General features: G+C 73.9%; 49 protein-coding genes and 5 pseudogenes (1 of these 54 cut by a window edge). 25 read left to right on the top strand and 29 right to left on the bottom strand.

Going from position 1 to position 57226, the window contains the following annotated elements:
• Positions 1-110: 110 nt before the first annotated feature.
• Positions 111-1373, bottom strand: a complete 1263-nt coding sequence (locus AC07DW_RS07115) for an erythromycin esterase family protein (RefSeq protein ID WP_478856595.1) — start codon at positions 1371-1373, stop codon at positions 111-113.
• Positions 1374-1448: 75 nt separating this feature from the next.
• Between AC07DW_RS07115 and AC07DW_RS07120 the strand changes: the two genes are divergently transcribed.
• The 5 genes from AC07DW_RS07120 to AC07DW_RS07140 all read left to right on the top strand — a co-directional run bounded on the left by AC07DW_RS07120 (position 1449) and on the right by AC07DW_RS07140 (position 5437).
• The gene (locus AC07DW_RS07120) at positions 1449-2198 is read left to right on the top strand and encodes a TioE family transcriptional regulator (RefSeq protein WP_478856596.1); all 750 of its coding nucleotides are present in this window, start codon (positions 1449-1451) and stop codon (positions 2196-2198) included.
• Between the two features lie 909 nt (positions 2199-3107).
• On the top strand, positions 3108-3737 hold the full coding sequence (locus tag AC07DW_RS07125; RefSeq protein WP_478856597.1) for a hypothetical protein: 630 nt from the start codon (positions 3108-3110) through the stop codon (positions 3735-3737).
• Positions 3700-3828: a hypothetical protein gene (locus AC07DW_RS07130; RefSeq protein WP_478856598.1), complete on the top strand. Its 129-nt coding sequence runs from the start codon at positions 3700-3702 to the stop codon at positions 3826-3828. The genes AC07DW_RS07125 and AC07DW_RS07130 overlap by 38 nt, the downstream gene beginning before the upstream one ends.
• Positions 3825-4598 carry a hypothetical protein gene (locus AC07DW_RS07135; protein ID WP_478856599.1) on the top strand — a complete coding sequence of 258 codons (774 nt, stop codon included), beginning with the start codon at positions 3825-3827 and terminating at the stop codon, positions 4596-4598. Before AC07DW_RS07130 ends, AC07DW_RS07135 begins: the two co-directional genes overlap by 4 nt.
• Positions 4599-4699: 101 nt before the next feature.
• Positions 4700-5437, top strand: coding sequence for a hypothetical protein (locus AC07DW_RS07140; RefSeq protein WP_478856600.1), 738 nt, complete (start codon positions 4700-4702; stop codon positions 5435-5437).
• Positions 5438-5586: 149 nt separating this feature from the next.
• Here the strand turns inward: AC07DW_RS07140 and AC07DW_RS07145 are convergent.
• A pseudogene (locus AC07DW_RS07145) lies at positions 5587-5814 on the bottom strand (ATP-binding cassette domain-containing protein); the annotation flags it as partial.
• Positions 5815-6013: 199 nt separating this feature from the next.
• On the opposite strand from AC07DW_RS07145, the gene AC07DW_RS07150 reads away from it, so the two are divergent.
• The 4 genes from AC07DW_RS07150 to AC07DW_RS07165 all read left to right on the top strand — a co-directional run bounded on the left by AC07DW_RS07150 (position 6014) and on the right by AC07DW_RS07165 (position 9062).
• Positions 6014-6292 (top strand): NAD(P)-binding domain-containing protein, encoded by a 279-nt coding sequence (locus tag AC07DW_RS07150; protein WP_478856601.1) that lies wholly within the window; start codon positions 6014-6016, stop codon positions 6290-6292.
• A gap of 40 nt (positions 6293-6332) precedes the next feature.
• Positions 6333-6524, top strand: coding sequence for an NAD(P)-binding domain-containing protein (locus AC07DW_RS07155; protein WP_478856602.1), 192 nt, complete (start codon positions 6333-6335; stop codon positions 6522-6524).
• A 473-nt stretch (positions 6525-6997) separates the two neighbouring features.
• Positions 6998-8221 carry a serine hydrolase domain-containing protein gene (locus tag AC07DW_RS07160; protein ID WP_478856603.1) on the top strand — a complete coding sequence of 408 codons (1224 nt, stop codon included), beginning with the start codon at positions 6998-7000 and terminating at the stop codon, positions 8219-8221.
• Positions 8222-8270: 49 nt separating this feature from the next.
• On the top strand, positions 8271-9062 hold the full coding sequence (locus tag AC07DW_RS07165) for a DUF2785 domain-containing protein (RefSeq protein WP_478856604.1): 792 nt from the start codon (positions 8271-8273) through the stop codon (positions 9060-9062).
• Between the two features lie 32 nt (positions 9063-9094).
• On the opposite strand, the pseudogene AC07DW_RS07170 reads toward AC07DW_RS07165, so the two are convergent.
• A pseudogene (locus AC07DW_RS07170) lies at positions 9095-9454 on the bottom strand (IS982 family transposase); the annotation flags it as partial.
• Positions 9444-9959 carry a YunG family protein gene (locus AC07DW_RS07175; RefSeq protein ID WP_478856605.1) on the bottom strand — a complete coding sequence of 172 codons (516 nt, stop codon included), beginning with the start codon at positions 9957-9959 and terminating at the stop codon, positions 9444-9446. The gene AC07DW_RS07175 and the pseudogene AC07DW_RS07170, both read right to left, overlap by 11 nt.
• A gap of 140 nt (positions 9960-10099) precedes the next feature.
• Here AC07DW_RS07175 and AC07DW_RS07180 point away from each other — a divergent pair, with 140 nt between their 5' ends.
• Positions 10100-10687: a hypothetical protein gene (locus AC07DW_RS07180; RefSeq protein WP_478856606.1), complete on the top strand. Its 588-nt coding sequence runs from the start codon at positions 10100-10102 to the stop codon at positions 10685-10687.
• Positions 10688-10770: 83 nt separating this feature from the next.
• On the opposite strand, the gene AC07DW_RS07185 is transcribed toward AC07DW_RS07180, so the two are convergent.
• The gene (locus AC07DW_RS07185; protein ID WP_478856607.1) at positions 10771-10974 is read right to left on the bottom strand and encodes a hypothetical protein; all 204 of its coding nucleotides are present in this window, start codon (positions 10972-10974) and stop codon (positions 10771-10773) included.
• 502 nt (positions 10975-11476) lie between these two features.
• Between AC07DW_RS07185 and AC07DW_RS07190 the strand changes: the two genes are divergently transcribed.
• A complete protein-coding gene (locus tag AC07DW_RS07190) occupies positions 11477-12451 on the top strand; it encodes a DUF1259 domain-containing protein (RefSeq protein ID WP_478856608.1) in 975 nt (324 codons plus the stop codon).
• A 371-nt stretch (positions 12452-12822) separates the two neighbouring features.
• Positions 12823-13239 carry a CBS domain-containing protein gene (locus AC07DW_RS07195; protein WP_478856609.1) on the top strand — a complete coding sequence of 139 codons (417 nt, stop codon included), beginning with the start codon at positions 12823-12825 and terminating at the stop codon, positions 13237-13239.
• A 257-nt stretch (positions 13240-13496) separates the two neighbouring features.
• On the opposite strand, the gene AC07DW_RS07200 is transcribed toward AC07DW_RS07195, so the two are convergent.
• The 10 genes from AC07DW_RS07200 to AC07DW_RS07245 all read right to left on the bottom strand — a co-directional run bounded on the left by AC07DW_RS07200 (position 13497) and on the right by AC07DW_RS07245 (position 24981).
• Entirely contained in the window at positions 13497-13751 is a 255-nt protein-coding gene (locus tag AC07DW_RS07200; RefSeq protein ID WP_478856723.1) for an EF-hand domain-containing protein, read from the bottom strand.
• A 746-nt stretch (positions 13752-14497) separates the two neighbouring features.
• Complete coding sequence (locus AC07DW_RS07205) at positions 14498-16234, bottom strand: ABC transporter ATP-binding protein (RefSeq protein ID WP_478856610.1); 1737 nt, start codon at positions 16232-16234, stop codon at positions 14498-14500.
• 207 nt (positions 16235-16441) lie between these two features.
• Positions 16442-16858 (bottom strand): lasso peptide biosynthesis B2 protein, encoded by a 417-nt coding sequence (locus AC07DW_RS07210; RefSeq protein ID WP_229891363.1) that lies wholly within the window; start codon positions 16856-16858, stop codon positions 16442-16444.
• A gap of 198 nt (positions 16859-17056) precedes the next feature.
• The gene (locus tag AC07DW_RS07215) at positions 17057-17314 is read right to left on the bottom strand and encodes a lasso peptide biosynthesis PqqD family chaperone (protein WP_229891365.1); all 258 of its coding nucleotides are present in this window, start codon (positions 17312-17314) and stop codon (positions 17057-17059) included.
• Entirely contained in the window at positions 17311-19170 is a 1860-nt protein-coding gene (locus tag AC07DW_RS07220) for an asparagine synthase-related protein (RefSeq protein ID WP_478856611.1), read from the bottom strand. The genes AC07DW_RS07215 and AC07DW_RS07220 overlap by 4 nt, the downstream gene beginning before the upstream one ends.
• A gap of 160 nt (positions 19171-19330) precedes the next feature.
• Entirely contained in the window at positions 19331-19438 is a 108-nt protein-coding gene (locus AC07DW_RS07225; protein WP_165995458.1) for a keywimysin-related RiPP, read from the bottom strand.
• 520 nt (positions 19439-19958) lie between these two features.
• Positions 19959-21155: a cytochrome P450 gene (locus tag AC07DW_RS07230; protein WP_478856612.1), complete on the bottom strand. Its 1197-nt coding sequence runs from the start codon at positions 21153-21155 to the stop codon at positions 19959-19961.
• A 338-nt stretch (positions 21156-21493) separates the two neighbouring features.
• A complete protein-coding gene (locus AC07DW_RS07235; protein WP_478856613.1) occupies positions 21494-22729 on the bottom strand; it encodes an epoxide hydrolase family protein in 1236 nt (411 codons plus the stop codon).
• Positions 22730-23176: 447 nt separating this feature from the next.
• Entirely contained in the window at positions 23177-23707 is a 531-nt protein-coding gene (locus tag AC07DW_RS07240; RefSeq protein ID WP_478856614.1) for a hypothetical protein, read from the bottom strand.
• Between the two features lie 266 nt (positions 23708-23973).
• The gene (locus AC07DW_RS07245) at positions 23974-24981 is read right to left on the bottom strand and encodes a BtrH N-terminal domain-containing protein (protein ID WP_478856615.1); all 1008 of its coding nucleotides are present in this window, start codon (positions 24979-24981) and stop codon (positions 23974-23976) included.
• Positions 24982-25184: 203 nt separating this feature from the next.
• Between AC07DW_RS07245 and tpg the strand changes: the two are divergent.
• A pseudogene (tpg, locus tag AC07DW_RS07250) lies at positions 25185-25456 on the top strand (telomere-protecting terminal protein Tpg); the annotation flags it as partial.
• A gap of 454 nt (positions 25457-25910) precedes the next feature.
• On the opposite strand, the pseudogene AC07DW_RS07255 reads toward tpg, so the two are convergent.
• Positions 25911-26064, bottom strand: a pseudogene (locus tag AC07DW_RS07255) (IS701 family transposase); the annotation flags it as partial.
• A gap of 166 nt (positions 26065-26230) precedes the next feature.
• Between AC07DW_RS07255 and AC07DW_RS07260 the strand changes: the two are divergent.
• Both AC07DW_RS07260 and AC07DW_RS07265 read left to right on the top strand, forming a co-directional pair.
• Positions 26231-26635, top strand: coding sequence for a type II toxin-antitoxin system PemK/MazF family toxin (locus AC07DW_RS07260; RefSeq protein ID WP_478856616.1), 405 nt, complete (start codon positions 26231-26233; stop codon positions 26633-26635).
• Between the two features lie 20 nt (positions 26636-26655).
• On the top strand, positions 26656-26814 hold the full coding sequence (locus AC07DW_RS07265) for a hypothetical protein (RefSeq protein ID WP_478856617.1): 159 nt from the start codon (positions 26656-26658) through the stop codon (positions 26812-26814).
• Positions 26815-27007: 193 nt separating this feature from the next.
• On the opposite strand, the gene AC07DW_RS07270 is transcribed toward AC07DW_RS07265, so the two are convergent.
• Positions 27008-27652 (bottom strand): class I SAM-dependent methyltransferase, encoded by a 645-nt coding sequence (locus AC07DW_RS07270; protein ID WP_478856618.1) that lies wholly within the window; start codon positions 27650-27652, stop codon positions 27008-27010.
• A 284-nt stretch (positions 27653-27936) separates the two neighbouring features.
• On the opposite strand from AC07DW_RS07270, the gene AC07DW_RS07275 reads away from it, so the two are divergent.
• The 4 genes from AC07DW_RS07275 to AC07DW_RS07290 all read left to right on the top strand — a co-directional run bounded on the left by AC07DW_RS07275 (position 27937) and on the right by AC07DW_RS07290 (position 30449).
• Positions 27937-28947, top strand: coding sequence for a ketopantoate reductase family protein (locus AC07DW_RS07275; RefSeq protein WP_478856619.1), 1011 nt, complete (start codon positions 27937-27939; stop codon positions 28945-28947).
• A gap of 124 nt (positions 28948-29071) precedes the next feature.
• Positions 29072-29365, top strand: a complete 294-nt coding sequence (locus AC07DW_RS07280) for an ArsR/SmtB family transcription factor (protein ID WP_478856620.1) — start codon at positions 29072-29074, stop codon at positions 29363-29365.
• Complete coding sequence (locus AC07DW_RS07285; RefSeq protein ID WP_478856621.1) at positions 29362-29748, top strand: VOC family protein; 387 nt, start codon at positions 29362-29364, stop codon at positions 29746-29748. The genes AC07DW_RS07280 and AC07DW_RS07285 overlap by 4 nt, the downstream gene beginning before the upstream one ends.
• Before the next feature lie 443 nt (positions 29749-30191).
• Positions 30192-30449 carry a hypothetical protein gene (locus tag AC07DW_RS07290; protein WP_478856622.1) on the top strand — a complete coding sequence of 86 codons (258 nt, stop codon included), beginning with the start codon at positions 30192-30194 and terminating at the stop codon, positions 30447-30449.
• A 200-nt stretch (positions 30450-30649) separates the two neighbouring features.
• On the opposite strand, the gene AC07DW_RS07295 is transcribed toward AC07DW_RS07290, so the two are convergent.
• The 7 genes from AC07DW_RS07295 to AC07DW_RS07325 all read right to left on the bottom strand — a co-directional run bounded on the left by AC07DW_RS07295 (position 30650) and on the right by AC07DW_RS07325 (position 44191).
• A complete protein-coding gene (locus tag AC07DW_RS07295; RefSeq protein ID WP_478856623.1) occupies positions 30650-31126 on the bottom strand; it encodes an ATP-binding protein in 477 nt (158 codons plus the stop codon).
• Positions 31127-31315: 189 nt separating this feature from the next.
• On the bottom strand, positions 31316-34285 hold the full coding sequence (locus AC07DW_RS07300) for a condensation domain-containing protein (RefSeq protein ID WP_478856624.1): 2970 nt from the start codon (positions 34283-34285) through the stop codon (positions 31316-31318).
• On the bottom strand, positions 34275-36164 hold the full coding sequence (locus AC07DW_RS07305) for an amino acid adenylation domain-containing protein (RefSeq protein ID WP_478856625.1): 1890 nt from the start codon (positions 36162-36164) through the stop codon (positions 34275-34277). Before AC07DW_RS07305 ends, AC07DW_RS07300 begins: the two co-directional genes overlap by 11 nt.
• 1 nt (position 36165) lies before the next feature.
• Positions 36166-38109 carry a non-ribosomal peptide synthetase gene (locus tag AC07DW_RS07310; RefSeq protein WP_478856626.1) on the bottom strand — a complete coding sequence of 648 codons (1944 nt, stop codon included), beginning with the start codon at positions 38107-38109 and terminating at the stop codon, positions 36166-36168.
• A complete protein-coding gene (locus tag AC07DW_RS07315) occupies positions 38109-41360 on the bottom strand; it encodes a non-ribosomal peptide synthetase (RefSeq protein ID WP_478856627.1) in 3252 nt (1083 codons plus the stop codon). Before AC07DW_RS07315 ends, AC07DW_RS07310 begins: the two co-directional genes overlap by 1 nt.
• A gap of 160 nt (positions 41361-41520) precedes the next feature.
• A complete protein-coding gene (locus tag AC07DW_RS07320; RefSeq protein ID WP_478856628.1) occupies positions 41521-42831 on the bottom strand; it encodes a non-ribosomal peptide synthetase in 1311 nt (436 codons plus the stop codon).
• Between the two features lie 49 nt (positions 42832-42880).
• Complete coding sequence (locus tag AC07DW_RS07325; RefSeq protein WP_478856629.1) at positions 42881-44191, bottom strand: MFS transporter; 1311 nt, start codon at positions 44189-44191, stop codon at positions 42881-42883.
• Positions 44192-44602: 411 nt separating this feature from the next.
• On the opposite strand from AC07DW_RS07325, the gene AC07DW_RS07330 reads away from it, so the two are divergent.
• Positions 44603-46861: a FlgD immunoglobulin-like domain containing protein gene (locus tag AC07DW_RS07330; RefSeq protein ID WP_478856630.1), complete on the top strand. Its 2259-nt coding sequence runs from the start codon at positions 44603-44605 to the stop codon at positions 46859-46861.
• 173 nt (positions 46862-47034) lie between these two features.
• On the opposite strand, the gene AC07DW_RS07335 is transcribed toward AC07DW_RS07330, so the two are convergent.
• Positions 47035-48063 (bottom strand): alpha/beta hydrolase family protein, encoded by a 1029-nt coding sequence (locus AC07DW_RS07335; RefSeq protein WP_478856631.1) that lies wholly within the window; start codon positions 48061-48063, stop codon positions 47035-47037.
• Positions 48064-48231: 168 nt separating this feature from the next.
• On the opposite strand from AC07DW_RS07335, the gene AC07DW_RS07340 reads away from it, so the two are divergent.
• Together AC07DW_RS07340 and AC07DW_RS07345 are read left to right on the top strand one after the other, a co-directional pair.
• Complete coding sequence (locus AC07DW_RS07340; protein ID WP_478856724.1) at positions 48232-48843, top strand: N-acetyltransferase family protein; 612 nt, start codon at positions 48232-48234, stop codon at positions 48841-48843.
• The gene (locus AC07DW_RS07345) at positions 48840-49745 is read left to right on the top strand and encodes a PaaX family transcriptional regulator C-terminal domain-containing protein (protein ID WP_478856632.1); all 906 of its coding nucleotides are present in this window, start codon (positions 48840-48842) and stop codon (positions 49743-49745) included. Before AC07DW_RS07340 ends, AC07DW_RS07345 begins: the two co-directional genes overlap by 4 nt.
• Before the next feature lie 203 nt (positions 49746-49948).
• Here AC07DW_RS07345 and rox read toward each other — a convergent pair whose 3' ends face one another.
• On the bottom strand, positions 49949-51385 hold the full coding sequence (rox, locus tag AC07DW_RS07350; protein WP_478856633.1) for a rifampin monooxygenase: 1437 nt from the start codon (positions 51383-51385) through the stop codon (positions 49949-49951).
• Positions 51386-51669: 284 nt separating this feature from the next.
• Between rox and AC07DW_RS07355 the strand changes: the two genes are divergently transcribed.
• Together AC07DW_RS07355 and AC07DW_RS07360 are read left to right on the top strand one after the other, a co-directional pair.
• On the top strand, positions 51670-52614 hold the full coding sequence (locus AC07DW_RS07355) for an RNA polymerase sigma-70 factor (protein WP_478856634.1): 945 nt from the start codon (positions 51670-51672) through the stop codon (positions 52612-52614).
• 136 nt (positions 52615-52750) lie between these two features.
• Entirely contained in the window at positions 52751-54001 is a 1251-nt protein-coding gene (locus AC07DW_RS07360) for an NAD(P)/FAD-dependent oxidoreductase (RefSeq protein ID WP_478856635.1), read from the top strand.
• Positions 54002-54828: 827 nt separating this feature from the next.
• Here the strand turns inward: AC07DW_RS07360 and AC07DW_RS07365 are convergent.
• From AC07DW_RS07365 to AC07DW_RS07375, 3 genes and pseudogenes are all read right to left on the bottom strand, one after another.
• On the bottom strand, positions 54829-55491 hold the full coding sequence (locus tag AC07DW_RS07365) for a hypothetical protein (RefSeq protein ID WP_478856636.1): 663 nt from the start codon (positions 55489-55491) through the stop codon (positions 54829-54831).
• A 430-nt stretch (positions 55492-55921) separates the two neighbouring features.
• Positions 55922-56470, bottom strand: coding sequence for a hypothetical protein (locus AC07DW_RS07370; RefSeq protein ID WP_478856732.1), 549 nt, complete (start codon positions 56468-56470; stop codon positions 55922-55924).
• A 148-nt stretch (positions 56471-56618) separates the two neighbouring features.
• Positions 56619-56843 (bottom strand): annotated as a pseudogene (locus AC07DW_RS07375) (ArsR/SmtB family transcription factor); the annotation flags it as partial.
• A 122-nt stretch (positions 56844-56965) separates the two neighbouring features.
• Between AC07DW_RS07375 and AC07DW_RS07380 the strand changes: the two are divergent.
• On the top strand, positions 56966-57226 hold the 5' end (the start) of the coding sequence (locus tag AC07DW_RS07380) for an alpha/beta hydrolase (RefSeq protein ID WP_478856637.1). It continues 693 nt past the right edge of the window; 261 of the gene's 954 nt are visible here — the first part of the coding sequence; its start codon is at positions 56966-56968; the stop codon falls past the right edge of the window.

The raw sequence follows: 57226 nt of genomic DNA on the forward strand, positions 1-57226 counted from the left end.
AGCTTGCGCAGCTCATTCCTTTCTCCCCCCCCCCCCCCCCCTTCCTCCCCCCCCCCCCCCCCCCCCCCCCCCCCCCCCCCCCCCCTCCCCCCCCCCCCCCCCCCCGGCCGTCAGGGTGACGGTGCGGCGGCGACATGGAGCACGGCGTCGCAGTGTCCGATCGTCGCGGCGTCGAGCGGGAAGTACCCCTGTTCGGGACGGACGTCCGTCCGGACGGCGGGTGCCGTGTCGCCCAGGGCGGCGACGAGCCGGCGTGCGTCGAACAGGGCGCACTCCCGCGCGGCCGGCCGCAGCGCGTCCTCGTAGGTGCCCGCCGGAGGTTCCCCCAGCCCCAGCGTGGCGCTCGTACCGAGGCTGCCGGCGATGAAGGCGTAGCCGTCGCCCAGCAGGGCGGCGGCGTTGGCCCCCGCGCTGAACCAGGAGATGTCCGTGCCGGCCATGGCCATCGCGCTGGGATTCCGCTGGAGGTGGAGGTTGTGGGAGAACACCAGCGTCGGGCCGCGGCGCCGCTCGCGGGCCCGGACGTCCATCAGATTCTCGACCATCAGGGCGTCCCGGACGGCGCAGATACGGGCCAGGCGCTCAGCCGGCGCCGTCCGGTCGGCGAGCTGCGCGTGGTACCGCAGCAGGCCGAGCGCGGCCCGCCCGTGCGTCTCGGCCTGCCGCCATGCGGCGAGCGAGGTGGCCGCGACCAGCCGCGGCACCTGGGCGTGCAGGGTGGTCAGCAGGTCGTCGGTGACGACCCGCAGCGCCGAGGCCTCCGCGGAGGCACCGGGGGAGCGCTCGGCGGCCAGCACCGCCTCGGTGGAGCTCCAGCGCTCCTCGTCCCCGAGGAGCCCGTCCAGGTCCGCGCGGCCGTGCAGGAACGCGTCCGGCCCCAGGTGCTCGGCCAGGTAGCCGTGCAGGTGCCGCAGATAGCGGCCGGGGCTCGGCGCGCTCATCGTCTCCGTGGGCGCGTCGAAGCCGTGGAACGCCACCTGTTCAGCGGCGGGCCGGCCCTCGTTGTACGCGCGCAGCCAGGCCACCAGTTCGCGGTTGGCGGCCATGAGGCCGAAGTCGTGGCTGAAGCCCTCGGTCATGGCCCGGTCGAGTGTTCCGGCTCCGTCCCGGACGAACGCGTCGACCCGGAGTGCGGCGATCCGGTCGGACTCCACCGCGACGGACCGGTAGCCGTGCTCCACCAGCACCCGCAGCATGCGGTTGCGCAGGTACCCGAAGGCCGGTTCGAAGTGCGTCGGCTCGCCGAACGCCAGCAGCTCCGGCGGGGCGTCGTGGGTCTCGAAGAAGGCGGCCAGTGCCGCCGCGAGCCCTTGGCCGTCGTCGGGGCCGAACGCCCCGTGGACGGCGGAGGCCATGGAGGAGGTCGAAGTCATGACCTTCACCGTATCGTTGAACCGACGGTGTAAGGTCGAGCGGAATTTCCGCCGACTGCGACGGGAGAAAACGCCGTGAACCCTCAAACGGCCGTGCAGGTCACGGGTGAGCGGTACCGCCCCGTCCACCTCGCCCGCGAGCACGGAATCTCCACCCAGGCGGTACGCAACTACGAGCGCGACGGCCTGCTCCCGCCGGCCGCTCGCACCCCCGGCGGCTACCGCGACTACTCCGACGTGCACCGCCAGGCGCTGCGCACCTACCTCGCCCTCGTCCCCGCGCACGGCCACGCGGCCGGTGGCGAGATCATGCGGGCGGTCAACCGGGACGACCTGGACTCCGCGCTCCGGACCGTCGACCGCGGACACGCCCAGTTGCTGCGCGACCGCGAGACGCTCGACGCCGTCGAAGCGACCGCCGAAGCCCTCGTCCGGGCCCCGGCCGGAGGGCTCCCTGACCGCCCCCTGACGATCGGGCACCTCGCCCACCGGCTCGGCGTCTCTCCGGCGACCCTGCGGAAATGGGAGCGGGCCGGGATCCTCCTGCCCGCACGGGACCCCGGCACCGGACACCGCCAGTACACGCCGGGCGACGTACGCGACGCCGAACTCGCCCATCTGCTCCGGCGCGGCGGCTACCCGCTCGGCCACATCACCACCGTCATCCAGCAGGTCCGTGGCGCCGGCGGCGCGGAGCCGCTCGCCCGCTCGCTCGACGACTGGCGGCGGCGGCTCACCGACCGCGGCCGGGCCATGCTGACCGCCGCCGGAGCGCTCGCCGCGTACCTCCGCGTGCTCGACGCCGCGCGCCACGGCGACTCCTGACCCACCGGCGATGCGCCCGGCCGTCATCCTGCTCCCGGCCCGACTGCTCGACCAGGCCGGCGGCGGGTTCCTGCCGCAGAGCGCGCTCGCCGCCGCCGGGGGACGCATCACCGCTCCCGGTGACGCCAGCGGCGTCCTCCCGCTCGGCGGCGCCTCGACCACGGTGATCGGCCTCGTAGGCGCGGTCGTCACCCCCGGGCCGGTCGACGGGCACCTCCACCGCTCTCCGGGAGGCCGATCCGCCCAACAGTCCCGACCTGTCCCGCCGCACCGGCGTGGAGCAGGTCCGCTCGGCGCTCGCCCGCGCGGTGCGGGACCGAACTCCCGCGACCGCCGAACCTGCTGACCGTCCTCGACGGCACCCCCCCCGCCCACCGCGACCCCGCCTCTGACCGCCCGACGGCCCCCGGCAGGCCGGCCCCCCTCGACAGGCGCGGCGCGGGTGGTACGGAACCAGGAGCCCGGATGACCCGTGCCGCAGTGCGCGTAGGACCCGTCCGACCACGGGGGTCGTGTTCTTCGGCACACCGCGCGCGGGCTTCCGCTCACCTCGCGCTCACCGTGCGGGCGTCCGACGCCGTCGATTCCGGGACCGGGAGCAGGATCATCCGCGCATCCGCGGCATCCAGGGAGACCGCAGAGGGGTCATCCCGGTTGAGGCGGGTGGGGCGTACAACTGTTCCCGTGGCTCGTGAGTCTGGGATGCCGAAAGTCAGCCATCCGCACGGTCCTGGGGGACTCATGGAAGAGCGACACAAGGCGGCACCGGCGGTCCCATCACCGCCGGTGCCCGCGTACAGCACGGGGAAGCCGGACGGTCCGCCGGACGGGGGCGGGGACGGAGGTGGCAGTGGAGCCGGGGGAACGCGGGCGCAGGCGGCGGGCTCCGGGCGACGGGGCCGGACCGGCGTGGTGTGCGCGACGGCCGCCGTCATCGGTACCGTCGTGGGGGCGGTGGTCGGGTACGGCGTGCAGGCGCAGCGCCCGCCCGACCCCTTGCCCCCGTTGGCCCAGCCGAACCTGGCCCACCCGTCCGCACCTTCGCCCGGGGGCGCGCGACCGAGGCCGCTCACCGTCGCGGAGGACCGGAGCCTCAAGACCGCCGGCGACCTGCGGAAACTGCTGATCGGCAAGCCGAGGGGCGCGAGGCAGGCCGTGGTGCCCGTGTTCCGGGGAGGCGTTCCGCCCGCCGACGGCTGGCTGACCCCGGACGGTTACGCGCGCGAGTACCTAGACGAGGACGCGACGTTGCGGTTCTTCCTTCGGCAGGGCATCCGACGTGTGGCCGCCGCGGACTGGGTGGGCAGCGGCCCCGGCGAGCAGGTCGCGGTCCGGCTGGTGCAGTTCCGCCCGGACGTGTCGGACGGGGCTGTCCGGTACGCGGAGTCCCAAATGGAGTACGTGCCCGCGTCCCGGGGCGCCGGCAACCCGGGGCATCCGATCGACGGCAGCTCGAACGGGCGTTACTTCGTCTACTCCACCGAAAGCGTCTCCGGCCGTGGTGGCAGCTATCACGCGCGCGCTCGGGTACCGCGGTGACGTCATGTTCGATATCCACGTCTTCGACGCCGACCCGATCGACGAGACGGCCATCCGGTCGCTCGCCGAGCGCCAACTGGAGCGCCTGTGAACATCACCGACACGCCACCGCGCCGGCTCAAGCACCGCGTCACGCGGTACCTCCCGGTCCTGCTCGCCCTCGCCGTGACCGGCGGTGGCCTGGTCTGCGTCCGTGTGCTGTCCGAAGGCGCCGAGCGAACGGTGCCCACGGCCTACTGGCCCGCCGAGAGCCCGGTCCCACCGGCGCCCTCGGGACCGTCGGCCGATCGCCCACCCGCCGGGCGAACCGACACGGCCCTCAGCCGCATGCTCCTCCCGGTACCCGACGGCTACCGGCTCGGGCCGGACATCGACGAACACGGCAACGACGCCGCATTGAACGGCGTCCAGGCCGCCGCGCTGCTGAGGGCACGGGCGGGTGGGGATCTCACCGGCGCTGAGCGCCGCGAACGCGACGCGCACTACCGGAAGCTGCGGCTCAAGGGGATCGCCATGCGTTCCTACACCAATGACACCGGCGACCTTGTGATGGAGACGATGATCTTCCGGATGGGTAACCGGCAGGGCGTGCGGGAAACGTACGCACTGCAGACCGGACTCTACGAAACCCTCGACGTCTTCCGCCCCGCGCCGAAGGTGGGCGGCCCGTACACGGCGGCTTGTTACCTCCGGCAGGAGCACAAGGGTTCCCAGCTCGACAGCATGGTGTGTGTCGCCGCCCACGGCGAGCTGCTGCTCAACATGCGGGCGTACGGGGCGAAGCCCCTGGCCGTCACAACGGCCGTCAAGCTGCTCGAAGAGCAGCTCGGCCACATCGCGTCCCCGGCGGTGGCCGCATGACCGGCCGCCCCATGGCAGCCCGGCCCGAGCCGGAATCACCGACCGCGTCAGCCGCCGTTCAGGAAGCCGCGCGGCGTGTCGGCCGCCAGGTCCCCCGGGCCGTGACCCGGTGGGTCGCCGCCGTTCTCGTTCTCGCCGGCACGGCCACCACGGCCGCACTCGTACTCACCACTCTCGACCGGTCCGACCTGCCCGGCCTCGCCACCAGGAGCGACGGACGGTGGGACTTCCCCCCACTGGCCGCCCCCGCCCTCCCTGCCGGGTCCCCTCCACCCTTCGCCGAGGAGAACGAGGCCGGCGTCCACCACGCGGACCTGCGCGCACTCGTCCTCCCGGCGCCCGCCGGCGCGACTCCCGACGCGGAGCTCGACGGGGGATGGACGACCATCGACCGGTACGTCGCGGAGTACGACACGGCCTCGCGGGCGTCCCTGCGACAGCACCTGAACGACTCAGCGCTGCGACACATCGCCGCCCGGGGCTGGACGATGCCCGACGGCACCGAGGCCCGGGTCTACCTGCTGCGCTTCACCACCGGCAACCACGCCCAACGCTTCGTCGAGGACGAGCTGAAGCTGCTGAGCGGCCAGTCCGTGACCGTACCGTTGAACGGGGCTGGCGACAGTGCGATCGATGGCGACTGGGACAGCTCGGGCGCGCCCCGGGACGTACAGCAGTACGTCTTCGTGGAGCGGCAACCGTATGGTGCGCAACAGATCCGCCACGCCTACCTGCCGCTGGGCGACACCGTGGTGTTCCTCCGCCATGAGAACAGGGGCGAGGTGAAGGCGATCCCCTTCCACCAGTCGATGATCCTCCAGACGCAACTGCTGACCTAGGGCGCTTCTTCCGGACCTTGGTGCGGGCGGACTTCGCACGCTGCAGCCCGCGCACATATTGGCGGGATGGACGAGCCGAGGCGAATGGCCGGGTGTGGAGCAACGAGGTCCGAGCACATCCGACAGCTGAGCTGGATCGGGACGCCCCGTTCGTGAAGCCGGTCGCCCTGTTGGCGGTGGCCGACGAGTGCGCCGTCGACGGTGAGCCGCCCACCGTCGGCCTTCTCCAGGTGGTTGATGCAGCGCAGGAAGGTGCACTTGCCGGACCCCGAGGGGCCGAGAAGCCAGCGGACCTGTCCGCGCTCCACGGCAAGGTCGATGCCCTTGGGGACCTCGAGTCCGCCGAAGTTCTTGCGGACACCTTTGGCGCGCACCATGGGGGTGCTCTTCGGTTCTGCTCCTTGCTGTCATTGCCGATCCGTTCCGTGGTTCCGCCGAGGAGGCGGCGGAACGGAGAGACGTGGCCGGCGCGGGTGATGCCGCGCCCGTCACGTCGTTCCAGCCACGCCTGGGGTATGCCGAGGAGGGTGACGAGGGCGAGACACCAGATGCTGGCCCCGACCAGCAGGCGACGCCATGCAGAACGCCACCGCACACGACATCGCGCACGACACCGCTCACGCCGACGTCCAGAGGATCGCCTTCCCCGGGCTCGGCGCGATGGGACTGCCCATGACCCGCCGCCTCCTCGACGCCGGCCACTCGCTCACCGTCTGGAACCGCACGCCCGGCAAGGCCGACGGCCTCGTCGCGGCCGGCGATGTGCGCGTGCCACGCCCGCCGAGGCCGTCGCCGACGCCGACGTCGTCTTCACCATGCCGGCCGACCCGGCCGCCGCCCTCGCCGACACCATGATCCCGGCGCTGTGCCCCGGCTCCCATTGGATCGACACCTTTTGACCGTCGGCCCCGGCACCGTGCGCGAACTCGCCGGCCGGCTCCCCGAGGGCGTCACCCTCGTCGACGCGCCCGTCATGGGCGGCGTCGACCGGGCCGCCACCGGCGACCTGCTCGTCCTCGCGGGCGGCGACACCACCCCCGTCGCCGGCGTCCTCGACCGGCTCGGCACCGTCACCGCCTGCGGATGACCCGGCACCGGCGCCGCCCCCAAGCTCGTCCTCATCAACGCCGTCATCGGAGGCGTCACCCTGATCGGCGAGGCGCTCACCCTCGCGGACTCCCTCGGCCTGCCCCGCGACCTCGCCCTGCGCACCCTCGGCGCGGGCGCCGCCGTCGGCCGCGCCCACCGCGACCGGCGTCCACCTCCCCGTCGCCTTGTCCGCGAAGGACATGGCCCTGGCGACCGGCGCCTCCACGGCGGAACTCCCCGTCCTGGAAGCCGTCCACGCGGCCCCGACCGCCGACTCGGCCCTCCGGGGTGAGGACCCCGTGGGCCGTGGCGCGCTGAGCGGCAGCGGGCGGCGGAGCGGAGCCGGCTCGGGACGCGGGGCGCCGAACGAGTGGACTCGCCGGGGCCCGGTCGGGCGGTCTGCCGTTCGCGCCGCGTCTGGTGCTGATCTGTCGCCGTCCGCGTCCATGACCTGGAAGAGGCGCCCCCACCATGAGACGAACCTCTCCCCGCCGACTGCTCGCCGCGACGCTGCTCGCGGCGTCCGTGCTGGCCCCGCTGGCCACCGTTCCCGCCACGGCCGTCCCCACCCCGCACGCCCCCGCCACGGCCGCCGGTCCGCGCGACGGCGACGACTGCCCCGCCGACGGCTTCGGCCCCGAGCTGACCGCCCGGCTCGACAAGACCGTCGAGGACGTCCGCAAGCAGGCCCGCGTCCCCGGACTCGTCGTCGGCCTGTGGATGCCGGGCAAGGGCTGCTACGTCCGCGCGACCGGCGTCGCAGACAAGAACACCGGCCGGCCGATGTTCGCCGACACCTACGTCCGCATCGGCAGCGAGACCAAGACCTTCACCGTCACCGCGCTCCTCCAGCTCGTCGACGAGGGCAAGGTCAGGCTCGACGACCCGATCGACGACTACATCCGAGGGGTCCCGAACGGCGAGAAGATCACGCTGCGCCACCTCGCCGGGATGCGCAGCGGCCTGTTCCCGTACACCGCCGACCCCGACTTCGACCACGACCTGCTGAGCGAGCCGAAGCGCCCGTTCAACCCGTGGGAGGTCCTCTCCTACGGCTACCGGCACCCGAACACCTTCGCGCCGGGCGCGACGTTCCAGTACTCCAACTCCAACCTCGTACTGCTCGGCCTGGTCGTCGAGAAGGTGACGGGAAAGCGGCTCGCCGATGTCATCCACGAGAGGGTGGTCCGCCCGGCCGGTCTGCGCCGAACATTCCTCCCCGAGGGGTCTGAGTTCCCCGTGCCCCACGCGCACGGATACACCGACCAGACGCTGACCGGCGCCGTCGCGGACGCCACCGACTGGAACCCCAGCTGGGCCTGGGCGGCAGGCGGCATGATCTCCAACCTCCAGGACCTGCGCCGCTGGGCCCCCGTCCTCGCCACCGGGAAGCTGCTCAGCGTCGGGACCCAGGCGCAGCGTCTCAAGGTGCTGCCGACCGGCTTCCCCGGCACCGACTACGGCCTCGGCATCCTGCGGACCAACGGCTGGATCGGGCACAACGGCTCCCTGCCCGGGTATGAGACCGTGACCGTCTACCTGCCCTCGCAGAAGGCCACCCTGGTCCTCATCCTGAACACCGACGCCCTCGTCGACGGCCAGGAGCCGTCGACTCTCGTCGCCCGCGCCGTCACGTCCGTCGTCACACCGCGCAACGTGTACGCCGGAGGGATCACCCCGCGCGACAAGTCCTAGGCGGTTTATTCGCGGTGCCGCAGGGTGGTGGGGGGCTATCCTGCGCGCCGTGATCAACTGGAACCAGATCGAAGCCGCTGACTGCGCGGTGCCGGCCGACCGCGCTATGGACGGTATGGTGCGGATGCTCTCCGACGCCCTTGCGGATCCCGATCCTCAGATCCGGGACGGAGCGCCTCATTCCGTCCTCTCGGCCTGGATAGAACGCGGGGTGATCGACGAGCCCCGGCGGCTGGCGCTCGGGGACGAGATGGCCGCCCGCTTCACCGCCCCGCAGGTCCAGGCCCGCACGTTCGCACCTCTGGTGCTCGACATGCTCGTGACCAGAGGGGACTTCAAGGCCGACTGGGTGGACGCCTTCGAGCGGTGGTACCCGGGCGAGACGGACCTGCGCGGCTACGACGAGAAGCTCGGCTGGCTCCACGCGGTCGCGCACGGCGCGGACCTGCTGAACCGGTTCGGCTGCCATCCCGAGGTGGATCCAGTGCGGATGCTGGACCTCGCCACCGCGCGGCTGACGGCGCCCACCAGCCAGGTATGGGACCAACTGGAGGACGACCGGCTGGCCAGGGCACTCGCCCGGGTGCTCACCCGGTCCGACATGAGCGAGTACGACGCGACCGCATGGCTGGAGCCGGTCGCCGCCGTCTTCGGCTCCGCCCAGATCCCGACACCGGTCCCCGCACACCTCACCAACTGCCTGCGCACGCTGCGCATGCTCTACCTCTTCGCGGACCGGGGTGTGCGGCCGAACCCCGAGTCGGAACCGGTAACCCTTCACCACCGGGAGGCGGTCAAGGCCGCGCTGGCCGAGACCCTCGACCGGATCATCAAGCGCTGAGCCGGGAAGGGGAGGCGCGGTAACGGTATCCGGCCGGCCCAGTCGGCCAGTTCCGACCGCTTCACCGTCGGTCTCGACATGCCGCCCGGCGCTGGGGTGAAGTCGATGATCCAGTGAGTGTCGAACCGGAAGTCGGTGTCCGCCGCGAGGAGACGTAGCGCCCTCTTCACCGGCGGCAGCGGCACGTACGGGAACATCGCCTGCGGGCGGGAGCGGACGAAGCGCAGCCACCTGGACTCCGAGGCGAAGCCCAGCGTCGCCCGGGCGACAGCGAGGCAGACGAGCTCGGAGTCCGTCAGCCGCGGTGGACGGCCCAGCCATTGGGTGTCTGCGACCTCGTCGTCGATCCGCGCGTACAGTGCGGTCAGCAAGGCGTTCAGGTCATCCGTCACACATCGGTCCGCGCCCGGTGGTACGGCCGTACCTCTCGCCGAGGCTCGACGGGTCCGACGCCCGGCGGTGAACCTCCGCCCGCCCGGCGACGCGACGCCGGGGTGAGGCGGGCTCGGGGAGCGGCGAGCCGAGGTGTGCGGCGACGCGCCGGCGCAGCAGGAGGTAGTCCTCCCAGCGGCGGGGGACGGGCCCCGGCGGACGTACGACGACCCGGGCGGCCGTGATGGTCTGCCCGGCCCGGAACTGCTCACGCGTCAGGTCGAGTTCCACCCCGCTGGGCAGCCGGTTCCACCAGTGGAAACCCCGCCGCGTCTCGCCGAGGTGGACCTCTCCGACCACCAGGTCGCCATTGAAGACGTCGTTGACGAGCAAGGCGGTTATGTCGCAGTGCCCCCAGGCCGGATTGCCGGGCCGCCAGTCGGGCCGGTCGTCGGGAGAGCAGGTGTCGGCAGCCCAGCCGGCTCGCAGGGCTCTGTCGAGGTCGTGCAGACTCCACGTGGCCATGTCGCCAGCATGGCATCCGGCACCGACAACCCGGCCGGCAGCCGGACGGCGCAATGCCGGACGGGGCGTAAACCGGGTGCGGGGCGGGCCGGAGTCGGGCAACATCCGGAGAGGGACGGGCCATTGCGAAGGGGGGCGCCGTGAAGACGACCCAGGCGTCGGGGCCGGCCGCGATCGACGGCGACATATTGCGCCGGCTCGACAAGGCGGTGCGCACCGGAGCGCTCGTGCGTGTCCACCGGTCGATTCCCCGCGCCGACCGACTCGAAGGCTTCGTCCTGGGCGTCGACACCGGGTGGACGCTGCTCGCCCACTGTACGGACATCCAGCTCGACGGGTGGACCGCTGTCCGGACGGCCGACATCGTCAAGGTGCGCCGCCGGGGTGACGACACGTGCCTCACCATCAGGGCCCTGCGCCGGCGAGGTCAGTGGCCGGTGCGCCCGCCCGCCCCCGCCGTCCGGCTGGACGCGCTGCCCGCGCTGGCGGAAAGCGCCTGTGGCGGCTTCGGGCTGATCTCGCTGCACGTCGAACGACACATGCCGGACGTCTGCCACATCGGCGCCCTGACGGAACTGCGGCGCGCGTCGTTGCGGCTGCGCGAGGTGGACACGGAGGCCCGATGGCGGGACGGTGTCTCCGCGTTCCGCTTCAAGGACATCACGCGGGTGGGGTTCGGCGGCCGGTACGAAGCGACCTTGCGGGAGTTCGCCGGTCCGCGTCCCTGAGCGCCGGTCACCCCCGGAAAGACGGGGTGCTCCCGCTGCCCGGGAGATCGGCGTACGACGACCTCCCGGGCGCGCGCCATCGTTCAGACGGCCAGGCAGCCCGCGCCCGGGACCTCCGACGGCAGGGCCGGCGACGCCGGGTCGACGAGCGTGGTCAGATCGGTCGCACTCGTGGTGAGGCAGCTGAGGGCGGCGACGGGGTCGGGTACGGCCACTGCCGCGGAGGTGATGGCGCCGTACCCGAGGAACGCGACGGTTCCGAGGACGACGGCCGCGATGCGACGCATGCGGGTTCCTTCCTGAAGCGGGGGTGCAGTCGTGCGGTTGGGCGGCTCGCCGGATGGGGCGAGTCGGCCACTGGCTACCCACACCGCTCCCGCGCGTACGCCTCCGTCACCCGTACGGGGACGACGAAACGATCCACCGCCGGGGAACGGTCCGCGCGAGCCCGGCGCCTTCGAGGGAGCGGGCTCCTGGTGGCGGGCCGGCCGTCTTGGTGTCGCTGACGGCGAGGACCGCCACGGGGATCACGTCGTGGTGTCGGGATTCCCGGGGGACCGGGTAGGACGTCCGGGCCACCGGGAAGAGCCGGGCGACCGCCGTCCAAGGGGGTGAGGGGGGAGTGCGCGGTGGCGTGGCGCCCGCCGGACCGGCCCGGCGCCGGTGAACCTGAGTGCCACTGGCACCACCGTCCCGCCGACGACCGGCAGGAGCCGCCGGACCGCCCGTCGCCGCCCCGTGCGACCGGACGCGGCCGTGTGGTGCGCGTGACGACATCGGGAGGCAGCCGTGGTGGCGAAGAGGAGGCGGAGCACGCCGGAGGCGGCTCCCTCACGGCGGGGGCTGCTCACCGCCGGGGCGCTGGCACCCGTCCTGGCCGGAGCCGGACAGCCCGCGGCCCAGGCCCACGGGCGGGCGCCCGCCGCGCCGCTGCGACCGCTGGTCACGGACATGGCCCACTGGCGTGGTGTCGCCGACGCTCTCGGCGCGCCGGGACGACTGGCGGGCGGCGGCACCGTGTTCCGGGTCACCTTCCCCCGCCCGGACCTGCACGTCTCGTGCTACGGCGTCGAGGGCCTGCCGGTCGCCTCGTACGCGGCGTTCGCCCGCTACCCGGACGGCAGGACGATGCTCATGGGCGACGTCGTGGCCACGGAACCCGAACTCCAGCGGGTCACCGACGCCCTACAGGCCCACCGCCTGGAGCAGACCGCCATCCACAAGCACCTGCCGGCCCACAGACCACCGTTGTGGTGGACGCACCTGCACGGCCTGTCGTCCGACGCCGTGGCATCGGCGCGCGCCATGCGCGCCGCGCTGGACGCCACCGCCACCCCCGCCCCCCGTCCCCCGGCCGCCGAAGCACCGGTGGACCTCGACACCGCCGCCATCGACGCGGCCCTCGGCGCCCGGGGTACGGGCGAGAACGGCTACCGCTTCTCCTTCGCCCGCCGGGAGACCGTCACCGACCACCACTACGTCGTCCCCCCGGAGATGGGCGTCACCACCGCGATCACGTTCCAGCCCGTGGGTGGCGGCCGGGCCGCCGTGTCCGGCGACTTCGTCATGACGGCCGGCGAGGTCCAGGCGGTCATCGCCACGCTGCGGCGGGGCGGAGTTGATGTGGTCGAGCTGCACAACCACGCCCTGCGCGACGAGCCCCGTCTCTTCTACCTGCACTTCTGGGCCGTCGGCGACGCGGTGCGGCTGGCGCACACCCTTCAGCGGGCCAAAGCCGCCACGAACCTGGCGGTCGGCGCCTGAGCGCGCCGACAGTGCTTGCCCGCCACCGGCACGCGGTGCCGGCGTGCGACACACCCGGGCGTGACGGCGGTGCCGCAGCCGACTGGGAGTTCGGCTGCGGCACTCCCACACACCAGGCGCGGCGGAGTGGACCGGCCTGCCGACACCGCGCCTGCCCGGACCGGCCGTCGGCATGCTGCGCCGATCGGGTGATCGTCGTTGTACGCGCCACCGGCTGACCGTCCGGCGGGTTCCGGCCGGGGGAGGGGGCCGAGGGGGCCGGGGGCGAACGCGCACGTTAGCGGCTGGGTTCACGGGGCACCTGTCATTGCGCCCGGGCCGTCCCTTGGGAGCCCGGGAACCTGAAGGCAAGGACATAGGGAGGCTGCGGTATGACTACGGCTCGCGAGATCATGACCGAAGGCGCCGAGTGTGTCGGTGCCGAGGAGACGGTGCTCGACGCCGCGAAGAAGATGACCGAACTGGGCGTCGGCGCGCTGCCCATCTGCGGCACGGACGACAAGCTCAAGGGCATGCTCACCGACCGCGACATCGTGGTGAAGGTGCTCGGCGTGGGCAAGGACCCGGCTCAGGTCAAGGCCGGCGACTTGGCCCAGGGTGAGGCGGTCACCATCGGTGCCGACGACGAGGCCGAGGAGATCCTGCGCACCATGACCTCGCACAAGGTGCGCCGTCTTCCGGTGATCGACGGCCACCGCCTGGTCGGCATCGTGGCTCAGGCCGATGTCGCCAAGGCCCTGCCGGACCCGAAGGCCGGCGACCTGCTCGAGGCGCTGTCCACCGACTGACCGCCCCGGCGGGGCCGGGCCGGGTCGCCACGTGCCACCGGAGCCGGTGAGTCCGCTGGGGCCCGCCCGCTCCGGGGCCGGGCCCCGCGGACACCGGCGCTCCGGTCGGCTGCCGGGGACGCCGTGCACGCGGGCGGACCGACACCGGAGCCGACGGCCGGCGCGGCGATGGGTGCGCGGGGTTCCGGGACCCCGCCGAGGCGCCGGCCGGTCGTCAGCGCCAACCGAACCCATGATCGCCCGACCGCGGCCGGTCGTCAGCGCCAGCCGAAACGGCGGTCCACCACCGCCGCGAACTCCTCCAGTGTCAGTACCGTGTCCCCGTTCTGGTCCGCGGTGTCGAACAGCGCCGAGGAGTGGTCGCCGTCTCCCAGACCCCAGATCGGAATGTCCCCCGCCGCGGCCAGGGACGGGCCCTTGGTCCGCAGAGCGGTGATCACTTCCTCGCGGGTGAGTGTCCCGTTCTCGTCGAGGTCGAGCGCCCTGAAGAGCTTGCGGGCCTTTTCGCTGATCACGTCGTCCGTGTCCCTTTCCCCGGTGAACGGGCCGCTCCACCCGCTCATGGAACACAACGCCATCCGGCCCCCCGCCGGTTCCCGGCCGTGCTCGGCGGGCGCGCTCGGACGGCGCCGGCACCGGCGTACCGGTTGGGGTCTTCGAGACGGTGCCGTGAAGAGGATGCCGAGGCCATCCGAGGACATCCGCACCAGGCGGCGGGGCCCTCACCCGCCGGCGAAGAGGCGGTCCAGGTGCGCGTCCAGCCGCGCGAGCGCTTCCCTCGCCCGTCTGCACGCCCAGCAGCGTGTGTACGCCGTCAGACCGTCCACCAGGCTGATGCATCGCCTCCGTGTGAGGGTCGACCGCCCGCCCCGCGGCCAGTTCGTCCCTCGGTCGGTCCACTCCCGGAACCACCGTTCGTAGCGACGATTCCGCGCTCGCCTCCGGGGCTGAAGCATTTCGGTGCGACGGCCTCGGATCGCGGTGCGCGGACCGCTTCTCACGGTGAGTTCGTCTACGGTTTGACGTCTTTCCCCGTGGTGTATCTCACCGCCTACGGCTTCCTTTGGTCCTTCGTTCTGCGACTGCGGAACCAAAGAACCGGACGACCCGTACGAACAGCCGCCGGTAACCCCGTCGCCATCGCCCGGAGGCGCGGACCGGAGCCGATGCCGGCACCGCACGCGGGCCCCGGCAAGCGTGTCCCACGCCCCGCCGCCCGTTCGCCGGGGGGACTCCCCCGGACCACACCTCGGGTGGGTCAGGCGAGGTGTTGCGCCGCTGCCAGCCGGTGGTAGAGGACGTCGGTCGTGAGCAACTGCGCGTGCGTGCCGGCCGCCCGTACCCGCCCGGCTTCCAGCAGCAGGATCTGATCGGCCGTGGTGACCGTCGACAGCCGGTGGGCGATCACGAGAATCGTGGTGGTGCGGCGGATGTCCGCAAGGGTCTCGTGCAGCGCCGCCTCGTTGGCGGCGTCGAGCTGGGAGGTCGCCTCGTCCAGCAGGAGGAGTCCCGGGCGGCGCAGCAGGGCGCGGGCGATGGCCACCCGCTGCCGTTCCCCACCCGACAGGGTGCTGCCGCGATGGCCGATGGGGGTGTCGAGTCCGTCGGGCAGGCGTGCCACGAGGGAGTCCAGGCGGGTGCGGTGAAGGACGTCGTGCAGCTGCGCCGCATCGGCGTCGGGGGCGCTGAGGAGGAGGTTGTCCCGCAGGGTGCCGGACAGGATCGGTGAGTCCTGCTCGACGTAACCGATGAGTGCGCGCAGCCGGGACAGCGGGAGGCGCGCGATGTCCTGGCCGTCGAGGAGGATGCGGCCACCGTCCGGTTGGTAGAAGCGCTCGAGCAGGGAGAAGACGGTGGTCTTGCCCGCTCCCGACGGGCCGACCAGGGCCGTGGTGGTCCGCGGTGGCACGGTGAAGGTCAGGTCCTCGTGCACGGCCGGGGAGCCGGGGCCGTAGGAGAAGCGCACACCCTGGAAGACGACGCGGGCGGGGCGGCGGGGCCGCGCCGCGCCGGCCGGGGCCGGGGGCGGACCGGCCGGCTCGGTGTCCATGGAGTGGACCTCGCCGATACGCGCGGCGGCGGCCGATCCCGCCTGCAACAGGCCGACCGCCTCGACCAGTTGCCCGACGCGCGGGGCGAGTGCGAAGACGTACAGGAGGAAGGCGACGAGGGTCGACACGGTGATGGCTCCGGTCGCCACTCGCGCTCCGCCCACGCCCAGGACGACGAGGAAGGACAGCTGCACGGCGACGGTGGAGGTGGTGGCCGACAGCGCCTGCCACCGGGCGGCCCGGGTCCCGGCACGACGGGCGTCCTCGGCCGCCTGGTGCAGACCGGCCGTCTCCCGGCCTTCGGCACCCGACGCCTTGATGGTGCGCAGGGCGCCCAGGGTGCGTTCCAGCAGGGAACCCATGCGGCCCACCGCCTCCTGGGCCCGGCGGGCGGCCCGGGCGATGTGGGGGACGGCCACGGCGACGGCCGCGCCGATGAGCGCGATGGTGACCAGCGTGATGCTCAGGAGCACCGGATCAAGGAGCGCCATCAGCAGCAGCGTCGCCACCACGACCACCAGGCCGCTGCCGGCGGAGGCGATCGAGCGGGTGGCGACCTGGCGCAGCACTGTGGTGTCGGACGTCACCCGGGAGATCAGCTCACCCGGCTCGGTGCGGTTGAGTTCGGGCAGCCGCAGGCGCGGCAGGCGCTCGGACAGGCGCCGGCGCGCCGTGCAGGCGACCGACTCGGCGGTGCGCTCCAGCACGTACTGGCCCAGTGCGGCGGTGGCGGCGCCCGCGACGACCAGGGCACTGAGTGCGGCCAGTGCGCCCAGCGCGGGGTGCCCGCGGTCCAGGTCGTCCACCATCCGCTTGGCCACCAGCGGCTGGGCCAGTGCCAGCAGGCTCCCCAGCAGGGACAGACCGCTGCCGAGGAGGAGGCCGGCGCGGTGCGGCCGCAGGTGGGTGAGGACGAGCCAGGGACGCGCCCGTTCGTCGCGCACGGCGGGCGCTCCCCGGCGTACGGCGCGTGCGTCGGCGGCCTGGGAACGTACGCCGCCGGCCGGCGCGGGGTTGCTCGGCGCGGGCGGTTTCGGCGGTGCGCCGGGGCCCTCCGCGGCGGGCGACGGCTCCGCGCGGCGGTCCGTGCGCCCGGGCGCGGGTGGCCGGAGGGGAGGCTCCTCGAACTGCGGGGAGGCGGTCACCTGCGCTCAGTCCACCGTGAAGAACCGCTGGAAGTAGTCGGCCGGTGCCCCTTCGCCGACGAGCACCCCCTCGGCCTCCACCCAGGCGTGCGCTGCGAATGGCGGCTGGGTGCGCACACCGACGCACCAGGTCGGCCACTGACCGCGCAGCCGGCACAGCAGCACGGTCGCCAGCGACCGGGGAAGGCAGCCCTGCTGCCCTCCAGCGGCCAGGCTGACGGCCAGGACGGTCTCGCGCGCACGGGCGGCCTCGGCGAGCGTCGCCGGCCGGGCGCCCTTGCGCAACCGCCGCAGTACGTCGCGGATACGGGCGGGGGACCGGCGTGCGAGGACGTGGGCGCAGACGACGACCAGCCGGGTCACCAGCCGCGGGCCGAGCGGAACCGACCGGGGGTCGTACGGGACGACTTGCGAGGTGGACACTGCTCTCTCCCCTTCGGGCACGATGAAGGACAAGGACAAGGACACGGACACCGACACGAGCACGGGCACGGGTGGACGGCGCGGCGGGCGGTCCGGTGGCGCGGGCGGCGGGCCGTGCTCGAAGGCACGGCGGGCGGTTCTCCGTGCTCGCGGCGGACACGGAGGACGCGGCGGGCGCGGGCGTGGCGGGGCCCGGGCTCAGCCCGTCAGCAGCCGGGCGGCGCGCAACTCCTCCAGGATGCGGGCGATGTCCTCCTCGACCTGCTCGGCGCTCACGTCGTACTTGTCGGTGAGCGCTGTCACCGCCTGGTCGGTCGTGGTGCCGTCGAGGAGGGCGCGCACGATCACGGCGGCGGTGGGGTTCAGGGTGTAGTACTCGCCGCTGCTCTGGTCGAGCAGGGCCATCCCGTACTCGGTGTCGGCCGTCACCACGCCGGGGCGCAGGGTCATCGTCATGCGGGGATGCCTCCTGTGTCGGTTCGGGGCCGGCTCCTTCGGCCGGCGGAATTCTCCCGGGTGCGCAGCCAGACCTCGCAGCCGACCGTGGCATGCAGCAGGGCGCTCTCCAGGTCGGCGGCGAGCGGCCGGCGACACCAGGCGCGCAGGGCCTCCACATCGATGAGCCCCAGGTCGTGCAGACGGGCGTCCTCCCACAGGGCGAGCAGGGAGGACCGGTGCCTGCGCAGCCCGGTTTCCTCCTCGAACGCCGCGTGGGCCTTGGTCGTCCGCCGTCGGCTGTCATCGGGCACGACGCCCCGCATGGCCTCCTCGATCAGCGGCTTGTACCGCCAGGGGGTCACACGTTCCTCGGGACGGACCGCGAGTGCCGCCTCGACGAGCAGGTCGTCGTAGTAGGGGGAGGCGAAGGTGACCCCCAGGGGCTCGGACATCTGCCCCACGTGCCGGGCGAAGCGGGCGAGGGAGCGCATCGTGGCCAGCTCGCGGTGCACGCCGTGCCCGCTGCCGAGCGGTTCCGCCTCCCTGGCCTGCGTACGGATGAGATCCCGTACGGCCTCGACGGCCCGGCCGGTGGCCCAGGGGGGCAGCCGTGGCGGGGTGCCCCACTCGAAGAGGGGCACCGACATGGGAGGTTGCGGCAGAGTGAGGTCGCGTGTCACCTGGTCGAGCCAGGCTCCGTAGGAGCGGCCGTCGAGCAACTGGCGCCATGCCGTTCGGCGGGACCACCGGTGTTTGGAGACGAAGCCGCGGGCGTGCCGCCGGCCCGTACGGGGGCGTCGCCGCACCAGGCCGTGGACGTGGGCGCTGGCGCCGCTGAACAGTTCGTCCCCGCCCATTCCGCTCAGGTGCAGCGAGGAGCCGCGCTCCGCGGCCCGCTCGATGATGTACATGCGCCGGTGGCGGTTGACGGCGTACAGCGACGGGGTGTCGAGGTCGTCGTCGAGTTCGTGCACGCCGTCGAAGGTCAGGGGCACGGCGGTCGCGGGCACCACGTGGTGCTCCAGCGGGTCGAGCGCCTCCGCCGTGCGCCGCGCGTAGGTGACGTCGTCACCGAGGACGTCGTGGATGGCGGCGGTGTAGGCGACGATCTCGACTCCCGAGCGGGCGGCGGTGCAGACCACGGCGGTGGAGTCGACGCCGCCCAGGTCGGCGCTGACGGGCTTGCCGCCCGCGACGCGTACGGCGACCGCGTCGGCCAGCCTGTCGCGGACCATCCGGGCGCCCTCGGCCAGCGACAGTTCAGCCGGCGGCGGTGACCAGTGCCGGCTCGTACGGGCGTGCCCGTCGCGGTCGAGCGTCAGGCGGTGGTCGCCCGGCACGACGTCGACGCCGCGCCAGACCGTCTGAGCCGTCAGGGGATGCAGGATTCCGGGGCTGAGCAGCTGGACGGCCAGCCGGCCCTCGTCCAGCTCCGCGCCGACCAGGTCGGCCAGGACGTCGGCGCGGTCGGCCACGACGCACGCGTTGTCCGCACCGCGTGCCCGCGCCACGAAGAGGCTGCGTACGCCGGTGACGGGGCCACGCGCGAGGGTTTCCCCGTCGAAGCTGGCGAGCAGGTGGTGACTGCCGGGCCAGGTGCGGGCGAGCCGCTCGGCAGCCTCGGGCGATCCGGCGCCGGCGGCACGCGCCGCCTCCCGCTCGGTCACCGCGTGCTGTCCCAGCACGCACAACCGGATGCGTCCTCGGGTCGCCGCCGTCATGGCGCCCTCCGGCCAACGCCCCAGCAGCCAGGGCCGGCCCGAGGCGTGCCGGATCTCCCGCGCTGCACCGAGGCGTACCAGCGCGGCCAGGGCCGCGACGGCATCGGTGTCCGGCAGGACCAGGAACCAACTCGCCCCCGTGGGAAATGACATCCCGGTCGTCATGCACAGGCCCCTCTTGGTCGACGCGGTCTCGGCAGCGGTGCGGGGACAAGCGTGGGCGGCGCGAATACGCCGCCCACGCTCCGGGTCCCACGCGCCCCGGGGCGAACCGTCGGAGTTCAGCCCGCCCGGGGCCGTCGGGTGGGCCGGATCAAAGCAGGCTGTGGCCGCCCAGCAGGTCGGGGCTGCCCTGGCCGGCCAGTCCGGTGACCTTCTGGAAGTCGCCGACCTTGGTGAGAGTGGGACGCTCGTAGGCCATCGTCATACCCTTTCGTCGTGGGATGAGCAGGACTGGTGTTGCGTCATGCGTGGGCCGGCGACCCGTCCTGATCGAGCCGGGCGCCGCCGACGCAGTGCACAAAGCTAGGTGGACGCATTTCCTCCGGCAACGGCGCACACAGGCCAATCAGCAAGGCGTTCCCGCAACATTCCGCTCACCTTTCCTGTGCGTACCGCACTACTGCCTGTGCAGTCGGTAATACTCCGAGAGAGCCGGGGTATGAGTGATGCCCTTCCCGAGGGGCGTGCGTATTTCGAGACACGCACGGCAGGTCGTGGGGGCGCGGTTCTCACCGTCCTGCCGTTCGACATGCGATGACGGATCGTTGGGTCGCGCACGTACGGCTCGATTCGGCCAACCCCTGCCCCGCCGTCCTGGAATGCGCGCTTGCGTGCGTCCGGCGGCACGGAAAAAGAGCGAGGACCCGGTCGGCAACGATCTTTCCGCTGTTCGTGGGCGGCCGGGGCCCGGCCCTCACACGGTGACCGCGGCTGCAGCCTCACGGCATGCGGTGACGGTGCCTGTCAGCCGCCGGGAGGCCGGGCACGCCGGGGGCGGCCCGGCCTGTCGCCTGGAGGGTGAGTCGTGCGTACGCGGGGATCAGCACTCCCCGCGCGGGGCGCCGGTCGGTGATCGTCAGGTGGGGGAAGCCGCGCAGCACGTCCACCACCGCCCGGGTCTCCGCCATGGCGAGCGGCATGCCGAGGCAGAAATGCGGCCCCGCTCCGAACCAGAGCCGGCGCAGGTCGGTGGTCTCGGCCGGGTCCCGGTCCGGTGAGAAGGGGCCGTACGCCCCGGTGCACAACAGCGTGGCTATCACCACCCGTTCGCCGGCCTCCACGCGGACGCCGCCGATCCGTCCGGGCCGGGCCGCGCTGCGCAGCATCACCGGAGTCGGGGAGGTCACCCGCAGTGCCTCGTCCACCACGGCGTCGGTGATGGCGTCCGGCCCCCGGCCCGTGTCGTGGGCGAGCGCGACCAGCCGGGGGACGAAGGAGACCAGCGTCTCGGTGCCGGTCAGCAGGAACAGCCCGACCGCCCCTCGCGCCTCGGCTTCATCGAGGCCCAGCGCCCGCAGTCTCCCCGGCACCGTCGACTCGTCGCCGGCCCGCCAGGCCGCCACCGCCGCCTCGCTCAGCCGGACCAACACGGCCCGAGCGCGCTCGGTCTGCCGTCCGCTCAGCGTCGTCCGCCACAGCCGCAGGGACGCCACCACCGCGGCGGCGTCCGTGAAGTCGGGCCCACCGGCGGGGAGTCCGGCCAACTCGCGGATCACCTCCGCGGCCCCGTCCCGGACCACCCGCACCAGGTCCACTCGCTCGCCCGCCGCGAGCCTGCGCCCCAGCCCGTCCAGCGGGGCGCGCAGCACCCGCTCGCAGACGACCGCCACGGCTCCGGGCGTGAACAGCCCCCCGAGCCGCCTGCGCAGCGCGGCGTGCTCGGCGCCGTCCAGGGCGATCAGCACACGTGAGCCGAGCACCGGACCCCACAGGGCGGCCGCCGCGCCCGGCCCCGTCTTGGTGTATCTCTCGGCGTCCGTGAGCACTTCGCGAGCGAGGCGGGGATCGCTCACCACCACCCCGACCCGTGGTACCCGCACCACGGGTCCCCGGGCGGCGACCGCTCGCACCAGGCGGTAGGCCACGGGATGCGCGGCCGTCTGTACCCGTCGCTCCCAGCGCTCCCACTCCTCCATCCGGGCAACCTAGCGCCCTTCATGACCGGAGGCGAACCCCTTCCTGTGTTCCCCGGAGGCACGGCACCCTCGGCGTACGCATGCGAATAGGTGGGAAGCTGCCGGTCCGCCCCTGTGCCCGACCGCGCTTCGCGACCCCCGACCCTGAACGGTGCCCCCGGGCGATGGCCCCGCACCCCTGCTGCGGAGTGCGGGATCGGGCACGCCGGTTGCCGGGCCGCCCTGCCCCATCCCGAACAGGCGGCGACAGCCCGACCCCTGGACCGTCTGAACGGCCGAGCGACCTGAACCCCTTCGCCCCCGCCCTCGCACCCCATCAGCCTCTGACCGCATTGTTGTCAGGGCCGCCGGCTGTGGAAGGTGCGGCGCAGATCACTCACCCAGGCGTCGGGGTTCTCCCAGGGGATGAAGTGGCCTCCGTGGTCGTGCGCGTTGACGTTGACGTGGTTGAACCAGGCGGCCTGCGGGCCGGTCTTGAACGCCCGCACCCGCTCGTCGGCGGTGTGGATGCCGGGCGGGTTCTCGTACGTGACGAAGGTGAGGCCGACCGGGGCCTGCACGACCGGGGTGCGGTCGTGGGCGGGCGCCCACGGGTAGCGGTTGGCGTTGGCGTAGTAGCGCATCGACGTGGCGATGGAGTTGTTCACCCAGTAGATCGTGGCGTGGGTGAGCAGGTCGTCCTTGGTGAAGACGGACTCGACGTCGCCGCCGTTGTCGCTCCAGGCGTTCCACCGCTCCAGCAGCCAGGCGAGCAGTCCGGCGGGTGAGTCGCTCAGCCCGTGGGCCAGAGTGGCGCCGTCGAGCATGTGCACGGCGAGGTGGGGGGCCCAGCGGTGGTCCAGCTCGACGACGCGGGCCCGGACGTCGGCGGGCTGGTCGTCGGAGAGGGGCCGATTCCGCGCGAAGTCCCAGGCCCGGGGGCCGTTGAAGAAGTCGAGCGGCAGCCCCGACCCGATGTGGATGCCGTACAGCTGGTCGGCGTACTTGTGGCCGAGCTGGCTGGAGACGATCCCGCCGATGTCGCAGCCCGCGGCGGCGTACTTCGCGTACCCCAGGGTCTTGGTCATCAGGGTGTGCCAGAGGTCGGCCACCTTCCAGAAGTTGACGTCCGGAAAGCCGGTGAGCGGGCCGGGAAAGCCGAATCCGGGCAGGGACGGCACGATGACGTCGAACGCGTCGGCGGGGTCGCCGCCGAAGGCGGCCGGGTCGGCGAGCGGGTCGATCACCTTCGACCAGTGCCAGAACGTCCATGGCCAGCCGTGGGTGAGGATCAACGGGATCGGACCGGGGCCGCGGCCGGGTTTGCGCATGAAGTGCACCGGGACACCGGCGACGTTCACCCGGTAGTGCTCGTGGACGTTGATGGCCGCCTCGGCCTTGCGCCAGTCGTAACCGTCCCGCCAATAGGCGATCAGCTCACGCAGGTAGCTGTCCGGGACGCCGTAGGACCAGTCCTCATTGCCCTCGTCCAGAGGGGGACGGGTCGATGTGAGGCGGGCGCGCAGGTCGTCGAGGGCCTCGTCGGACACATGGATCGAGGTGGGCTCCAGGGGAAAGGCGTGCTGGGTGGTCATGCCGTGATTCCTTACCGGGATACGGGGTTACGGTGCCGTCGGCCTGTCGCACGATTGGGAGCCCAGCCGGGCAACCGCGAGGAGTGCGGGCACCGGCGCGCCGGAGTGCCGGTGATGCGCTTCCGACCGGTCGGCCGGGCGGTCGGACGACCGGGACGCGGGATGACCGATGGGCTCCTTCTTCCGTCACTCGCCCATCTTGGCACCGGCGGGCGAGACCCGCGCCGCGGTTCGGGGCGTCGGACCGGCTCGCTCGCCCCGCTGGTGGGCCGCGGTGAGCGAGGAGGACGAAGCAGAGGGAGTCTTCGCCCGGAACCGACGCGTCCACGTGACTTCGTACGCTCGGCCGCGCCGGCCGGCATGGACTGCCCCTGCGCGGGCACTCCACGGCATACCGCGGGCACCGCGCTCCCGGTGACGGCGAGCCCGCGGCCCCCGCCCGGACCCTCAGCCGTGCGTGGGCCCGAGGGAGAAGGTGGCGCCCAGCACCTGGGTGTAGACCCGTTGGGCCGAGCGGTAGGTGAACCGGCAGCCCGCCGCCCGGCCGGCGGCGGACGCCGACCGGGGCTCGGCGCGCACCATGTACCAGACGGTGCTGCGCTCACCGGGCTCGACACGCACCGGCGCCTTCGCGCGGTCCTCCCTCATCACGGGCGTGGTGGCGAAGGTCTCGTCGTACGCCCCCAACCCCACGGACTCGCCGCGCCAGTCGACCGCCCGGACCTCTCCGGTCCGCCAGCCTGCCGGCGCGTCCACCAGTTCCGCTCCCAGCACCTCGACGGGCGTGGAGGAACGATTGGTCAGCGCCGGGCAGTTGAACCAGTAGGCCTTGCCGGCCACGAAGGTCTCGAAACCCAGGCTGTACGCCGACTCGGCGCCACCCTCCAGCGCCCTGCCTCCGGCCGTGGCACCGGACGCCGCGCTGCCCGCCCCCAACAGCAGGACCACGGCCCCTGCCGTGAACAGCCGACCCTTCACACCTGCCCTCATCACGCCCCCCGCTCTGTGATCGTTTCCGGCATCGCACCACATCGATGGCCGCGCGGCGAGGGCACTTGAGCGAATCCAGAGCTTGGCACGCGGGCTCGGCACTTGACCCGGGACCGTTCCGAGGGAGGAGCCGGTGGGCTGCTGCCGTTCACCATCCCGCTTGCTGTGGCCCTCGACTCCACGTCGTCAACCGCGTGGTTCGTCCCTGGTAACGGCCACCGGGAGACCGGGCTCCGGATCGCCGGAGGTACCGGCTAGATCTGACGTGGGGACTCACGGCCCAGACGGCTGAGCACCCCCATGGCCTCGTGCTCCACACGGGAGAGATCGGCGAGGAGCGAGCCGGCCTGGACGAGGTGCTGCGCATCACCCGATTCACCAGCCGTCCTGATCAGTCGCGCCACTTCCGTCCACAGGGTGGCGGCCTCGGCGTACAGCGCGTGGCCGGTGCGTAGGTGGCTGCTGTCGAGCACATCGGTGCATTCGGCGAGGAAGTCGCGGTAGAGGTTGCGGAACAGGGCGCCACCGGTACCGGCCTTCTCCATCAGAAGGGCGGCCTGCGGCAGGTCTCGCTGCGGGTCGTCGGTGCGCTGAAGCCAGGTGCGTACCAGCCTGCCGGCCTTCTCGATGCCGCGATGGCCGAGGTTGGCGATGGGCGGGTCGAGGAAGGCGCCGGCACAGGCGGTGATGGCCGGGATGATCCGTTCTCGCGGGGAGGGAAGTTCTCCCGGAACGGTGAGGGCGAAGGACCGGTGCTTGGCGGTCATCGGGCCGCGCGCGGCCCTGGCCCGGGCGAGGCTGTCCAGGCTGGTGGAGACCGCTCCGCCTTGCTGGTCGGTGTCCACCAGGTAGGCGTTGTGCTCGTCGTAGCCGTACATGGCGACGATGTGGCCGCCGAAATGGACCTTGGAGCTGAAATAGTCCAGGTAGTAGCTGTCGAGCTGAAGTCCGACGGGGCGGCCGGTGTCGATGAGGGCCGCTGCCTGGCCCCAAGCTCTGCGCGGGGAGGCGGTCTCCTGGATCAGGAGCTCCAGCCCGAGGCGGGCGGCCAGATTCCTGGTGAGGTCGAAGGTTTTGACCCGTCCCCCGAGGAAGGGAAAGCCCATGTTCTTGCCGTCCCAGTAGACGAAGGACAGACCGGCCCCGAGGCCGAACAGCATGGGCTCGGTCAGGTCGAGTCCTTGGTGCCGCAACAGCACCCCCAATGCTGTCGTTTCGCAGTGCTGCGCGCCGCGGGTATCGATGTCGATCACGATGGACATATCGAGCACTCCTGGATGAAGGCGATCGGTCGGGTCGTCGATGCTTCCTGCGAGGCTCCTGCCGGTCCGGGGAGACCTGCCGCGCACTACGGATCCTTACAGGCGCAGCCACGCTCGCGGATGGGCGGCGGCGGGCGAGTGGTGGCTACACATGAAGGACGGCACCGTCACCGACGTCGACAACGGAGAGTAGGAGGGCCACAATGACCCCGTTCGGGGACGGCCTGGAGGCCGCGGTGCACCAGGCGCTCACACGCCCGGTGCCGAAGTCGGCCGGCGCCCAGATGCGGTACCTGGTCAAGCGCTCAAGAGCACCAAGGCGGTCGCCCAGATGCTGCGCATCTCCCAGCGCACCGTCGAGCGATACGTGAAGGACCAGATCGAAAAGCCCCGCCCCGACCTCGCGGCGCGCCTGGTACGCCGCCCGCCTCTTCGACGTGCAGAAGGCCGGCGCCACCGACCAGCAGTTACAGGAAGCGCATCGACCAGCTGCTCGCCGCCGCTGCGCCGGGCACCGTGCACGATCCGGACACCGACAACGTCGTCCGGGCCGAGCTTGCCGCCGAGGCCGCGACCGCCGCTTAACGGGAGGCCGCCGTACGCGAGGCGCCGCGGATCGCCGCCCGCGCCGACGAGCTCCAGGCGCTGCGCGAGCTGGGCACGCTGGAGCAGACCGAACCCCGCAAGGCGACGAAGCCGGCCGTGACTGGTGGCGCACCCGCGCCCTGGCCACGCACCACGGGCACTACGCCGACCCGGCCGCATGCGAGGCCGCCGCCGACCTCCTGCCGCGTCGGTCCTCGCGCGCGCCGCGCTGCTGTCCGGGCTCGCTCGTGTGGTCCCGGCCGCCGCGCCCAGCGAGCTGGCGGTCGCGTCCCGGCTCGCCGCCGTCGACCCAGAGGCCACCGCCGACCTTGCCGCGCTCCTCACAGCAGGTGTTGCATGCCGTGCGGGGTCCTGTCCCCGGCCCACTCGGCGATGGTCCAGCAGTTCTCGCGCGGCAGGTTTGACAGCATGCCGGACCAACTTCCGGGCTCGGCGCCGGGGTTCGACCCGCGTGAACCGTCCCGCTATCCGGCTCATCAGGCCCTCGAACGCCTTCTGCCAGTGGGTAGGGTCTACGCTGTGACCTGCGGCCACCGCGTGATCTTCAGTCTTCACACACCGATGATCAACGGTGGCCGCAACCGTCTCCACAGCGCGTCAGGCTCGCGCAGTGTCGGTCCGCCGTCCTGTGTCTGGAGGACTTGTGCAACGTGGCGAAGTCTGGTGGGTCCAGTTCGACGAGCGGAGGTTGGTCGTACTGCTGTCGGGAGACGACGCGGCCGGGATCCGGGTGATGCAGGTCGTCGCTCCGGCGGGCGTCGACATCAGCGGTCTGGGCATCGAAGTGATGGTGGGCGCCGGTGAAGGAGTGCCGTTCGAAGGCGTGCTGCGGCTCGCGTTCCCGCGTCCGGGCTTCACCCCTTGCACGTGGCTGACCACTGTGTCACGGGACGACCTGATAGAGCGGGCGGCCGTCCTGTCCTCGGCGAAGCTCAGCGAGATTGACGATGCCCTCCGACTCGCTGAACAAGCGCAGGAGCAGACCCCGGCGACGACCGCGAAGCTCAGCGAGATGAGGGACGCCCTCCGTCTCGGTGAACTCGGGTAGAGGGAGAAGGAGCCGACGGCGTGGGCGGTCAGAAGACCGACAGCCAGGCCGCCCGCCGGCGTGAGGGCTCACGCGGCGGACGGCCACCAGCCTTCGACGGAGAGCGGTACAAGAAGCGCAACGCCGTCGAGCGCGCCATCGACGGGCTCAGACAGCACCGGGCAGTGGCTACCCGGTAGGACAAGCGCCACTACCTCTACCTCGGCACCGCGACCGTGGCAGCCCTCACCATCCGGCTCCGGACATGAGCGGCCGGACGAGTCCTGGTCGGTGCCGGTCGCCCGGCGGTCCTCGCGGCCGGGATGCCGGTGGCCGGGGACGTGGTGCGCAAGGCGCTCCGGAGGGCCTGAACGGGTGGACCCGGCGAGGGGCTCACGCGGGGCGCCGGGCGTGGACGTACAGGTGGGGCTCGGGCTCCGCCTCCGGGTCCTGCGGGCGGTAGAGCGCGGTGTGGTGGTGGACGATGTCCAGCCCGGCCTCCCGGAGCACCCGCAACTGGTCCTCGGTGGCCAGGCTGCTGACGGTGACCCGGTGGCCCATCCACACGATGTCCAGGCCCCTGATGTCACCGGGCACGGTGGCCATGGTGAACGCCCCGCCGGGAGCCACCCACGAAGCCATCCTCGCCAGCGACCGCTCCACCTCGGGCTGGTCCATCATCAGCAGCGGGAAGAAGGCGCACACCGCGTCGTACCCGTCCTCCGGCGCCCGGTAGGTGCGCACGTCGGCCTGTACGAACGACGCGCCCGGCACCCGCTCCCGGGCCAGCCGGACCATCTCGGCCGACACGTCGATCCCGGTGACCGCGTGCCCCGCCCGGGCCAGCGTCTCGGCGGCGGGCCGACCGGTGCCGCTGCCCACGTCCAGGACGCGCGCGCCGGGCGGCAGGCAGCCGGTGAGCCAGTCCAGGGCCGCGAGTTGACCCGGTACGCCGGCGAAAACCTCCTCGTAGCGAGCGCCCACCGCGTCGAAGACGCCGGCGGCGGACACCCTTCCGGACCCTGGTGCCTGGCTCACTCTTCCTCCTACGTGTCGCCCGGGGCGGGGCCCCGACGGTATCCCCGGGTGACGCCGCCGGGCCAGAGCCCCGCCCGGACCGCCGCCGGGCAACCCCGCCGTGCGGCGGCGCCGGGGAGGTGTGCGGCGGCGAGGAGCCGGACGGGACACGGCCGTGGGAGTGGCCCGGGGCGGCGGAACCGCGGCCGGACCGGCACGGCGCGCTCGCGGTTCGTTCCCGTTGCCGCGCGGTGGTCGGACACCTGCTGCGCCTCCGTCGCCGGGCGGTGTGCGAGGCTCACCCCATGCGGTACATCATCATCGGTGCGGGCGCGGTCGGCGCCACCGTCGGCGGGCGCCTCGCCCGGGCCGGCAAGGAGGTCGTCCTGGTCGCGCGGGGCGCACACGCGGAAGCCCTGCGAGCGGACGGCCTGCGGCTCACCACCGCGGACGGCACCCACGTCCACCGGCTTCCGGTGGCGACCGGACCGGCCGACCTGGGGCCGTTGCGGCGGGACGACGTGCTGCTGCTCACCGTGAAGACCCAGCACACCATCGAGGCCCTCGACGCGTGGGGCGACGCGGAGGTGGCGGGCGGCGGCACGGCGGCCCAGCGGCTCGGGGTGTTCTGCCTGCAGAACGGCGTGGAGAGCGAACGGCTCGCGCTGCGGCGGTTCGCCCGGGTGTACGGGGTGTGCGTCTGGCTGCCCTCGACGTTCCTGCGGCCGGGTGTCGTGTCGGCCCTGTGCGCGCCGCTGACCGGCATCCTGCACGTGGGGCCGGCGACCGGTGGCGGCGACCCGCTGGCCGGGCGGGTGGCCGCCGACCTGAACTCCGCCGGCTTCGAGGCCCCGGTCGTCGACGACGTCATGCGCTGGAAGTACGCGAAGCTGCTCGGCAACCTGGGCAACGCCATCCAGGCCACGACCGGCCCCGAGCCCCACCCGGCGAAGGCGGCGCTGCTGCGGCGGGCTGTCCAGGAGGGCGAGGCGGCCTTCGCGGCGGCGGGCATCGCGTACGCCTCGCGGGAGGAGCAGGCGGAGGCCCGGGACGGCAAGGTGGAGCAGCCACCCGGTGTCCGGGGCGGCTCGTCCTGGCAGAGCCTGGCGCGGGGCACCGGCTCGATCGAGGCCGACTACCTGAACGGGGAGGTCTCGCTGCTCGGGCGGCTGCACGGCGTACCGACCCCGGTGAACGACGTCCTGCGCCACGCCGCGAACATCTTCGCCCGCAAGGGCCTGCCGCCGGGCGCGATGTCCGTCGAGGACCTCACCGCCCTCGCCGACGAGGCGGCGGCGCGCGTCCCGGCCCCCTGACGCACCGGGCGCCGGGCAGGGGGCGGCCGGCGGGTGACGGCACGCCTTGATGGACCCGACTCCATGGCGTCCGACGTGAGGAGCCGACTTGATAGGCAAGTGAGTACTTGCCTATGGTGGGGTCATGGCGGAGGATGTCTTCAAGGCGCTCGCCGACCCCACCCGCCGGCGCATCCTCGACGAGCTGGTGGAACGGGACGGCCAGACCCTGTTCGAGATATGCGCGCGGCTGGTGACCAAACACGGTCTGGGGCTGTCGCGCCAGGCGATCAGCCAGCACCTGGCCGTACTGGAGTCCGCGGGCCTGGTCACGACGCGCCGCCAGGGCCGCTACAAGTTCCACGACGTGAACACCGAACCCCTTGAGCGCATCGTGACGCGATGGCTCAGGCCCGACGCACCGGAGAGCACCCCATGAGGATCCACCTGTCCAGTGTCTTCGTCGACGACCAGGCCAAGGCCCTGCGCTTCTACACCGAGGTGCTGGGCTTCGTGAAGAAGCACGACGTCCCGTTGGGCGACGACCGCTGGCTGACCGTGGTCTCGCCGGAGGACCCGGACGGGACCGAACTGCTGCTGGAGCCCTCCGGCCACCCCGCCGTACCGCCGTACAAGACGGCCCTGGTCGAGGACGGCATCCCGGCCACGTCCTTCGCGGTCGACGACGTGCGTGCCGAGTACGACCGCCTGCGGGCCCTCGGGGTGCGCTTCACGCAGGATCCCCTGGAAATGGGCCCCATCACCACCGCGGTGCTGGACGACACCTGCGGCAACCTGATCCAGATCGTGCACAGCGAGTAGGACACCCAATCAGGACGGATGACCCCCGCCGGCCTCCGTCGCCCGGCATGCGCCGCACCCGCCCCCGCGGGACGCCCCGTTCCGCGTCGCGTTCGGTCAGAGGGGACGACGTCCGGCGACGCGGCAGCGGATCCGGACGTGGCCGCGACACTGCTCCGGCCGCCGCTCGAGGGGCAGGACACCCGAGTCACCCGGGAGACGGCGAAGGCCCTGCTGGAGCGGGACGACGAGCCGGGCCCGCGGCTGGTGCCGCCGCGCTCGCGCGGGCGGACGACGACACGGGCGACCACCGGCACGCCGCGATCACCGACGTCCGGCGAGGGGACGGCACGGCTGGATGGGCCACCGGCGGTGCTCACGACGGCGGCGTTGTCAGACCCGTCTCGTAGCGTCGTGGGGGAGGGCTTGGAGAGGCCGGGCCCCGGAACGCTCGGGAGCGGGTCATGGGTGACATACGAGTGGACAGGCGGCACCTGGACCGGTTGCTCGCCGACAGCGCGGGCACGTACGGCGCTCCCTACCAGCGGACCTTCGCCGAGCTGGCCGGCACGCACCGCGGCCGTCCCGTCGCGGAGATCCTGCCGCTGCTGCGCCGGGCCGCCGACCGGGCGCTGCTGGAGTTCACCCACGCCGATCTGCGCGAACAAGCCACAGCGATCAGCACCGGCGCACCCTACGTGCTGCGTGTCACCGTCACCTGACCGGCACGCCACCCGCCGGACACGACGGCGGGACGTACCGCGGTCGGCTCGGGGTTCGACCGCGATACGTCCCGTGCACCGGACAGGAGGAGGGAACCGCCCAGTAGTGCGGCACCTGCCCGGCCCGGCGGCCGGCACACTGCGCCGACCGGGTGATCATCAGGATGCCGCCACGGACCGACCCGTTCACCGGGGAGGGGTCACGCGGTGCGGCCGGCGATGTGGCCGCCCGGGTCGTCAGCGAGCGCGATCGCGGCTCTGGTCCGCTTCCCGACCGGCTGGCGCTCGATGGTGAAGCTCTGGCAGACGGCCATGACGATCTCCATGCCGTGCTGTCCGATCCGGCTCGCGTCGGCGGCCCTGGGGAAGGGGAGCTCGGGGGCGCTGTCCCACACCGTCACCACGACCTGTCCGCCACTGACCTCCAGGTCCAGGAGGCAGGGCCCGGGCGCGTACTTGCAGACGTTGGTGACCAGCTCGCTGACCACCAGCTGGACCATGCCCATGGCCCGCTCGGACACCGGCAGGCCGTGTACGGCCTGGAGCCGGGTCAGGAAGTCTCGCGCGAGGTCCCGCGCCAGGCCGATACAGGAGGAATCCCCCTCGTACACGGCCGAGACCGCCGCCGGGTGACCACCGGCGGGCAGCCTCTCCGCCTCGTCGTGCGCATCCACCATTCGGTACCCCCGTGCGTTCATGAGGCGCGGATACCCGCGAATTCACGGGACATACCTCGAACGGCCGGGCTTTGGATGACAGCGTTTCACGCTGGTTTGTGGCATATCAGGGTGGTTCGGCGGCAGTACCTGGTGGTTCGGCACCCTGACGGACGAGCGCCGAACCACCGGGGCGGGCCGCCGCCACCGTCAGGTACCGGAGGTTCCGGTCATCTCCGCCAGCACGGCGCGCCAGCTCTCGCCCGGCTGCTCCCGCAGGGACGCGGCCAGACGGTCGGCGCGGTAGCGCCAGTGGTGGTCCAGGTCCGGGTGGACCTCGCCCGATTCACGGATCGCCCCGACGACACCGTCCCGGACCCCGGCGTCGTCCGGGTGCAGCAGCTCGGCCAGGCGCGTCGTGAGGTCCCGCCAGGAGACGTGGCCGCCCACGGCGTTCGCGACCCCGTGCACGGGCGCGTCCAGGCACGCCGTGACGGCGCGTGCCAGCGCCGACGCGTGCACCCACGGCGCGCCGTACCAGGCGTGGCCCCGGGCGCCCGGCCTCGGCAGGGTGACCGGCCGGCCCTCCCGCACGGCCTGGTAGAGCAGCCCCGTCGCACCCCAGCGCAACTGGTCGCGCAGCCGGTCGTGCGGGCCCCACACCAGCGGGGAGCGTACGGCGCTGGCGCCGCCCCGGCCCCCGGTGCCGGCCGCGTCCAGCAGCAGCCGCTCGCAGTCCAGCTTCGCGCGGCCGTAGGGGCTCAGCGGCTGCTGTGACGGGGACTCCTCCTCCACCAGGTCGCCGGCGGGGTGCCCGTAGGCGTCGACGCTGCTGACGAACACGAAGGGACCGCGCGCCCAGCCGCCGACCATCGCCTCCATGGCCGCCACGTCCACCTCCGGGCGGGTGAAGGTGCACGCCGCGTGGATCACCGCGTCGGCGCGCGCCACCGCCGCGGCCAGGCCCTCCGGGTCGGCGAGGTCGCCCTCGACGACGTCCACCCCGTCCCCGGCCACCAGGTGCGCGGACTCCGGCCGGGCGAGGGCCAGCACGGGACGCCCACGCGCGGCGAGTTCCCGCAGCACGAACGCCCCCACCCCGCCGGTGCCACCGGTCACCAGGACCGTCCCCTCCCGCGCGCCCCGGGAGCGCGCCCGGCGAGTGGGCACCGCCGTGGCGGCGGCACGCTCCTCCGCGCGCCCGTCCAGCAGGGCGACGACCGCCCGGGGCGTACGGGCCTGCATCACGTCCAGGCCGGTCAGCGGCAACCGCAGCGCACCGCGCAGTCGTTCCGCGAGCCGTACGGCGGCCAGCGAGTGGCCGCCCAGCACGAAGAAGTCGTCGTCCGGTTCCGGCGCCGGGCACCCCAGCACCGCGGCGAACGCCTCGGTCACCGCCTCGGCGTGGTGTCCCGCCAGGGACGGCAGCCCCGGCAGCCGTGCCACGTCGGGCGCCCCCTGGGCCGTACGGGGCACCGCGTCGAGCGGGGTCACGGTCACCGGCACCAGCCCCGCGGGCAGCGACGTCCGCAGGGCGGACCGCAGTTCCGCGCGTGAGGGCCCGCCGATGCCGCACATCACGGCGTAGGCCAGCAGGGGCCCGCCGGCGGGCTCGACGACGACCGCGTCGGCGACCTGCGGGTGTGCCCGCAGCAGCGCCTCCGCCGGGTGCCCGCCCGCGTGGTCGGCCCCGCGGCCCCCCGCGGCCCCGGCCGGCCGGGCCGGGGCCGCCGCAGGCGCCGTCGCGGGCAGCCGGGACAGCCGCAGCCCGGGATCGGCGGCGACCGCGGTGAGCAGCGCGGCGAAGCCGCCGGCCAGCGCCTCGGCAGCAGGCTCGTCCAGCGCGGCGCGGCCGTACTGGACGAGAGCGGCGGGACTGCCGGTGTCGAGCAGGCCCAGCGACAGGTCGAACTTGGCCGTGCCGACACCGACGTCGACGTACTCGCCCTCCGTGCCAGGCAGGCGCAGCACCGTGGGCTCCGCCATGACGTCGGCGGTCACCCGCACCAGGGCCGCCCCGTCCGTGTCGCGGGCGGCGGCACCGAGGCGCTCCACCACGAGGTCGAACGGCACGTCACGGTGGCTCTGGGCCTCCAGCAGGGCGTCCCGCACCCGCTCCACCAGGACGGTGAAGGCCGGGTCCCCGGACGTGTCCACCCGGACCGGCAGGGTGTTGACGCACAGGCCGACCAGCTCGCGCATGTCCGCACCCCTGCGGTGCGTGCCCGCGACACCGATGAGCAGGTCGTCCTCGCCGGTGAGGCGGTGCAGGGCCGCGAAGGCCGCGGCCAGGGCCACGGTGAACAGCGTGGCCCGGTGCGACGCGCCGAGGTCCCGCAAGGCCGCCGGCACGCGCGGGCCGAGCGGCAGCGTGAGGGCGCGGGCGGGCCGGGTGTCCAGGTCGGCGGGCGGCCGTGCCGGGCGGGGCAGGGCCGGCGCCGCGGCTCCCGCCAGGCGGGCGGTCCAGTGGCGCAGCCCCTCCTCCCACCGGCCGGCCGCCTCCTGCTCCCGGCGGGCGAAGTCCGCGTACCGGAGCGGCGCGGTGGACGGCTCCGGATCCGTCCCGCCGCCGAGGGCGGCCGTGTAGAGCCGGGCGAGGTCACCGGCGACGATCTCCAGGGAGGCGCCGTCGACGGTGATGTGGTGGAAGGTCAGCAGGACCGTGTGGTCCTCCGCGCCGTGCCGCAGCACCAGCAGCCGGGGCAGGGGACCGGCGGACAGGTCGAACGGCCGGCGTGCCTCCTCGGCCAGCAGCCCGTGTGCGCCGTCCGCGTCCGCCTCCACCACCCGCGCCTCGATCGCGTCGGGCTCCGGGAGGGTTTCCTGGAAGGGTTCGCCGTCCCGCTGCCCGTACCGCGTCCGCAGGATCTCGTGACGGCGTACGAGGGCGGTCAGCGCGGTGCCCAGCGCGTCGACGTCCAGCGGGCCGCGCAGCCGGGTGGCGAAGGGCACGCTGTAGGAAGCACCGCCGTGGCCGAGCCGGTCCATGAGCCACATGCGGCGCTGGGCGTGGGACAGCGGGGCAGGGCCCCGGCTCCGGTGGGCCTCCACGGCGGGCACGGAGGCGGAGGGTGCGGAGGCGGAGGGTGCGGCTGAACGGCCCCCACCACGGGCACGTGCCCGGCGCAGCAGCTCCTCCTGGAGGGCCGCGGTCGCGGTGGTCGGGGTGTCAGCGGCCATCGGGGTCCTCCTGGGCGGTCGGGCGCAGATCGCTGTGGGCGGCGAGCAGGGCGTGCTCGACCAGGGCGGCCTGCCCGGCCACGGTGGGGGCGGCGAAGAAGTCGGCGAGCGGCACGTCGACCCCGAGCTCCTCGCGCAGGTCGTCGGTGACGACGAGGGCGAGCAGGGAGTGCCCGCCCAGGGCGAGGAAGTCGGCGTCGGGCCGGGTCACCTCACGGCCCAGTGAGCGGCTCCATATGTCGGCGACCGCCTGTTGCAGCGGCGTCAGCGGCCCGGCCGGGGCACCGGTGGCGTCCCCGGTCCCGAGGTCGGCGAGGGCGCGGCGGTCGACCTTCCCCGACGGCGTCAGCGGCAGCCGGTCGACCATCGTCACCTCGTCCGGGACCAGGTGGGCGGGCAGGGTCGCCGCGAGGCGGTCGCGCAGGACACCGGGCCGGGGCACGGGGCCGGGCGCCGCCACGACGAACGCGACGAGCCGGGCGTCGTCGGGAGCGGGCCGCCGCACGGTGACGGTCGCGTCCTCCACGTCCGGCTGCCCGCGCAGGGCGTGCTCGACCTCCCCCGGCTCGATGCGGAAGCCGCGCACCTTCACCTGGTCGTCGGTCCGGCCGTGGAAGTCGAGAACGCCGTCCGGACGTACGGAGACGACGTCACCGGTGCGGTACAGACGGCCCAGGTCCGGGTGGTCGACGAAGCGCTCGGCGGTCAGCCCGGGGAGGCCGGCGTAGCCGAGTGCCAGCCGGCCGCCCCCGATCCACAGCTCGCCCCGCCCGCCGTCCGCGACGGGCCGCATGGAGCCGTCCAGGACGTGCGCGGTCGCGCCCGCGATGGGCCGGCCGATCGGCACGGGGCCGTCGCAGTCCGCGTCGGTGACCCGGTGCGCGGTGGCGAACGTGGTCGTCTCGGTGGGGCCGTAGCCATTGACCAGCTCCAGCCAGGGGAACGCGCGCAGCACTCCCCTCGCGTGCTCCGCCGACAGCGCCTCCCCGCCCACCACGACGGTGCGGAGCAGGGAGAACACCCGTGAACGGCGGGCGGCGAGCTGGTGGAAGAGAGCGGTGGTGAAGAACGCGACGGTCGCGCCGTGCCGTTCCGCGTGCCGCGCCAGGTCCTCGAACGAGGGCCGCTCGGCGGTGCAGACCACCACCGCCGCGCCGTTGGCGAGGGCCCCCCACACCTCGAACGTCGAGGCGTCGAAGGTCATGGGGGAGTGGAACAGCACCCGGTCCCGGGGTGTGAGGGTGACGTACGCCGGCTCCGCCAGCAGCTCGGCTACGGCCCGATGCGGTACGCGGACGCCCTTGGGACGCCCGGTCGAGCCGGAGGTGAACATGATGAACGCCACCGCGTCGGCCCCGACGCGGGGGGCGGCCGCCGGGGAGCCGGACAGCGGCTCCTCCGCCGGGAGGGCGAGGGCGGGGCCGGTGAGGGCCACCGATTCGAGGAGCTTGCCGTCGCCGACGGTCAGCGTGACCCCGGCGTCGGCCGCCATCGCCTCGGAACGGGGCCGGGGGTGCGCCGGGTCCAGCGGTACGCAGGTGGCGCCGGCCCACCAGAGGGCCAGCTGCGCGACGACGGTGCGCGCGGAGCGCGGCATGAGCAGCGCCACGCGGTCGCCCGGCCGGACCCCGTGCTCGTGCAGATGGGCGGCGAGGGCACGGGCCCAGGTGACGAGCCGGTCGTAGGTGAGGGTGGTGTCACCGTCGGCCACGGCCAGCGCGTGCGGGGTCCGTTCGGCGTGCCACGCCACCAGGGCGGGCAGCCCGGCCGCGAACGGCGGCCGGGGACCGGCGGGGGCGGCCTGGTCGGGCGGGATGGGCACGGTCTCTTCCTCCATGGCGGCCGGGGTGGTGTCGGTGCGCGGGACGAGGGCGGTCATCTCAGGCTCCCGTTCCCCCTGCCGCCCCACGGCGGCGGTCTACGAGGGCGGCGACAGCCCGGAGGTCCGGCTGACGCAGGAGCTCCGGCGCACGCAGACGTACGCCGCTCTCCCGCTCGATGACGGTCAGCAGCCGGGCGGCGACGATAGACGTACCGCCGGCCCGCGTGAAGTTGTCCGAGAGCACGGTCGCGGGCCGCGCGAGGAGGTCGCGCACCGCGTCGAGCACGATCCGCTCACCGGGCGTGGAGGGGGCGGAATTCCCGGCGTCCTCGGTGCCGCCCCCGGTACCGGCCGCCCGCACGGCGCCGCCCGCGTCCGGGGCGGACGCCTCCCGCGTCAGCGCGGCCCGGTCCACCTTGCCGTTGGCGTCCAGCGGGAAGGAACCGACGATCCGCACCTCGGAGGGCACGGCCTGCTCGGGCAGCCAGGCCCGTACCGCCGTCAGCAGCGCTTCGGCGGAGGTCGCGGCACCCGGCGCGAGCCGTACGTACGCCACGAGGCGCGTCCCGCCGCCGGGCGCGCGGGGCGCGGTGACGACGGCACCCAGCACGGCGGGGTCCTTCTCCAGCGCGGCCTCGACCTCCGCCGGCTCGATCCGGACGCCGCTGATCTTCACCTGGTCGTCGAGACGGCCGAGGAACTCCAGCAGGCCGTCCCGCCGCATCCGGACCCGGTCGCCGGTGCGGTACAGCCGGTCCACCCCCGGCAGGGCGAGGCCGGGCGGGGGCGCGGTGAAACGGGCGGCGGTCAGTTCCGGGTCCAGGTATCCGATGGCCAGCGAACGGCCGCCGACACGGAGTTCGCCCTCCTCGCCCCGCGCCACGGGGCGGCCGTCGGCGCCGGTGACGACGACGGTCACGCCCGGTACGGGGACGCCGATCGGCGGCGCGCCGGGGCCCTCCGCCCCGGCGTCCGCGGCCCGCATGGCGTGGGTGGTGGTGACGACGGTGGCCTCGGCCGGGCCGTAGGCGTTGTGGACCGTCGCGGTCACGTCGGCGCCCGGGCGGCGGCGCATCCGGTCGCCGCCGACGACGAGGTGGCGCAGGACCAGGTCCCCCGGCCAGGGCCGCTCCAGCAGCGGTTCGACCATGGGCGTGGCGGCGACCCCCACGGTCACGGCCGCCTCGCGCCACCAGGAGACGAGGAGCCCGGTGTCCCAGCGGACCTCGTCGGGCGCGGGGACGAGGGCCGCGCCGGACGTCAGACCGGCCCACAGCTCCAGCAGGTGCGGGTCGAACGCCACCCCGATGAGCAGGGACTGCCGGTCGCCGGGCGCCAGCCCGGTCTCGGACCGGTACCAGTCCAGCAGCGAGCCGAGGGCCGGCTCGCCGACGACGACCGCCTTGGGCCGGCCCGTGGAGCCGGACGTCAGCACGGCGTAGAACGCTTCGCGAGGGGCGCGGAGCGCCGCCCCGGCACGCGGCGGGGCGAAGGCCGCCACCACCGTCCCGGCAGCGTTGGCACCTTCGCCCGGCAGGGTGACACCGATGTGCTCGCCCTCCCGGTGCCGGGCGGGCAGCACAGCGGGGTCACCGATCAGACAGGCGACGTCCAGGTCCTCCGTGACGGCCTCGACGCGGCGTTCACCGGGGCGCGGCCCCAGCGGCAGGTACACCGCTCCCATCCGGGCGAGCGCCACGGCGGTCACGACCAGCGCGGCGGAGCGGTCCAGGCAGACCCCGACCAGGTCGCCCGCCCCCACCCGGTCGCGCAGGGCGGCCACGACCTCGTCGGCGGCGGCGTCGATCTGCCGGTACGTCCAGGTGTGACCGCCGTCGCTCACCGCGGGCGCCTGCGGGGTGCGGCGTACCCAGGTCTCGAACAGGGCGAGCACCCCGGCCGTGGCGGCGTCGCCGGTCCCGGCGCCGTGGGCGACGCTGAGCGGTTGGTCGTCCGGAGCGGCGGGGGGCGTCTCGGGCAGGGTGGTGGTCGGCTGGTTCATCACGACTCCGTCGAAGAGGCGGTGGCGGTGGCGGCGGTGGAAGAGGCGGTGGCGGCGAGGGCCCCGGCCTGGTCGGCGAGTACCGGGTTGCGGAAGAAGAGCCGCATCGGCGGCCGGTGCCCGAGCCGGGGCTCCAGCCAGGCCGCCAACCGCGCGGCGAGCAGCGAGTGGCCGCCCGCCTGGAAGAAGTCGGTGGCCCCGTCGAACCGGTCGTGGCCCAGGACTTCGCGCCAGCCGTCGCTGAGCAGTCCGGTCATCGGGTCGGCCGGCGTCGTGGCGACGCGCCCCTCACGGCGCGGCACGGCTCCGTCGCCCGCGCCGGCCGGCGGGCGGACGGCGCCCGGCAGCCCTTCGTCGCCCGGCGGCAGCGCCGCGCCGGCCCGGCCGAGCCCTGCCGCCCGCGCGGCGAGTGCCGTCCGGTCGGGCTTGCCGCCCGCGAGGGTGGGCATCGCGTCCAGGCGCACCCACCGCCCCGGTACGAGGGCGGCCGGGAGCCGCCGGCCGAGCTCGGCGCGCAGCCCCCGCTCGTCCCACGCGTCCCGCTCGTCGGGGCACTCCAGGAATCCGACCAGCCGGGGTCCTCCGCCGGCCTCGCGGTCCAGGACCACGGCACAGGACCGGCCGCCGAGCGCGGCGGAAGCGGCGGCCTCGATCTCCTCCAGCTCGATGCGGTGGCCGCGCAGCTTCACCTGGTTGTCGCGGCGGCCGAGGAAGTACAGCAGCCCGTCCAGGCCGCGGTAGCCCAGGTCCCCGGTCAGGTACACCCGTTCCCCGCCGAGCGCGTCCGGCCGTACGAACCGGGCGGCCGTCGCCTCCGGGTTGCCGGCGTACCCCTCCGCGAGTCCGGCCCCGGCGATCGCGAGCTCGCCCACCGCTCCGTCGGGCAGGGGCCGGCGGTGCTCGTCCAGGACGTACACCCGCTCGCCGGGCAGCTCGGTGCCGAGCGGGACCTCCGCCCCGTCGGCCGCCACCGCGTCGGCGGTGACGCGGTGGACGGTGGAGCTGATGGCCGCCTCGGTGACGCCGTAGGCGTTGAACACGGCGGCGTCGGTGTCCGCCAGGAAGTCGCGCAGTACGTCGGCCGGGAGCCGTTCCCCACCGAGCACGACCACCCGGGGCGTCCAGCCGCCGTCCCGCAGGGCGGGCCGCAACTCCTCCCGCGTGGCGAGGAAGTAGCTCGTCGGCAGGTTGACCACGCTGACGCGCGCCCGGACCAGCAGGTCGGCCAGTTCGGCGCCGGTGGGCACCTCGTGCTCCGGGACGACCAGGCACGCCCCCGCGTACAGCGACGGCAGCACCTCCTCCAGCGCCACGTCGAACGACGGCTGGGCGAACAGCAGGACCCGGTCGCCGTGGCGCAGCCCGAACCGGTCGGTCACCCCGGTCAGATGGGCCTCCAGCGCCGCACGCCCGACCGCGACGGGCTTGGGCGTACCGGTCGACCCGGAGGTGTGGATGATGTACGCGGCGCCCGGGACCGCGGCGGCGGCGTGCGCCTTCGGCAGTTCCGGAGCGTCCACCGCGGCGGCCGGCAGCCCATCGGGGACGGTGACGGGGTGCGCGGCCGAGGTGAGGACGAGGGCCGGGCCGAGGCGGCCGAGCAGCAGGTCCAGCCGGGCGGGCGGGTCCGAGGGGGAGAGCGGGCAGTGGACCGCCCCGGTACGGAGGCAGGCGAGCAGCGCGACGACGGCGTCGGCGCCGCGCGGCAGGACGGCGGCCACCGGCTGGCCGGCGGTCACCCCGGCGGCCGTGAGGCGTTCGGCGAGGGCGGTGACGCGGGCGTCGAGCTCGCCGTAGGTGAGGCGCCGGGCGCCGGTGAGCAGCGCCGGGAGGGACGCGTCGTGAGCGGTGAGCGCGCCGAGCGGGTCCGGCGGCCCCGGGGCGGGGGCGGCGGGGGAGGGCGTGGGGTCGGTGGCGGCGGGGGCCAGGTCGGCCAGGGCGGTGTCAGGGGCGTCGAGGTAGGCCCGCAGGAGGTCCAGGAACCGGGTGGCGAGGACCCGTACGACCTCCTCGGGGAACATGTCGGCGTCGTGGTCCCAGACCAGGATCATGCCGGCGGCGCCGTGCCGCGGGCCGACACCGCGACGGTCGTCGGGGAGCAGCACGACGTCCAGGTCGAACCTGGTGGTTCCGGTGTTGAAGCCCTCGAACAGGGTGACGTCCAGGCCGGGAACGTCGATCTCGGGCAGCTCGGCGTCATGGGCGCTGAACATCACGTCGAAGAGCGGGTTGTCGGCCCCCGACGTGTGGAGGCCCAGTGCCCGGGTCAGCTCCTGCACCGGCACGTCCTGGTGCGGCAGGGCCCGGATGAGGACGTCGGTCACCTCGTCCATGGTCTCCTCGGCCGGGGCGGCCGGGTCGAGTCGCAGCGGGAGCGGGATGGTGTTCACGAACATGCCGACGGTCCGCTCGTGGCCGCGCGGCCGGTTGCCGACGGCGGTGCCGACGACCAGCTCCGAGCGGCCGCTGTGCCGGCGCAGCAGTTCGGCGAAGAGCCCGAGGAGGGTGGAGAACGGGGTGAGGCCGCGCCGGCGTGTGTGTGCGCGCAGGCGTTCCGCCAGGTCCGCGCCGATCGTCTGCCGCAGCTGGCCGCCGTGGTGGCGGCGCCGGGCACCGGGCCGGGACAGGCCCGGCAGCGGCAGGTCGTAGGAGCGGCCGCGCAGTTCGGCGGTCCAGAACTCCAGCCCCGCACGCCGCGCCGCGTCCTGCCCGCCGTGTGCCTGCGCGTCGACGTGGTCGGCGTAGGAAGGTGCAGGCGGCAGCGTGACCGGCTCGCCCAGGACGTGACTCCGGTAGACGGAGAACACGTCGTCGAGCAGGATCGCGAACGAGTGGCCGTCGTGGATGAGGTGGTGCTCGACGTGGACGAGCCGGTGGTGGTCGTCGGCGAGCCGCACCAGGGTCCACCGGAGCAGGGGCGCCTCGTACGTGTCGAGCGGGGTCTCCGCCTCCGTACGCAGCAGCTGCTGGAAGGCGGCCTCGGGGTCCGTCGCCGTGGTCAGGTCGACCGTGCGCAGCCGGGGCTCGCAGCGGTCGGTGACCCGCTGGCCCGGCATCGCCCCGGTGACGGCGACCAGCTCCAGGCGGAGGCCGGCGTGGCGGTCGAGCGTGGCGGCCAGGCCGTGGCGGAGGGCGTCGCGGTCCAGCGGGCCCCACAGGTCGAGCGCCGCGGTGAAGTTGTAGGCACGGCTGCCGGGCTGCACTTCTTCGTGCAGCCAGACGATCTCCTGCGAGGAGGAGAGCGGAAGCATGGGCGATCCCTGGGGTTGTCGGGTCGGATGGGGTGCGCCGGGCGGGGCCGTGCCCGGGCGGGTGCGGTGGCCGGCCGCGGGTCGCGCGGACCGGCCGGGCCGTCGGGAGTGCCGATCGGACGCGGAGGACATACGGAAGGGGGTGCGGGGGTACGGAAGGTCAGCCGGCGGCCGGCGCCGTCCGGGCCGTCGTCCGCAGCGCGTCGGCGAGTGCGCCGAAGGCGGCACGGGCGGTGTCGTCGTCCAGCACCGCGCGGTCCCACACCATGCGCAGGTGCAGGTCGCGTCCCTGGGTCACGGAGACGGCGAAGGGGCCGCGCACGGGTCTGCCGTCGACGTGGACCTCCCGCCCCTCGACACCGGCCAGGCGGAGCGGGGGCCGCTGCCGGGCGTCGTCGACGGTCAGCAGCCCGTCCAGGCGGCCGGACCAGCCGGAACCGGCCTCCCGGGCCGCGTGCACGACGGCGTCGAAGGGGACGTCGGCCCGGTCCAGGTCGTCCCACCAGGCATCGGCGGTCACGTCCGTGCCGGACGGGGCCGGCCCGGTGGCGGCCGGGAAGACCACCGTGTTGAGGAAGCAGCCGAGCACTCGTTCCGCGCCGGGCGGACGGCCGCCCCACGGGTAGCCGAGCGGTACCACGTGTCCGGGGCCGTACAAGGAGCGCACCGCTGCCCGGCAGGCGTCGAGCAGGTCCGGGAACGGCACACCCCCGGTGGCGGCGGGCGGGCGCAGGAGCACGGAAGCGGAACCGCTCGGCGCCGTCCCGGGGGCCGGGGCGCCCGCCCGGGGCGCGGGGGCCCGGTCGCGCACCGCCCGGAGCCGGTCGCCCCAGTACGCCAGCGCCTCGGGTGAGGCCGCCCGTTCCTCGGCGTCGAGCTGGAGCAGCACGGCCTCGCGGTAGGCGGCCAGTTCGCCGGCGATGTCCGAGGGGGCCGGGGGCTCCGCGCGGGGGCCCTCGGCGTACGCGGCGCCGAGCTCCTCGACGAGCCGGGCGAGCGACCGGCCGTCGCACACGGCGTGGTCGAGGACGACCGCGAGCACCTCGCCCTCCCGCTCGTCGGTCCCGGCGTCGGTGAGGAACAGCCGCAGCGGCGGACCGTCGGGGGTCCACGCGTCCAGGGCCCGCCGCAGGGCCGTCCCCGCGTCCTCGTCCGGCGCCCCGGGCACGCGTACGACGGGTATCTGCGGCTCCGCCACGCGGAGCACCGGTGTGCCGCGCACCACGTCCGGCCGGCCGCGCAGCACCGGGTGCAGTGCCGCGAGGCGCCGCGCCGCGGCGGTGAGGCGTACGGGGTCCACCGTGCCGCGCGGGAAGGCGAAGAACATCGGCACGAGGTCCGGCCGCCCGGCGGGGTCGAGGGCCCGCACCAGGATGAAGCGGCGTTGGGCCCCGGTGACGGGCAGCGTGGTCCCGGTGTCGGTGGCGAGTCCCCGGTAGCGAGCCAGGTACTGGCCCGAGATGCTGAGCACGTGATCCTCTCTGTCGTTGGCTGGGACGGCAGGGCCGGACAAGCCGGAGTCAGTCGAGCGGGGCCGCCGGGGACGGTCCTCCGGTGGCGTCGGTGGTCCTGGCGGGGGAGGGCGGCCCGGCGGGCAGGTCCCGCATCCCGCGCAGCGGGGAGAGCAGCAGCGGCAGCGGTACGGCGAGGAAGCCGGCCGCGCAGTACAGCAGCGCGGTGCCGGCGCCGAAGCCGTCGGCGAGCGCCCCGCCGGCCAGCGCCCCGAGCGGGAGCGTGCCCCACATCAGGAACCGGAGCGTGGCGTTCATCCGGCCCAGCAGGCCGGGCGGGCACAGGGCTTGCCGGAAGCTCACCTGCGCGACGTTGTAGACCACCGCACCGAAGAAGACGACGCCCGAGCCGAGCGCGAACACCACGGCGCCCCCCACCCGTTCCGACAGCGGCCACAGCAGCGCGAACGGCCCCGTCACCAGTGCGGAGAGGAGAATGATCCTGGCCTGGCCCAGCCGTGCGGCGAGCCCGCCCGCGGCCAGTGCGCCCACGAGTCCGCCGACGGCCGCCGCCGACAGCACGAGGCCGACCGCCCCCGGCCGCAGGTCCAGGACGCGTACCAGGTACACGGTCTGGGTGGCCATCAGCAGCGCGGTGAAGAAGTTGCCGAGGGCGGTGGAGGCGGCGATCACCCGCAGCAGCGGCTGACCCAGCACGAAGCGCAGCCCCTCTCCGATGTCCGCCCGCAACGACGCGCCGGGAACGGTCTCCGGCCGGGGCTCCTGGCGTTCGATGCCCCGCAGCAGGAGGGCGGAGAGGAGGTATCCGACGGCGTCGACGGTGACGGCGAGAGGGGCGCCCAGGAGCTGGACCAGGCCGCCGCCGAGCCCCGGCCCGGTCACCTGCGCCGTCGAACGGACGGCCTCCAGCGCCCCGTTGCCCTTGACCAGCATGTCCTTGGGCAGCAGCTGGGGCAGGAAACTCTGGTGGGCCACGTCGAAGAAGACGGTGGCGACGCCGGTGACCAGCGCGACGGCGTACAACTGCGCCATCGTCAGGACGCCGGCCACGGCCGCTGCCGGGACGCTCGCCATGGCCGCGGCCCGTACGACATCGGCCCTGATCATCAGCGGCAGTTTGCGCATGCGGTCGGTCCAGGCCCCGGCGGGCAGCCCGATCAAGAGGAACGCGGCGGTCTCGGCGGCGGTGAGCATCCCCACCTGCCAGGCGGAGGCATCGAGTTGGAGTACCGCCACGAGAGGGAGAGCGACCAGGGTGACATGGGCGCCGAGCTGTCCGGCCGCCGCTCCGGCGAGCAGCAGTCGGAAGTCGCGCATGCGCAGAGGGCCGCTGGCCACGGCTCGGGTTGTGACGGACATGTGAACGACCTTCACTGAATCGTCGATCAGTAGTCAAAAGCCGGTAGGCAGTTTCGGTCGTTTCTTGCGGTAGTCCGGTGTTGTATCAGGAAAATTTTCAACAGTTCGGGGTGGCTGCCGGATGAATCGCCGGGGTGAGGGCTCCGGCCGGGGCTGGGATCCATGGCGGTCCCGGAAAGGTGCAGGCTGAGCACGCGTGCGGTCAACTCGCCGATGTGTTCTGACCGAAAACAGCTATTCGAGAACGTTCGACGGTCGGAACTGCTCATTCCAACCGCTATGACCCCTGTGGTCGTTGCCCGCCGAGACATGGTTGGCGCACATTCCGCACACAACTGCCATGGGTCTCGGTATGGTTGACTCTGTTCACACCAACTCGCGTGTGTAACCGGTTAACAAGAGGGGGGTCAGGTGTCCCGTCACCTGCGCACAACCAGCCGAGCCCGGCGTACCCGCTGGACCGCCGTCGCCGTCCTCGCCGCGGGGCTGACAACCGCCCTGCCGGCCACGGCCCACGCGGCCGCACCGGTCGACGTCCTCGTACCCGCGCCCGACGCCCATGCCGAAGGGACCGAGACGGTCCTGGCGACCGGCCGCCAGGGGGTACTGCACCACGAGGGCGGCGGCTACCTCTGGACCACGGTCTACAACCGCACCACCAGGCCCGTACCGGCTCTCGACGGTGTACCGCAGGACGCCATCCTGCGCGCCCACGACGAATACGACCGCGTCGTCTACACGAAGCGGCGCGAGGACGGCGGCACCGACGTCGTGCGGGTCGGCATCGAGGACCCCCGCTTCACCAACACGGTCAGCGTGCCCGCCGGGTACCTCAACCCGCGCGTCGCCAACGGCTGGGTGCTGGCCACCGTCGACCAGGGCGACGGCACGTACCAACTGCGTGTGGCGCGCGGCGCCGACCCGGCCGACGACCCCGTCGTCCAGTTGCCCGCCGGAGCCACCACCGGCGCCGAACCCGTGCTGCTCGGCGCCCACTACAACCAGCTCCTCATCGGCTACCGCACCGCCGACGGCACCCCCGGATACGGCATCCTCACCGGGTACAACGGCCGGGTCGCCCCGCTGCCCGTGACCGGGGAGGCCGACAGCTTCCGCATCACCCAGAGCACGGTCAGCTGGTTCTCGCGCGACGGAGGACCGGGCGTGCGCGTCATGCCGCTGGGCAGTACGGCCGCCCCGCGCGTCGTGCCGCTCGCCACCCGGTCCGCCGACAGCGACGTCACCTCCTTCGTGGTGGGCGACAACGTCCTCTGGTACGAGGGCGACGGCGGCCCGCTGCGCCTCACCCCCTTCGCCGGGGCGGAGACCGAGCGCACGCTGCTGAGCGACGTCGAGCAGGCGTTCCTCGGCTCGACCGGCACCGGCGCGCTGGTCGCCCTCGGCAAGGACGCCGACGGCAGGCGCGCCGTGCACCACCTGAGCGTGGGCGGCTCGGGGCTCGTCTTCGACCTGCCCCTGCGCCAGGTGCCGCGGGTCAAGACGGCGGACGGCGCGATAGAGGCGCTGAGCCTCGACCGGGGGCGGCTGCGGTACGTCAACGCGCTCGCCGGGACCAGGACGCTGCACGGCAAGGACATCGGCACCGGGCTCGACCCGGTGGACGGCGCGGCGCTCGCCGACTTCCCCGGCCTCGCGGCGGGCCGCTTCGCCGACGGCACCGACGAGGGCCTGGCCAGGCTGGTCCCCGACCCGGGCACCGGCGCCGACGTGCTGGTGACCGGTGACGACCCGGCGCAGCCGGCGGACCGCCTCCCGCTGCCGGGAAGCGACGGCCGCATCGTCGACGCCGCGCCGGAGTTCGTGCTGTACGAGGCGGCCGGCCGGCAGTACGTCGTGGACACCGCCCGCGACGGCATCGTCCGCCACCAGCCGGCGCAGGCCGCCGCACTGGACCAGCACAAGCTGTACAAGCCCGCGCCGAACAACCCCGGCCGGGTGAAGGTGATCAACCTGCGCTCCGGCAAGGTCACCGGGACCGTCGGCCTCGGCTCCGCCTGCGTACCCGACGAACTCCAGCACAGCGGCACCCTCCTGTACTGGAGCTGCGCCTCCGGAGCGGCGGGCGTCCGCGACCTGGCGACCGGGCACACCCACCCCGCCCCGGCGACCGGCGTGCTGCTGGGCGACCGGTTCCTGGCCCACCGCGACGCGGCCGGCGACCTGCGTCTCACGGCCCTGCGGGCGGACGGCGGCACGGCCGACCTGGGCACCGTCACGGGCCTGAAGCAGCCCGCCGCCGGCGACGGACGCGGCACCACCTGGACCGTCGACGCGGGCGCCGGCAAGCTCGTCTGGGTGGGCGCGGACGACACCGTCCACGTCACCGCGCCGCAGCAGGCGGTGTCCCCGCTGCGCGTCGCCCGCACCACGGCGCCCCGGACACCGGCCGGTGAATGGGCCGCCGTGTGGTGGCTCTCCAAGCCCGCCGCGTCCTGGCGGGTCACGCTCACGCACCGCGCGACCGGCGAGGTGGTCCGCACCTGGGCGGGCGAGGGCGCCCGCAGCGCGGTGCGGGTCGCCTGGGACGGCACGTCCCAGTCCGGCACCCCGGCGGCGGCCGGTGCCTACACCTGGCGGCTGACCGCCACCCCGGCGGACGGCACCGGCGCGGAGGCCACGGCCTCGGGCGTCGTCAAACTCGCCGGCTGACCGCAGCGCGCCGACCGGAACCCGCCGGTCGGCCGTGCGCCGACCGCCCCGCCCGCCGACCGGCCGGCCGTGCCCGCCGGCCGGCCGGGGCGCCGGCCTGCCGGTGTGCGTGTGGACTCCGGCCCCTTCCACTCCCCGTTCGTGCCGGGGGAGGGGGAGGGGCCGGAAGGCCGCTACGCCGCCGGACCGGGCGCGGGCGCCGGCCCGCCGGGCCGCCGGACGAACGCGGCCTGCTCGGCGAGGACCCCGTCGGCGTACAACTGCCTGGGCGCGAAGACCGCGGTCAGCGTCAGACGCCACCCCGAGCGCTCCACGTCGTGGTCCACCAGCGCGTGCGTGGCCTCGGGGTGGTGCGCGACCCGGAGGGACGCGGCCGGCAGGAGCTCGCGGTAGACGGCCTCCGTCTCGGCGGCGTCCACGTTGACGTCGTGGCCGCCCAGCACCAGCAGCAGCGGCGTGCCGCGCATCGCCCGGAGGTCCGCCGTCGCGTCCGAGGTGTGGTTCCTGGCGATGAACGCCCACCGCGCGGCCGTCATCTCCCCGGCGTCGCGGACCGCGGCGCGGTACTCGGAGTAGGACGCCCCGCGTCGGAGCAGGGCCAGGGTGGTCTCCCGCCGGCGCAGCGCCGCCTCCCTCCGTCCGGCGGTCGCGCCGTCCCGACGCAGCTCGGCGAGGAGGTTGTACCGGCCCTGCCGCAGCCAGTTGACGGCGGGGGACACGGCGATGACGAACTGCAGCCGCCGGTCGCGTGCGGCGACCTTGGGCAGCACCCAGCCGGCCTGGCTGGCTCCCCACAGCCCGACACGGCGGCCGTCGACGTCCGGGCGGCCGCGCGCCCAGGCCACGGCCGCCAGGGTCTCCTCCGCCCGGTCCGTCATGCTCTGGTCGAGCCAGTCGCCCTCCGAACCGCCGACGCCGGGCTTGCTGAACGACAGCGAGGCGTAGCCCGCCCGGGCGAAGGACTCCCACACCGGCCGGTAGAACGTCTCGTGCGTCGCGTCGACCGGCCCGTCCCCGTGCACGAAGACGACCAGGCCGAACGGCCCGTCGCCCGCCTCGGGCAGGGCGAGTACGCCCTTGAGCAGCTTTCCGTCGTGCCGCAGGGACGCCTTCTCCTCGCGGAGCGCGTAGGTGTTCTGCCACACCATCACCCCGGCCGCCCCGGCGCCCACCGCCAGCACGCCCACCAGCGTCCACACCACGCCTCGCCCCCACCGGGCCCACTGCCGTCCGCCTCGGCCGGATGCCCCATGTCTGATCACCATGCCCGCCCCTGAAATCGATCGACTTCAAAACGTTCGTCTCCGGTATGAACGTATAGAGTATGACCATACAAGAGGGGTCGTGGACGGAAGGGGAGTGGCGTGGACATGTTGATACGCAGGGGTGTACCCGAGGGGGCGGAGGAACGGGTGGCGGCGCTCTACTGGGAGGCGTTCGGCCGCAAGCTCGCCGCCGCGCTCGACCCGCCCGACACGGGGCGCCGGTTCATCGCGGCCCACCTGCGGCACGACCGGGGCGTGACCGCGCTCTCCGGCGGCCAGGTGGTCGGCGTGGCCGGTTACCGGCTCGGCGGCCACGGACTGACCGGCGGCAGCGCGGCGGACGTACTGTCGGCGTACGGCGCGTTCCGCGGCCTGCCCCGGCTCGCGGTCCTCGCCCTGTTCGAACGGACTCCCGCCCAGGGGGAACTCGTCATGGACGGTATCGCCGTGGACGCGGCCCACCGCGGAACCGGCATCGGCGGCCTGCTCCTGAAGGAGGTCGCGGCCGTCGCGGCCGACCACGGCTGCCACCGGATCCGGCTGGACGTCATCGACGTCAACCCCCGGGCGAAGGCGCTGTACGAACGCCACGGCTTCGTCGCCGTCCGCACCGAGAAAACCCCCTGCCTGCGCGGCCTGCTGGGCTTCGGCGCGGTCACCACCATGCACCGCCCGGTCACCGGAGCGGACGCGCCGGGTACGAAGGAGACAAGGTGAAGGCGAACACCACCGCCACCGCCACCGGCCCCGACGACGGCGCGGCCGGCAAGCCGGAGATCCCCACCCGGTTGCTCGTCCACGCCCTGGTCCGCGAGGACGGCACCGTCGACGCGGGCGAGCTCTACACCGTCGCCGAGTCGCTGGGCATGACGGACCAGCAGGTCAGGCTCTGCGTCAAACGCCTTGTCGGCGAGGACCGTTTCACCCAGGAGGGCCGCGGCCGCAAGGCCACCCTCCGCGCCGTCGCCGACGTCACCGGGGCCCTCGCCCCGGACGCCGCGTACGTCCGCCACGCCTACCGGCAGGACGCCGGACTCGCCCCGTGGGACGGGACGTGGCACCTGTTCGCCTTCGCCGTCCCCGAGTCCCGCCGCGCCGCCCGCGACGCCCTGCGCGAGACCCTCCTGCACCTGGGCGCCGCACCCGTTCAGAGCGGCCTCTACGTCACCGCCAACCCCGTCGCCGAGCTCGTCGAAGCCCAAGCCCGCCACCTCGGCGTCCTCGGCACGCTCACCCGCCTCACCACCACCGACCTGCGCATCGGTGACACCACCGACCCGCCGGCGCTGGCCGCCGCCCTGTGGCCACTGGACGAGATCGCCGCCCGTTACGAGGGGCTCGCGACCCTCGCCGCGTCCCGCCTCGCCCGGCTCACCGGCGGTTCCGAGCCCTCGGACGCCGAGCGGCTCACCGCCACGGTGGAACTCGCCGCCCGCTTCACCGCGGCGATGACCCCCGACCCGCTGCTGCCTCCCGAGCTGCTGCCCGGAACATGGCCGGGCAGCCGGGCCCGCCGCCTGACGGCCGACTGCTGGCGGCACCTCCGCGAGCCCCGGCCGGCCGGCCGCGCCCCCGCCCTGCGCCTGTTCGCGCTGTACGCCGATGTGCTGAACACCTGACGTGCGCCCGGAGAAGCCGTCCCCCCCCGGACCTTCGGCTCTCCGGGGTCGTGGCCGACGACGTACCGGCCGAGCCGCACCACGCGCTCGAAGCGAGGGAACGTTCCCTCGGCGGAGAGCGGCGCCGCCGAGGCCGGCGGCCCGGTGCCTCCCGGCCGCCTCCACCGGCAACGTGCCGCACCGGCCGCCCCTTCCCGGTGGGCTCAGGCGGCGGCAGCGCCGAACCACCGGGGCAGCCGGCCGAGCAGGTCCTGCTGGTCCTCGCCCACCCACACCACATGGCCGTCCGGCCGCAACAGCACCGCTGGCACGTCGAGCTCGTCGCTGATGTCGACGACGTGGTCGATCCGGTCCGACCACCCCTCCACCGAGAGCCGGCCGGTCCGGTCGAGCAGCAGTCCGCGGCCGCCGTGCATCAACTCGTAGAGGCGCCCCCGCTTCAGGGTCACGTCCCGCAGCCGGCGGCCGAGCAGCTCATGGCCCTCGCCGACGTCGTAACGGACACCGATCGCCGTGATCCTCTCGATCAGGTACCGGTTCACCTCCTCGAAGTCCATGAGCTCCGTCAGCAGCCGGCGCACCGATCGGGGCCCCGGCTCGGGCGTCAGCAGCAGCATCTGCGCACGGGTGTTGTCCAGCACGTCGGCGGCCACCGGGTGCCGTTCGCTGTGGTAGCTGTCCAGCAGTCCTTCCGGCGCCCAGCCGTTGACCTCGGCTGCCAGCTTCCAGCCGAGGTTGAACGCGTCCTGGATCCCCAGGTTGAGGCCCTGCCCTCCGGTGGGCGGGTGGATGTGCGCGGCGTCCCCCGCGAGCAGCACCCGGCCGACCCGGTACCGCTCGGCCAGCCGGGTGGCATCGCCGAAGCGGGAGAGCCAGCGCGGTGAGTGCACACCGAAGTCGGTTCCGGCGAACGCCCGGAGCTGCTGCCTGAACTCGTCGAGGGTGGGCGCCGCCGCGCGGTCCTCGGCGACCCCGTCGGCCGGCACGACGACGCGGTGCACGCCCTTGTTCCCGTCCACGTCGGGAATGACGCCGAACAGCAGCTGGGTCTCGCGGACCTCCGCGACGACGGCCGCGATCACCTCCGGGTCCTCGGTGACCTCCATGTCGCCCAGCAGTGTCTCGACCTTGGCGGGTTCCCCGGGGAAGCCGACGCCCAGCAGCTTGCGCACCGCGCTGCGGCCCCCGTCGCAGCCGACGAGGTAGCGCGAGCGCAGCCGGGTGCCGTCGGCCAGCTCGGCGGTCACCCCGTGGTCGTCCTGGCTCAGCCCGACCACTTCGCAGCCCCGGCGGATCTCCGCACCGAGCTCGGCCGCGTGCTCGGCCAGCAGGCGCTCGGTGACCGTCTGCGGGATAGAGAGGACGTACGAGTGCGTGGTGTCCAGCCGGTCGGGCCACGCCTTCGCGATGCCGGCGAAGAACCCGCCGACGGCGAACCGTTCACCGAGCGACAGGAACCGCTCCACCAGGCCGCGCTGGTCCATCACCTCGACGCTGCGCGCGTGCAGCCCCCGCGCCCGGGACTGCCTGGTCGGCTCGTCCAGCCTCTCGAGCACGACGGTCCGCACCCCGGCCAGCCGCAACTCACCGGCCAGCATCAGACCCGTCGGTCCGCCACCGACGACGATCACGTCAATCATGAATCCCCCCAATGAGACAGGAGCGCGCATATGACGCGCATCCCCGAAACCCGCAGATCCCGGGTTCGGCTGACGATTCTGCGCCAGGACCGGGGCCTTGCCGCAAGGCCCCCGGTGAGCTATAAGTTGAGAGTGGCAAGGAGTGGCTGAACCTCCTTGCCTTTTGTTTTTCCCCCGACCCCCGACCCCCGACCCCCGACCCCCGACCCCCGACCCCCGACCGCCGACCGCCGACCGGCAACGGCGCCGGACCGCGTCGTGCCCCGCCCGGTTAGGATCCGGCCATGCCGCTGACCATGCAGGACGTGAACCGGTTCGAGGTCGCCAGGCCCCGTCTGGAAGCGATCGCCTACCGTCTCCTCGGCTCCGCGAGCGAGGCCGAGGACGCCGTGCAGGACACGTTCCTGCGCTGGCAGGCGGCGGACGTCGAGCGCATCGAGGTGCCCGAGGCGTGGCTCACGAAGGTGCTCACCAACCTGTGCCTCAACCGGCTCACCTCCGCCCGCGCGCGGCGTGAGACCTACGTGGGCCAGTGGCTGCCCGAGCCGCTGCTCGACGGCGACCCCATGCTCGGTCCGGCCGACACCGCCGAGCAGCGCGAGTCGGTCTCGTACGCCGTCCTCACCCTCATGGAACGGCTGACCCCCAACGAGCGGGCGGTGTACGTACTGCGGGAGGCCTTCGACTACCCGTACCGGGAGATCGCCGAGATCCTCGACATCACCGAGAACGCCGGCCAGCAGATCTTCCACCGCGCCAAGAAGCACATCGCGGAGGGCAAGGCCCGCACCGAGATCGACCAGGCCGCCGCCCGGCGCGTCGTCGAGGAGTTCCTGGCCGCCGCCAGGACGGGAAAGACCGAGCCGCTCGTGCGGCTGCTCACCGCCGACGCGTTCTCGGTCGGCGACGGCGGCGGCAAGGTGCCCGCCCGCGCCAAGGCGTTCGAGGGCGCCGTCGCGGTCGCGAAGTTCATCCGGGGCCTGTTCAAGCCCACACTGTCCAAGCGCGTCCTGGTCGGCGGCTCGCCCGCGATCCACATCGCCACCGCCAACGGCGGGCCGGCCGTCGTGGCGGTCCTCGACGGCCGGGTCATCGGCGTCATGTGCGCGGAGATCACCGCCGACGGCATCGCCGCGTTCCGCAACCAGGTCAACCCCGACAAGCTCGAGCGCGCGACCGGGATGTGGGCGGCCACGGACCGCGGGGAGCCCCTGTTCCACGCCTTCTGACCATGGTGCGAGGTGCTCTGCTCCCGGTGTGAGCCGCTTCACACCGGGATCCCGTCAGGAATCGGAGACCTGCCCGGTTCAAGGGGCGAAGCCGCGCAAGACAAGGGGCTGACCCGCGCAGACAGGAGCACGCACCATGCAGCACCGCATCATCGTCCTCGGCGCCGGATACGCGGGAGCCACCGCGGCCGGCCGCCTCGCCCGGCGACTGCACCGCGACGACGTGACCATCACGCTCGTCAACGCCGACCCCGACTTCGTCGAGCGTGTCCGGCTGCACCAGCTCGCGGCCGGCCAGGACCTGAAGGCCCGGCCCTTCGGCGAGATGTTCCGGGGCACCGGCGTCGAGCTGACGTACGCGAGGGTCACCGGCGTGGACGCCGACCGCAGGACCGTCGCGGTCACCGCCGCGGACGGCGCCGCCGGGGAACTGGCGTACGACACCCTCGTGTACGCCCTCGGCAGCGGCTGGAACGACCAGGGCGTCCCCGGCACCGCCGAGCACGCCCACGAGGTCGCGAGCCGGGCCGGGGCGCTCCGGCTGCGCGAGCGGCTGGCCGGCCTGACCGCCGGACAGCCGGTGGTCGTCGTCGGCGGCGGCCTCACCGGCCTGGAGACCGCGACCGAGATCGCCGAAGCCCGCCCGGACCTCACCGTCGCCCTCGCCACCAACGGCGGCCTCGGCGACTGGCTCTCGGCCAAGGGCCGCGGGCACCTCCGGAAGGTGTGCGCCACGCTCGGCATCACCGTGCACGAGCACACCGCCGTCACCGCCGTGGAGGCCGACCGCGTCACCACCGGCGACGGCAGGGCCATCCCGGCCGCGGTCACCGTGTGGACCACCGGCTTCGCCGTCCACCCCATCGCGAAGGCCACCACCCTGGACGTCACCGGCAGCGGGCAGATCGTGGTCGACGGAACCATGCGCTCCGTCTCGCACCCGGACGTGTACGCCGTCGGCGACGCCGCCCTGGTGGCTGGCCCCGGCGACAAGCCGCTGCGGATGTCCTGCGCCTCGGGCGTCCCCACCGCCTGGCAGGCGGCCGACGCCATCGCGGCACGCCTCACCGGCGGGAAGCTCCCGCAGGTCCCGCTGCGTTACTTCAACCAGTGCGTCTCCCTCGGCCGCAAGCAGGGCCTGATCCAGTACGTCACCGCCGACGACCGGTCCGTCGGCGCGGCTCTCACCGGCCGGTTCGCCGCCGCCTACAAGGAACTCGTCTGCAAGGGCGCGGCCTGGGGCGTCGCCAACCCGACCCTCGGCCTGCCGACCCGCCGCCGCCGCGTCACGCGGCAGGCGCCCCACGTCCCTTCGGCGCCCCGGGCCGCCCGCGCGGCCGACGTGCCCCGCGAGGGGGCGACCGGCACGGCCGACGCACCCGCCTGACGGGGCCTGCGGCGCGCAGTGGCATCCCCGGATGCCGGACAAGGAGACGCTGGTCCCGTCGGCCGGGCAGGCCGACACCGGCGCCCTGCGGGCCAGCGACCCCGGTGAACTCGACCGGTACGTGGCCGGGCCCGCCCACCCCTGGTGGCGGCGGACGCCCTGCGCGCGGGCGCTCGCCGGACGCGTACCGGAGGCGTGGGCGGCCGCGCTTCTCGACCGGGTCCGCGACGCCGGGGACGTGAGCGAGGTCCGCCGGGCGCCGCGCGACGTCGTCGGGGACCGCCCGGAGCTGTTGCCCTGGCTCCGCGACGAGGGACGCCGCCACGAGAAGTCGTACGGCATGCCGGAGGCGTTCCTCACGGCCCGCGGCCCGGCCGGCGATCTCACGGCGGCCGGGGGAGCCGACCGTCCTCGCCGCCGACCCGTGGCGGCACGGGGCGGGGAGGGCGTGACGGACAGGCTCGCCGACCCGGCCCGGAGGGTGGCCCACCGGCCCACACCCTCGTCCACGACGCCGGCCGTCTCCGGTCGTACGTCACCGGGGCGCCGACGACCGAGGCCGGGCTGCGGGCGATCCTCGCGCCGCACCGGCTCACCGACGACCTGGACGAAACCCGCGGGCTCCACGGGGCGCTGGGCAGCCCCCGCGTCGAAGTGCCTGGCCCGAACCCGGAACTGCGGACCTCGATCCTCCGCGAGTACGCGCCCGGAAGCCGGCGCACGACCGACCCGCGTCGACGCGGCGACCGAGGTCACCGACCCGCACGTCCACCACTTGGTTCGGCGTGCGCCCGAAGGAGCGGGGGAGCGAGCGACGGTCGGGCCCGTCAGCGTCCCAGCGCCCCACGGAGCGTCAGTCCGTGGTGGCGGCGCAGTCGGCGCGTCTCCCACCAGGACAGGGCCGTGACGGTGACAGGGGCGCCGAGGATGAAGACCGCCCGGGCACCCGCCGGGACCTGGGGGTAGGCGCCCGTGATCACGTCCAGGAGGGCCACCTCCCAGACCAGCGCGCCGGCGAGGATCGGCGGCAGCACCTCGTGGATGTCGGCGGTACGGAAGACGTGCACGAGCGACAGGCCGATGCCGTAGAGCGCGAAAACGACCGACCACAGGCACAGCACCCCGAGGGCGATCTTTCCCGGCAGCCCGATGAGGTCCCGGAACCCCGCCAACTCGGGCGCGAACGCGAGCGCCGAGGTGCCCATGGTCGCCATGATGGCCACCACCGCTCCGAGCGAACGCAGGGCCCGTCGCAGGTAGACGCGCCGCAACCCGCCCTGCGCGGCAGCCACGAAGGCGCCGACCACCACCGGGAAGGTGCAGACCAGCACCAGGACACTGGACCAGCTCTGGTTGAAGCGTTCGTCCGCCACGGCCTTGGCGTCCTCGGCGCTGACGACGGCGTTGTAGGTGACCATCAGGACTACCCAGGCGACGAGACCCAGAGCGGTGCGCCACAACTGAAGCCTGCGGACCTGCGGATCCTCCACGATCCCGGGACGCGAGGGCCGGAACGTCCGCTGGGCGGCATACAACGGATTGCGGACACCTCGCAAGATCTTCCGCCCCCGAGACGGCTCCGGCGGCGGAACCTGAGGATGGGGCGGCGCGTACGGGTACCCCTGCGGAGGGACCGGCTGGTACGGGTAGCTCTGCGGCGGGACGTACGGGGATCCCGGCGGGACCGGGGAGCCCTGGCCCGGCCGTCCCGCGGGCGGCCCACCGCCCGCGCCGCTCGCCGGGTTCCCGTATCCGCCCCCGCCGTAACCGCTCATGTCCCGCACCCCCGCTGTTCTGGCTTCGAGGCGTCACATCGTAGTGGTGCGAACGTGCCGAGCCGGCTGTCGTGAGCGTCAGGGAGGAGCGGTCTCCGCCGGCGGCGAGGGCGTCGATGCCGTGTTCGTCGGTGGGCCCGCGGCGTCACGTTCCGTCGGTGATGTAGTAATCGTTCGTCAGGTACTCCAGGGTGTAGCTGCCGAGGTCGCTCTCCGAGAAGGTCGCGGAGGCCCTGACCGCTTCGAGCGGCATCTCGATCTTGTCGAGGGTGTGCACGGTGACGCGCTGCGGATCGACCGTCGCGGTCCGCAGGGCCTGCTTCTGCGCGGGCGAGATCATCTGGAACACGATGACGTACGTCGACGTACAGGGCCCGAAGCCCTTGTCCTCCGCCTCCTTCGCGCCGGGGCCGGCCACTTCGCACACCGTGTCGATGTCCTCACGGCCGAGGGCGTGGAGGTACTCCTCGTACCGTTCGATCGCGCGCTCTTTCATCCTCGGCGCGGGCTGCCCGCCGGTCGGGGCGGCTGACGGCTTCTCGGTGCGGGCGGGCGTGGACGGCGCGGCCGACGGCGTATCCGTCGCCATGGACGTGGCCGGCCGGGAGGCCTTGGCGTCCGCGCCGTCCTTCGCCTTCTCCGGACCGCACGCGCACGCCACCAGCGCCACGCAGGCGGATACCAGCCCGCTCACACATGCCCGCGTCCTCATTCGTGTCCTCCCTCAGCCGACCACACGTCAAGAGGTCACGCAGGATCCAGGCGAACGGTTCCCGAGCCGGTTCAGGAGCGGGTTCGGGTCCGGTGCCGCCGCGCGGGCCTGTCGTCAGTCGGGGGGCCGGACGCGCATCCCGCTCGGCTGTCTCGGCGACGCGTTCGCTGTGCGCCAACCGCCGGTCCCAGTCGGCGGCGAGCGAGGCCATCCACCGTGCCGTCGAGTCCAGCGCCGCGGGCCGCGCCGCGTACCGCACCTCCCGTCCGACCCGGCTGCCGGCGACCAGCCCGGCGGCGTCCAGGACGGCGAGGTGCTTGACCACCGCCGGCCGCGAGACGGCCAACCGTTCCGCGAATGGTGAGTGGCGCGAGGGATGCCCCTCCACCGCAGCGGCCGGCGCCGACGGGGGCGCCGGCGAGTCCGGCGGCCGGCGGTGGCCCATAAGCTGTCACCCGGACCGGATGGGGAGAGGCCATGGTTTTTGATCCGCAGTTGCAAGCCCTATACGAGCAGCGGGCCGCGCAGGGTGCCAGGCCGTTGTACGAGATGACACTCGCCGAGGCCAGGGCGGCCGACCTGGCCGCTGTGCGGGCCGACGCGGGGGTACCCGAGCCCGTGCGGGAGGTGCTCGACGAACGGATACCGGGTCCCGCCGGAACACTGCCCGTCCGCGTCTACCGGCCCGGCGCGGACCTGGGGCCCCTGCCCGTGCTCGTCTACTTCTTCGGCGGCGGC

It is taken from the genome of Streptomyces sp. NPDC045701, from assembly GCF_056432045.1.

What these genes read in the sequence shown, in the direction of transcription:
- AC07DW_RS07360 (WP_478856635.1), top strand. Translation starts at nt 52,751, where the DNA reads ATGCAGCACCGCATCATCGTCCTCGGCGCCGGATACGCGGGAGCCACC.
- rox (WP_478856633.1), bottom strand. Translation starts at nt 51,385, where the DNA reads ATGATTGACGTGATCGTCGTCGGTGGCGGACCGACGGGTCTGATGCTG.
- AC07DW_RS07340 (WP_478856724.1), top strand. Translation starts at nt 48,232, where the DNA reads ATGTTGATACGCAGGGGTGTACCCGAGGGGGCGGAGGAACGGGTGGCG.
- AC07DW_RS07230 (WP_478856612.1), bottom strand. Translation starts at nt 21,155, where the DNA reads ATGGAGGAGTGGGAGCGCTGGGAGCGACGGGTACAGACGGCCGCGCAT.
- AC07DW_RS07285 (WP_478856621.1), top strand. Translation starts at nt 29,362, where the DNA reads ATGAGGATCCACCTGTCCAGTGTCTTCGTCGACGACCAGGCCAAGGCC.
- AC07DW_RS07195 (WP_478856609.1), top strand. Translation starts at nt 12,823, where the DNA reads ATGACTACGGCTCGCGAGATCATGACCGAAGGCGCCGAGTGTGTCGGT.
- AC07DW_RS07225 (WP_165995458.1), bottom strand. Translation starts at nt 19,438, where the DNA reads ATGGCCTACGAGCGTCCCACTCTCACCAAGGTCGGCGACTTCCAGAAG.
- AC07DW_RS07275 (WP_478856619.1), top strand. Translation starts at nt 27,937, where the DNA reads ATGCGGTACATCATCATCGGTGCGGGCGCGGTCGGCGCCACCGTCGGC.
- AC07DW_RS07295 (WP_478856623.1), bottom strand. Translation starts at nt 31,126, where the DNA reads ATGGTGGATGCGCACGACGAGGCGGAGAGGCTGCCCGCCGGTGGTCAC.
- AC07DW_RS07280 (WP_478856620.1), top strand. Translation starts at nt 29,072, where the DNA reads ATGGCGGAGGATGTCTTCAAGGCGCTCGCCGACCCCACCCGCCGGCGC.
- AC07DW_RS07315 (WP_478856627.1), bottom strand. Translation starts at nt 41,360, where the DNA reads ATGCTTCCGCTCTCCTCCTCGCAGGAGATCGTCTGGCTGCACGAAGAA.
- AC07DW_RS07185 (WP_478856607.1), bottom strand. Translation starts at nt 10,974, where the DNA reads ATGCGTCGCATCGCGGCCGTCGTCCTCGGAACCGTCGCGTTCCTCGGG.
- AC07DW_RS07215 (WP_229891365.1), bottom strand. Translation starts at nt 17,314, where the DNA reads ATGACGATGACCCTGCGCCCCGGCGTGGTGACGGCCGACACCGAGTAC.
- AC07DW_RS07115 (WP_478856595.1), bottom strand. Translation starts at nt 1,373, where the DNA reads ATGACTTCGACCTCCTCCATGGCCTCCGCCGTCCACGGGGCGTTCGGC.
- AC07DW_RS07355 (WP_478856634.1), top strand. Translation starts at nt 51,670, where the DNA reads ATGCCGCTGACCATGCAGGACGTGAACCGGTTCGAGGTCGCCAGGCCC.
- AC07DW_RS07235 (WP_478856613.1), bottom strand. Translation starts at nt 22,729, where the DNA reads ATGACCACCCAGCACGCCTTTCCCCTGGAGCCCACCTCGATCCATGTG.
- AC07DW_RS07310 (WP_478856626.1), bottom strand. Translation starts at nt 38,109, where the DNA reads ATGAACCAGCCGACCACCACCCTGCCCGAGACGCCCCCCGCCGCTCCG.
- AC07DW_RS07220 (WP_478856611.1), bottom strand. Translation starts at nt 19,170, where the DNA reads ATGTCATTTCCCACGGGGGCGAGTTGGTTCCTGGTCCTGCCGGACACC.
- AC07DW_RS07305 (WP_478856625.1), bottom strand. Translation starts at nt 36,164, where the DNA reads ATGACCGCCCTCGTCCCGCGCACCGACACCACCCCGGCCGCCATGGAG.
- AC07DW_RS07325 (WP_478856629.1), bottom strand. Translation starts at nt 44,191, where the DNA reads ATGTCCGTCACAACCCGAGCCGTGGCCAGCGGCCCTCTGCGCATGCGC.
- AC07DW_RS07245 (WP_478856615.1), bottom strand. Translation starts at nt 24,981, where the DNA reads ATGTCCATCGTGATCGACATCGATACCCGCGGCGCGCAGCACTGCGAA.
- AC07DW_RS07150 (WP_478856601.1), top strand. Translation starts at nt 6,014, where the DNA reads ATGCAGAACGCCACCGCACACGACATCGCGCACGACACCGCTCACGCC.
- AC07DW_RS07175 (WP_478856605.1), bottom strand. Translation starts at nt 9,959, where the DNA reads ATGGCCACGTGGAGTCTGCACGACCTCGACAGAGCCCTGCGAGCCGGC.
- AC07DW_RS07300 (WP_478856624.1), bottom strand. Translation starts at nt 34,285, where the DNA reads ATGGCCGCTGACACCCCGACCACCGCGACCGCGGCCCTCCAGGAGGAG.
- AC07DW_RS07290 (WP_478856622.1), top strand. Translation starts at nt 30,192, where the DNA reads ATGGGTGACATACGAGTGGACAGGCGGCACCTGGACCGGTTGCTCGCC.
- AC07DW_RS07160 (WP_478856603.1), top strand. Translation starts at nt 6,998, where the DNA reads ATGAGACGAACCTCTCCCCGCCGACTGCTCGCCGCGACGCTGCTCGCG.